This is a genomic window from Pseudomonas sp. EMN2 (assembly GCF_009650555.1).
Taxonomy (GTDB): Bacteria; Pseudomonadota; Gammaproteobacteria; order Pseudomonadales; family Pseudomonadaceae; genus Aquipseudomonas; species Aquipseudomonas sichuanensis.
The window spans coordinates 1-55,411 of sequence record NZ_VZZR01000016.1; the positions used below are offsets into that span (position 1 = coordinate 1).

Here is a 55,411-nt window from a genome sequence, read left to right on the forward strand (position 1 = left end):
GCGTAGCTCAGTTGGTAGAGCGCCGGATTGTGATTCCGGTTGTCGTGGGTTCGATTCCCATCGTCCACCCCATATTTTATGAAGGCGCCTTGATCGTGAGATCGGGCGCCTTTGTTGTTTCTGCATTGCATGGTTTGTGACGCTCGAGTTCGCAGCGCCTGCAAGGCCCAGGCTGAGGGCTTTGCAATCATTGCTCGATTCCCCCTTGCAATCCTCTATTGATGCCCCAATAAAAGCTGTTAGATTTCAGCCGGTTGACCGTCCGGCCAAGATGCTGGCAGAGGAATACCGCAAATGATCGCAAAAGAAGCGCGCCAGGCCCTGGCGCTGCAACGTTTCGCCGAAGCCAATCCGCAACTGCTCGAGGAGATCCGCGAGCTGGATGCGCGCGAGCAGGCGCAACAGATCGAATGGGCGTTCGAGGATGCCGCCGATGAGCAGGGTATCCAGCCCTGGGAGTTGGCCCTGCAATTGATCGCTGAAACGCCGGAGCAGCTGCAGGCGATGCGCCTGGAAACCCACCGCGAGGTGGCTGAGGCGCTGGGGATGGAGTGGGAAGAATACTGCCAGTTCAACGAGATCGAGCCGCAATAAAAGGTGCGTTCGAGTTGGGCGGGGTTTGTTTGACAAGGTTTTACAATCGCGCGGCCTGAGACGGCCTGCGCGGGCAACGCTTAAACAGGGTCGACGCCATGGCGCTCGGGCCTTTCAAGGAAAACGACCGGCGTGGTCTGCCGACAATCCGGGTGGGGTGACTTCTGGTGCGTGAGTCACTAGAATGCTTGCCCTTGATTCTGGAGTCGGGCTATCGCCGGCTAACGTCTGTGCAACGAGGAATATCCATGCAAGTTTCTGTTGAAAACACTTCCGCTCTCGAGCGCCGCATGACCATCGCCGTTCCGGCCGAGCGCGTCGAGAACGAAGTCAACAAGCGTCTGCAGCAGACTGCCCGTCGCGCCAAGGTTGCAGGCTTCCGTCCTGGCAAGGTGCCGATGAGCGTCATTCGCCAGCGTTTCGAAGCCGATGCCCGTCAGGAAGCTTTCGGTGACCTGGTCCAGGCCTCCTTCTACGAAGCCATCGTCGAGCAGAAGCTGAACCCGGCCGGCGCTCCTGCCGTTGAGCCGAAGTCGTTCGAAAAGGGCAAGGACCTCGAGTTCGTCGCCATCTTCGAAGTCTTCCCTGAGTTCACCGTTTCGGGCCTGGAATCGATCAGCGTCGAACGCCTGAGCGCCGAAGTGGCCGATACCGACCTGGACAAGATGCTGGACGTGCTGCGCAAGCAGAACACCCGTTTCGAGGCCGTCGAGCGCGCTGCGCAGAACGACGATCAAGTCAACATCGACTTCGTTGGCAAGATCGACGGTGAAGCCTTCGCCGGTGGTTCGGCCAAGGGCACTCAGCTGGTGCTGGGTTCCGGCCGCATGATCCCAGGCTTCGAAGAAGGCCTGGTCGGCGCCAAGGCCGGTGAAGAGCGCGTTGTCAACGTGACCTTCCCAGAGGACTACCAGAACCTCGACCTGGCTGGCAAAGCCGCCGAGTTCACCATCACCGTCAACAGCGTTTCGGCACCACAGCTGCCAGAACTGAACGAAGAGTTCTTCGCTCAATTCGGTATCAAAGAGTCGACCCTGGAAGGCTTCCGCACCGAAGTTCGCAAGAACATGGAGCGTGAACTGCGTCAGGCCACCAAGACCAAGGTCAAGAACCAGGTCATGGACGGTCTGCTGGCCGCCAACCCGATCGAAGTGCCAAAAGCCCTGCTGGAAAACGAAGTCAACCGTCTTCGCGTGCAGGCTGTCCAGCAGTTCGGTGGCAACATCAAGCCAGACCAACTGCCGGCCGAGCTGTTCGAAGAGCAAGCCAAGCGCCGCGTGGTGCTGGGCCTGATCGTCGCCGAAGTGGTCAAGCAGTTCGACCTGAAGCCAGACGACGCCAAAGTGCGTGAAATGATCGAAGAAATGGCTTCGGCCTACCAGGAACCAGAGCAGGTTATCGCCTGGTACTACAAGAACGACCAGCAACTGAACGAAGTGCGTTCGGTTGTACTGGAAGAACAAGTTGTAGATACTGTCCTGCAGAAAGCGACTGTGACCGACAAGTCGGTCTCGTACGAAGAAGCTGTTAAGCCAGTACAGGCTCAAGCCGACGCTGAGTAACAGGCTACTCTCGTAGGAAACCCCCACAAGCCAGCCTTCGCGCTGGCTTGTGCGTATTCAAGCCATGACTATTTGGGAGTGAGTGCAGGACATGTCCCGCAATTCTTATATTCAGCAGAGCTCTGACATCCAGGCCGCAGGCGGCCTGGTCCCGATGGTTATCGAGCAGTCCGCCCGTGGCGAACGCGCCTATGACATCTACTCGCGCCTCTTGAAGGAGCGGGTGATCTTCCTGGTCGGCCCCGTAGAGGACTACATGGCCAACCTGGTGGTGGCGCAGCTGCTGTTCCTGGAAGCGGAAAACCCGGACAAGGATATCCATCTGTACATCAACTCGCCGGGTGGTTCGGTGACTGCCGGCATGTCGATCTACGACACCATGCAGTTCATCAAGCCGGACGTTTCGACCATCTGCATCGGCCAGGCCTGCAGCATGGGCGCCTTCCTGCTGGCGGCCGGTGCCGCTGGCAAGCGCCACTGCCTGCCGAACTCGCGCGTGATGATTCACCAGCCGCTCGGCGGCTTCCAGGGCCAGGCGACCGACATCGAGATCCACGCCCAGGAAATCCTCAACATCAAGGCGCGCCTGAACGATCTGCTGGCCCATCACACCGGCCAGTCGCTCGAGACCATCAAGCGCGATACCGAGCGTGACAACTTCATGAGCGCTGCGCGCGCGGCCGAGTACGGCCTGATCGACTCGGTCTACGACAAGCGGCAACTGGCATCCTGAAGCAATGCGCCAGAGCGGTCGGGTACGAAGTGTGCCCGACCGCGGACTTGAAAAAGCCTGCGATTGCCTTCATCTTGTGTTTCAAGCCTACCGGATTGGATCGATCGAATGACTGACACCCGTAACGGCGAGGACAACGGCAAATTGCTCTATTGCTCCTTCTGCGGCAAAAGCCAGCACGAAGTGCGCAAGTTGATTGCCGGCCCCTCGGTATTTATCTGCGACGAGTGCGTCGACCTGTGCAACGACATCATCCGTGAGGAGGTGCAGGAAGCCCAGGCCGAGAGCAACGCGCACAAGTTACCCTCGCCAAAAGAAATCAGCGGCATCCTGGACCAATACGTCATTGGTCAGGAGCGCGCCAAGAAGGTGCTTGCCGTAGCGGTGTACAACCACTACAAGCGCCTGAACCAGCGTGACAAGAAGGGCGACGAAGTCGAACTCGGCAAAAGCAACATCCTGCTGATCGGGCCAACCGGCTCGGGCAAGACGCTGCTGGCCGAAACCCTCGCGCGCCTGCTCAACGTGCCGTTCACCATTGCTGACGCCACCACCCTGACCGAAGCCGGTTATGTGGGTGAGGACGTCGAGAACATCATTCAGAAACTGCTGCAAAAGTGCGACTACGACGTGGAAAAGGCCCAGATGGGCATCGTCTACATCGACGAGATCGACAAGATCTCGCGCAAGTCGGACAACCCGTCCATTACCCGCGATGTCTCGGGTGAGGGCGTGCAGCAGGCACTGCTGAAACTGATCGAAGGCACTGTCGCTTCCGTGCCGCCGCAAGGTGGTCGCAAGCATCCGCAACAGGAATTCCTGCAGGTTGATACCCGCAATATCCTGTTCATCTGCGGTGGCGCCTTCTCTGGCCTGGAAAAGGTCATCCAGAACCGCTCCACCAAAGGTGGTATCGGTTTCAGTGCAGAAGTACGCAGCAAGGAAGAAGGCAAGAAAGTCGGCGAGTCTCTGCGAGAGGTCGAGCCGGACGATCTGGTCAAGTTTGGTCTGATCCCCGAGTTCGTCGGTCGTCTGCCGGTACTGGCGACGCTGGACGAGCTGGACGAAGCTGCACTGATGCAGATCCTGACCGAGCCTAAGAACGCGCTGACCAAGCAATACGCCAAGCTGTTCGAAATGGAAAGCGTCGACCTCGAGTTCCGCAGCGATGCGCTCAAGGCCGTTGCCCGCAAGGCGCTGGAACGCAAGACCGGTGCCCGTGGCCTGCGTTCGATCCTGGAAGGCGTGCTGCTCGACACCATGTACGAGATTCCTTCGCAGAAGGAAGTCAGCAAGGTGGTGATCGACGAAAGCGTCATCGAGGGTAGTTCGAAGCCGCTGCTGATCTACGAAAACAGCGAGCCGCAAGCCAAGGCCGCCCCCGACGCCTGATCGGGCAAGGGGCAGCATGCAGAAAGGGGCCTTCGGGCCCCTTTTTGCATTTCCTGGTATCGGCGCTTGTAATTTCAAAGGGCTGCCCCCACATTAGCTCCAAGCACCATTTCCAACGGTTTCCGGCCACAAGGCCGCTGTAGAGGCGAAATCATGAAGACCACCCTCGACTTGCCTCTTTTGCCATTGCGCGACGTTGTCGTCTATCCGCACATGGTCATCCCACTGTTCGTGGGGCGTGAGAAGTCCATCGAAGCCCTCGAGGCAGCGATGACGGGCGAAAAGCAGATCCTCCTGCTGGCCCAGAAAAACCCTGCCGACGATGATCCGGGTGAGGATGCCCTGTACCGCGTCGGTACCGTCGCCACCGTGCTGCAACTGCTCAAGCTGCCCGATGGCACCGTCAAGGTGCTGGTCGAGGGCGAGCAGCGCGGTTCGGTCGAGCGCTTCAATGAAGTCGACGGTCACATCCGTGCCGAAGTCAGCCTGATCGACGAAGTGGAGGCCGCCGAGCGCGAGTCCGAAGTCTTCGTGCGCACCTTGCTGTCGCAGTTCGAACAGTACGTCCAGCTGGGCAAGAAGGTCCCGGCCGAAGTGCTGTCTTCACTCAACAGCATCGAAGAGCCGGGCCGCCTGGTCGACACCATGGCTGCGCACATGGCCTTGAAGATCGAGCAGAAGCAGGAAATCCTCGAGATTGTCGAGCTGCAGGCCCGTGTCGAACACGTGCTGGCGCTGCTGGATGCCGAGATCGACCTGTTGCAGGTCGAGAAGCGCATCCGTGGCCGGGTCAAGAAACAGATGGAGCGCAGCCAGCGCGAGTACTACCTGAATGAGCAGATGAAGGCCATTCAGAAGGAGCTCGGCGATGGCGACGAAGGTCACAACGAAGTCGAAGAGCTGAAAAAGCGCATCGAGGCCGCCGGCCTGCCGAAAGACGCCCTGACCAAGGCCCAGGCCGAGCTCAACAAGCTCAAGCAGATGTCGCCGATGTCTGCTGAAGCCACCGTGGTGCGTTCGTACCTGGACTGGCTGGTGCAGGTGCCGTGGAAGGCCCAGAGCAAGGTGCGCCTGGACCTGGCCAAGGCCGAAGAGATCCTCGATGCCGACCACTATGGCCTGGAAGAGGTCAAGGAACGCATTCTCGAGTATCTCGCCGTGCAGAAGCGGGTGAAGAAGATTCGCGGTCCGGTGCTGTGCCTGGTCGGCCCGCCTGGCGTGGGCAAGACCTCGCTGGCCGAGTCGATCGCCGCCGCCACCAATCGCAAGTTCGTGCGCATGGCCCTCGGTGGCGTGCGTGACGAAGCAGAAATCCGCGGTCACCGTCGTACCTACATTGGTTCGATGCCGGGCCGCCTGATCCAGAAAATGACCAAGGTGGGCGTGCGCAACCCGCTGTTCCTGCTCGACGAAATCGACAAGATGGGCAGCGACATGCGTGGCGACCCGGCGTCGGCACTGCTGGAAGTGCTCGACCCGGAGCAGAACCACAACTTCAACGATCACTACCTGGAGGTCGACTACGACCTGTCGGACGTGATGTTCCTGTGCACCTCGAACTCGATGAACATCCCGCCGGCGCTGCTGGACCGCATGGAAGTCATCCGTCTGCCGGGTTACACCGAGGACGAGAAGATCAACATCGCGGTCAAGTACCTGGTGCCCAAGCAGGTCAAGGCCAACGGCTTGAAGAAGGATGAGCTGGAGGTCGATGTTTCGGCGATCCGCGACATCATTCGCTACTACACCCGCGAAGCCGGCGTGCGAGGCCTGGAGCGGCAGATCGCCAAGGTGTGCCGCAAGGTGGTCAAGGAGCACACCGGTCAGAAGCAGGTCAAGGTCAAGGTTACCGGCGAGCAGCTCGAGCAACTGCTGGGCGTGAAGAAATTCCGCTATGGCCTCGCCGAGCAGCAGGACCAGATCGGCCAGGTCACCGGCCTTGCATGGACCCAGGTGGGCGGTGAGTTGCTGACCATCGAAGCCGTGGTCATTCCCGGCAAGGGCCAGCTGATCAAGACCGGTTCGCTGGGCGACGTCATGGTCGAGTCGATCACCGCTGCGCAGACCGTGGTGCGAAGCCGTGCCGCAAGCCTGGGGATCGCTGCAGACTTCCATGAAAAGCGCGACGTTCACATCCATATGCCCGAAGGTGCCACACCCAAGGATGGCCCGAGCGCAGGCATCGGCATGTGCACCGCATTGGTCTCGGCGTTGACCCAGATCCCGGTGCGCGCAGATGTCGCGATGACCGGCGAGATCACCCTGCGTGGTCAGGTCCTGGCCATTGGTGGCCTCAAGGAAAAACTGCTGGCGGCACACCGTGGCGGGATCAAGACGGTGATCATTCCCGAGGAGAATGTTCGCGACTTGAAGGAAATTCCGGAAAATATCAAACAGGATCTTCAGATCAAACCGGTCAAATGGATTGACGAAGTCCTCCAAATTGCGCTGCAATACGCCCCGGAGCCCTTGCCAGATGTGGCTCCGGAGATTGTCGCCAAAGATGACAAGCGCGACAGCGATGCTAAGGAAAGAATCAGCACGCATTAGTAAGTATTTCGCTGGGGGGCTTTGGTTGACAGCTTTTTCGGGCCCTTGCTATAAAGCGGCACGCCATTGTCAACAGGCCACCCAGCGCTCGTTACACACGCTTTTCATTACATACTTAGAAACAAACTCAATAGAGAAATAAGGGGACTTAGAGTGAACAAGTCGGAACTGATTGACGCTATCGCCGCATCCGCTGACATCCCGAAAGCTGTTGCCGGCCGCGCGCTGGACGCAGTAATTGACTCCGTGACCGGTGCCCTGAAAGCAGGCGACGACGTCGTTCTGGTTGGCTTCGGTACCTTCTCGGTCAAAGAGCGCGCCGAGCGCACCGGCCGTAACCCGCAAACCGGCAAGGCGATCAAGATCGCTGCCGCCAAGGTTCCAGGCTTCAAGGCTGGTAAAGGCCTGAAAGACGCCGTCAACTAAGTCGTCTCTTTCAGCCGGCCCAGGTTTCGGCCAGGGTCGACCGCGTGACGGGCGGGTTCGCAAACGTTCCCGCTGGTACGCAAGCTTCGAAAAGGGCGCATCCACTGGATGCGCCTTTTTTCTATCAGGATTCTACCCACGCTCCGCGGTTGTCGACGCAGTGGTACAGCCGTTTCTGGGGGACGCATGCTGCAGAATATCAGGGACAATTCACAAGGTTGGATTGCCAAGACCATTATCGGCCTCATCGTCGTGCTGATGGCATTGACCGGTTTCGAGGCCATCTTCCAGGCTGCTACCCACAGCCAGGACGCCGCCAAGGTAAACGGCCAGACCATCAGCCAGAACGAGCTGAGCCAGGCCGTGGACATGCAGCGCCGCCAGCTGATGCAACAGCTGGGCAAGGACTTCGACCCTGCGCTGCTGGACGAAAAGATGCTGCGCGAGGCGGCGCTCAAGGGGCTGATCGATCGCAAACTGCTGTTGCAGGGCGCCGAGGATGCCAAGTTCGCTTTCTCCGAAGCTGCACTGGACCAACTGATCCTGCAGACGCCTGAGTTCCAGGTCGATGGCAAGTTCAGTGCCGAGCGTTTCGACTCGGTCATCCGCCAGATGGGCTACGGCCGCATGCAGTTCCGCGAGATGCTCGCCCAGGAAATGCTCATCGGCCAGCTGCGCACCGGCCTTGCCGGCAGCAGCTTCGTCACCGACAAGCAGGTTGAGGCGTTCGCCCGCCTGGAGAAGCAGACCCGCGATTTCGCCGCCCTGACCTTCAAGGCCGACCCGGCTGCGGTCAAGGTCAGCGACGACGAGGTGAAGGCTCACTACGACCAGCACGCCAAGGAATTCATGACCCCCGACCAGGTGGTCATTGATTACATCGAGCTGAAGAAGTCGGCCTTCTTCGACCAGGTCAAGGTCAACGACGACGAACTCAAGGCGTTGTACGACAAGGAAATCGCCAACCTGGGCGAGCAGCGCCATGCCGCGCACATCCTTATCGAAGTCAACGACAAGGCCAACGATGCCCAGGCCAAGGCCCGCATCGAAGAAATCCAGCAGCGCCTGAACAAGGGTGAGGATTTCGCCAAGCTGGCCAAGGAGTTCTCTCAGGACCCAGGCTCTGCCAGCACCGGCGGTGACCTTGGCTTTGCAGGCCCTGGCGTGTACGACCCGGCCTTCGAGCAAGCGCTGTACAAGCTGAACAAGGATCAGGTTTCCGACCCGGTACGTACCGAGTTTGGCTACCACCTGATCAAGCTGCTGGGCGTCGAAGCACCGGATGTCCCCAGCTTCGCCAGCCTGAAGGACAAGCTGACCCGCGAGCTGAAAACCCAGCAAGTGGAACAGCGCTTCGTCGAAGCCACCAAGCAGCTCGAGGATGCCGCGTTCGAAGCCTCCGACCTGGCTCAGCCGGCTCAGGACCTCGGCCTGAAAGTGCATACCTCCGCGCCATTCGGCCGTGAAGGTGGCGAGGGCATTACCGCCAATCGTGCGGTGATCCAGGCCGCCTTCAGTGAAGAAGTGCTGGAGGAAGGTGCCAACAGCAATGGCGTCGAACTGGACCCGGAGACCGTGGTCGTACTGCGCGTCAAGGAACATCGCAAGCCTGAGCAAATGCCGCTGGAGGCCGTGGCCAAGAACATCAGCGAGCATCTGGCCAAGGAGAAGGCGACTGCCGAACTCAAGGGCAAGGCTGACAAGCTGATTGCCGGCCTGCGTGACGGTTCGATCAAGGCCGCAAGCCAGAGCTGGAAAGTCCAGGAAGCTGCTACCCGCGGCCAGGACGGCATCGACCCTGCCGAGCTGCAGGCGGTATTCCGCCTGGGCAAGCCGGCGTCCAAGGACCAGCCGGTGTACGGCAGTGTGGTGCTGGGCGACGGCAGCCTGGTGGTGTTGCAGCTCAAGGGTGTCAACGAAGGCGCTGCCGCCACCGACGAGGAGAAGGCGCAGATCCGTCGCTACCTCGCTTCGCGTGCCGGTTCGCAAGACTTCGCGGCCTACCGCAAATGGCTGGAAAGCAGTGCCGACATCACTCGCTACTAAGTGATGCAGCAATCACGAAACAGGCCGCGTATGCGGCCTGTTTCGTTTCTGCTGCAGGGGCCTCTAACGGCGCACCCCCTCGTGGCTGTCCAGCGTATCCCGGGCAACCTCGCGCCCCAGTGCGATCAGTTCAGGCGCCTTGTAGAACTCGAAGAACCGGCATACCCGTTTGGGTACGTTGATCAGCACATCCGGCGGATAACCGGCGATCTTGTATTGCGCCAGTGAGGTCTGCATCACCTCGAAGCTCTGGTTGATCAGGTCGAGCAGCGAAGCTGGGCCGACGTTATCGATGATGACCGAGCCGGTCGCGGACTTTGGCGCGCCTTCGGTCTCGGGCGCCGCGGCAGGTTGCTGGCCCTGTGGCTCGGCGCTTTCGCCCAGCCAGGGGTTGGCCGGGGTCAGGCCGTCAGCGGTGATTTCCTGTTCGATGCGCATCAGCTCCTCAGCGGGTTTGCGGCGAAACGGCAGGTGCGAGCCGAGCGAGCTGATCAGTGAGTCAAAGCGCATCTTGAAGGCTGCCGGGCGTTCGATCACCGGCAACTGGTACTGCTTCTGGTTGGTGGCGTTGAGGTTGACGGCAATGATCAGGTCGCAGTGGCTGGACACCACCGGCACGATCGGCAGCGGGTTGAGAATGCCGCCATCGACCAGCATGCGATTGCCCTGTACCACTGGGGTGAACAGGCTGGGGATTGCCGCCGAGGCGCGCATCGCTTGGTGCAGGCAGCCTTCCTGGAACCAGATCTCTTGCTGGTTGGTAAGGTCGGTGGCCACCGCCGTGTAGGGGATGCGCAGTTGCTCGATGTTGATTTCGCCAACGATCTTGCGTATCTGCCCGAACACCTTGTCGCCACGGATTGCCCCCAGGCGAAAGCTGACATCCACCAGCCGCAGCACGTCCAGGTAGTCCAGGCTTTCGATCCAGCTGCGGTATTCGTCGAGCTTGCCGGCCGCGTAGATGCCCCCGATCACCGCCCCCATGGAGCACCCTGCAATACAGGCGATTTCATAGCCGCGTCGCTCGATTTCTTCGATCACGCCGATGTGCGCGTACCCCCGGGCACCGCCCGAGCCGAGCACCAATGCCACGCGTTTGCTCATGGTCTTCCCCCTGCGTATTGTGCACCACGGCCCAACAATGCACCCATTGTTGCCTGTGCTTCAATGTAGCCCGCACTGGGCTACGCTGAGCAGGCAACTTTCTGCTCGCTGTGCCGTCGAACGACCACTTTTTCACCTTTGAGGTAACACCGATGAAAGCCTGGATCACCCTTCCTCTGATTGTCCTGGCCTTGGCCGGTTGCGCGGGCAAGACGGCCTATCGCGACAGTTGCGGGACCCAGCTCGATGCTGCGTGGAAGGAACTGGACCTGGCCAAGGCCGAAGGCTTCGCCGGTACTGTCAGCTATTCCAAGGCACTGTCACTGCTGACCGGGGCCAAGACCCAGCAGCAGTTCGAAGCGTTCGAAGGTTGTACCCGCAAAGCCGAGAAGGCGCGTTTCTATATTCGTGAGTCCCGCGCCGGGCGTTGACCGAGGAGCGCGCCATGTCCGCCATGCTCGACCATGTGGTTATCCAGGTACTGACGCTGCAGGTAAGGCTGCTGGCCTGCCGTGAGCGGCTGGACGCCGATACCGATAGCGAGGCTTTGCATGACCTGCGCATCGCCCTGCGGCGCCTGCGCAGCCTCATGCGCCCGCTGCGTGGCTTGCCGGGGGTGGAGCAACTGGAAGACGCAGCGCAGTCGCTGGGTACCTTGACCACGCCGCTGCGTGACCGCGAGGTGCTGGCGGCGCAGCTCATCCAGCGCGGGCACTTGCAGGCCGGGCAACGCCGCCTGGAGGGCAGGGCGCGTACCTTCGCCAGCGTGGCGCGAAGCCCCCAGCTTGCGCGCGTACTGGCGATTCTCGACGTGTTCCCGCTGTTCCTGCGTGCGGCCGACCGTGAAGGGCTGGTGCAGCGGCTGGAGCGGCGTGTCGACAGGCGCCTGGTCAAGCAGTGGCGTACCTTGGCGCAGGCGCTGGAAGACCCGGCCCACGACCGGCATCGCTTGCGCTTGTTGATAAAGCGCGTGCGCTACGGTGACGAGGCTTACCCGCAGCTCGACCACGCCGGCAAGCGGCTGCAAAGGCTGTTGAAGAAAGCCCAGGGCGACCTGGGCGACTGGCATGACCGTTTTCAATGGTTGCTGCAGGTGCGCGAACACAGCGACCTGGCAGGCTGCAAGGTGGCCTGGGAGCACGAGCTGCATGCCGCCGAACGCACCTCCGATAGCACCCTCGAGGTGTTGCGCAAGGCCGTGGCGCGCCGAAAGCCCGGCAAATGACCGATATGCGGGCTGCCGCACCCGCGGGCGCTGGTTAAGATCGGGACTTTTGCGCAGGAGCCAGGGCAGATGAACTTCACCGAATTGTTGGCGGCAGCACGCCTGCACCCTGAAGCGGTCTGTGTGCCGCCCAGCTGGGCGCAGGGGCGGGCGGTATTCGGCGGCCTCATGGCCGCGATGGTGCATGAGGCGATGCGGCAGAAGCTGGCTGACGACCGCCCGGTGCGTTCGCTGGCCATCACCTTTGTCGGCCCGGCGGCGCCGGATGTACCGATCAGCCTGGAAGTGGAGGTGCTGCGCGAGGGCAAGGCGGTCTGTACCCTGCTCGGTCGTGCCGTGCAGGGCGGCCAGGTGGTGACGCTGGTGCAGGGCAGTTTCGGCGCTGGCAGGCCTTCGGCGGTCGTGGTCGAGGCGCAACCGCCGACGGCAATCAAACCGTTGCAGCAGTCAGCGCCAGAGTTGCCCTACATCAAAGGGGTGACCCCGGAGTTCATGCGCCATGTGGCGCTGCGCTGGGCTATCGGTGGGCTGCCGTTCAGCGGCAACGATTCACGCCACATGGGCGGCTGGGTGCGCCTGCGTGACGTGCCTGATGCGCCTCTGGAGGTGGCGCATCTGCTGGCCCTGGTCGATGCCTGGCCGCCCAGCCTGATGCCGTATCTGAAGCAGCCAGCCGCAGGCAGCACGCTGACCTGGACCATCGAATTCGTCCAGCCCACGCCACGGCTTTCGACCCAGGACTGGTGCGGCTATTGCGTGGAGACCGAGTATGCTCGGGATGGTTATGGACATGCTGCCGCTCGCTTGTGGACGGCTGACGGCGAGCTGTTGGCATTGAGTCGGCAGACGGTGACCGTGTTCGCTTGAGGCTGCTGGGGGCGCTCAATGCCGATGCTTGTGCCGCTCACGCCAGGCGCGCCACCAGGCACCGCTCAGCACGAACCGTGGGAAGGTGATGAATTGCTCTGTGAGCAGGCGTTGCACAGCGTCTTTGCGGTTGGCGAAGGGTTCCGGTTGCTCGGCTTCCAGTCGATGCCCCTGGCGTTGCAGGCCAAGGCCGGCAATCAGGGCGATGACGCCGACGGCGATCTGCGACAGGTCCAGGGCGAACAGTCCCGAGAGCACCAATAGCGCACCCAGGATGAACAGCGGCACGGCAATCAGGTGCAGCACCAGGTTGGCAGGGTGGCGGTGGTTGTGGTGGTAGCCACGCCATTGCCAGGCGGGGAGGTTGGGCAATCGCTTGCTCATGGGCAGTTCCTCATGGAGATGCCCAAAGTCTAGTGCGGCCCCCGGGAGGGGGCCAATCGAGGCTGGCTATGCTGGCAATAGCGCCAATGAACTAGAGCTTGAGCTGGCCGATGGCTTTGCTCAACTCCCCGGCAAGTGTCGCCAGTTCGCTGCTGGTGGTGGCTGAGCCCACGGTCTGCTGCACGGTTTGTTCGGTGACGTCGCGGATGCTCACTACCGCGCGGTTCATCTCTTCGGCCACTTGGCTTTGTTGCTCGGCGGCCACCGCGATCTGGGTGTTGTTCTCGCGCATCTGTGCCACGGCGCGGGTGATCTCGGCGAGGGCCTCGCCAGCTTCCTGGGCCTGCTTGACGCAGTCATCGGCCTTGTACGAGCTCTCCTGCATGAAGTCCACCGCATCGCGGGTGCCGGCCTGCAGGTCGGCGACCATGGTGGTGATTTCGTCGGTGGAGGTTTGCACGCGCTTGGCCAGGTTGCGCACCTCGTCGGCGACCACCGCGAAGCCGCGGCCCAGGTCGCCGGCACGGGCGGCCTCGATGGCGGCATTGAGGGCCAGCAGATTGGTCTGTTCGGCGATGCTGTGGATCACCCCGACCACCCCGTTGATCTTCTGGCTGTCATCGGCCAGTTGGCGGATCATCTCGGCGGTCTGCTGCACGCCGCTGGACAGGCCGGCAATCGAGTCCTGGACCCGGCTGACCACGGCCTGGCCGCTGCCGGCGAGGCCGTCGGCGCTCTGTGACAAGTCACGGGTGGCACCAGCATGCTCGGCGATGTGGTGCACGGTGGCGGTCATCTCGTTGATCGCAGTGGCGGCCTGGTCGGTCTCGCTCTGCTGGCCGATCATGCCGTGGCGCACTTCGTCCATGCTCCCGGCCAGGCGCGCAGCGCCCGAGTCGAGCTGCGCGGCGGTGCGCGCGACAGTGCTGACCACGCGGTGGTAGGTGGCCTGCATGGCGTTGAACGCGCCGGCCATCTGCCCGACTTCGTCGCCACAAGCCAGCGGTACCCGGGCCGAGAGGTCGCCGGTTTTTTCCACGTGCAGCATCACGTCCTTCAGCGTATTGAGCTGGCTGAGCAGGAAGCGGATCAACAACTGCGAAGCGCAGAGCATGGCCAGCATCAGCACCAGCACGCACACCGCATAGTTGCCGAAACGGTCGAAGAACACCTGGCGCAGGCTGGGCACCTGGGCCAGCACGGCCAGGTGCCGATCACCCTGGCGGAACACCTGGGCCCCCAGCACAGGGTTGTCACCTGCGATCCAGGCACCGGGCAACTCGACCCAGCCTTGGGCATCACGCAAGGCTTCGAGGGGTTCGCCTGCAAATTCGGGCGTCTGTCCGCTGCCCCAGGTAATCAGCCCGGGTTGGGCCGGCAGGGTTTTCTCGGGGGGCCAGGCGGCCAGCAGTTCGCCCTGGCGCTGGGCCAGGGCCTGCGCGCCCGAAGCGCGCGCCTGCTGCTCCAGGGACACTGCGTACAGCACCAGCAGCAGGGTGGTGACGAAGGCCACTGCGTTGACGGCCCAGAACTTGTACTTCAGGGAAATATTGCTAAGCCAGGCACCCATGGTAGGTCTTCTCTGAGTTGGCGGAAACATTGTTGGCAAGGTGCCATCATTGTGCCCGCCAGGGCCAGGGCCCTCCTTGATATGCGTCAAGAAACCACAGGTAGCCCGAAGAACGCCCGTGCGCAGGCGGTGGTGTGGGCGGCGGTGGATTCGACGGTTTCGCCGCGATGCAGCGCCACCTCGCGCAGTACTTCGGGCAGGTACGCCGGCTCGTTGCGGCCATTTTTCGGTTTTGGCCGCAAGCTGCGCGGCAGCAGGTAGGGCGCGTCGCTCTCCAGCATCAGGCGGCCTGTCGGGATATTGCCGACCAGCGGATGCAGATGAGTACCGCGGCGCTCGTCGCAGATCCAGCCAGTGATGCCGATATGCAGGTCGAGGTCGAGGTAGGCGAACAACGCTTCGCGCTCGCCGGTAAAGCAGTGCACCACGGCGGCGCTCAGTTGGTCGCGGTAGCCCTTGATGATTGCCAGCAGCCGCTCGCTGGCGTCACGTTCGTGGAGGAACACCGGCAGACGCAGCTCGACGGCCAGGGCCAGTTGGGCTTCCAGGGCTTTTTCCTGCTCCGGGCGAGGGGAGAAGTCGCGGTTGAAGTCCAGCCCGCACTCGCCGACGGCGCGCACCCGGGGTTGTTCGAGCAAATGGCGCAACTGACGCTCGCTGTCGCTGGTCCAGCTCTTGGCATCGTGCGGGTGTACACCGGCGGTGCTGAACAGGCGCTGGCCTTGTTCATCCAGGCGCTGGCACAGTTCAATGGCTTCTTCACTGACGCTCAGGCTGGTACCGGTCAGCACCATCTGCGCCACGCCGGCTTGCACGGCGCGCTCGACCACAGCCGCCTGCTGGTCATGGAAACTGCTGTTGGTCAGGTTGACGCCGATATCGATCAATTGCATGGTGCTACCTCGTGCCGCGGGGCGGCCAGCATAGCAAAAACCGGGAAATCACGAAAAAACCAAGAACTTCAAACGTTTGCCGTGGTCTTTTGCCGTCAGTCATCACGGATCGATCATTGCACATGGTGCCCGCCAACCGCCCTCGGACCTCTTCCTCCATGCTGCGAACCCTGCTGACGACCTTGATGATGTGTGGGCTGCTGGCCGCCGGGCCGGCCACTGCGCGCGAGCCGGGGCCCCAGCAGCATGTGCCCGCCAGCCAGGCCCGCGACCTGGCGCAGATCCGCTCCAGCCAGGTGCTGCGGGTGCTGGTCAACCAGAGCCGCAACAGCTCCGGCGAGGTCAAGGGCGAACCGGTGGGCGTCGAGTACTACCGGCTGCGCGCCCTGGAGCACGCGCTCAATGCGCGGGTCGCCGACAATCAGGAAATCACCTTGAAAATCATCCCGCGGGCCAAGGAGCAATTGCTCGGGGCCCTGCAGCGGGGTGAAGGCGACCTGGCCGCGCCAGGCGAACTGCTTGATCCTGCCGGGGTGCGTGGCGTCGAGGCCAGTGCACCGGTGCTTGACCAGGTGCCTCTGCTGCTGGTCGGGCGCAAGGGCGAGCGCAGCTACAGCCGGGTCGAGCAGTTGTCCGGGCGTACCGTTGCCCTGACCAGTGCCAGCGCTGCCGGGGCCGCGATCGAGACGATCAACCAGCGCCTGGCGCTACGCAAGCAAGCCCCGATCAAGGTGGAGTGGGTTGATCCAACCCTGGCGGTGGAGGATGTGCTGGAGATGGTCCAGGCCGGTATCTATCCGCTGACCGTGGTGGAGCGGCCCATCGCCCAACGCTGGGCGCGGGTGATGCCGCGCCTGCGCCTGGACAGCAAGCTGCAACTGGCCCAGCCGCAAGCATTGCGCTGGTATGTGCGACCTGATGCGCCGATGCTGCGGGCGGCGGTGGACCGCTTCCTCGCCACTTACCGCGCCCCGGACAACCAGGATGCCGCATTCGAACGCATCTACCGGCGCCAGTACCGTGTCCACAACCCGCTGGCGCGCCAGGACCGGCAACGTCTGGAGTCGCTGCGCCCGGTCCTGCAGAAGCATGCGGGCGACCAGCAGTTCGACTGGCTGAACCTGGCGGCCCTGGCATTCAAGGAGTCCACCCTCGACCCCAAGGCGCGTGGCACGGGCGGGGCCCATGGGCTGATGCAGATCACCCCGTCGGCGGCGCAGCGGGTGGGGGTGAGCAACACCGCCACGGTCGATGGCAATGTCCAGGCCAGTGCCCGCTACCTGGCGTTGATCCGCCGCAAGTTCTTCGCCAGCCCGCAACTCAACGAGCGCGAGCGCATGGCGTTTATCCTGGCGGCCTACAACCTCGGCCCTGAGCGGGTTCAGGCCATGCGTGCCGAAGCGCGGCGGCGCGGGCTCAACGGCAACCAGTGGTTTTTCCAGACCGAGCGCATCGCCATGGAGCAAGTGGGGATGGGGCCGGTGAACTTCGTCAACAGTGTCAACAAGTACTACCTGGCGTTCAACCGTGAACGCGCTTCCCTGGAGCGGTTGGTCAGGCGCTAACAAATCAAATTAATCGATAGTTATTACACGATTATTGCGATTTTCTTATTCAATCAATCGATTAAGATGGCGCTCATCCAACACCTACCCGCTTAAACAAGGAAGCAACAACATGAACAACTCCCTCAAAGCCCTGTTCGTTACCCGTGCCGGTTTCGGCCTGAGCGTCGTACGCGTCCTGGTCGGCGTCATCTTCATGGCCCACGGCGCACAGAAACTCTTCGGCCTGTTCGGTGGCTACGGCCTCGAAGGCACCGGCCAGTGGATGGAGAGCATCGGCCTGGCGCCTGGCTACCTGATGGCCCTGCTGTCGGGCAGCGCCGAATTCTTCGGCGGCCTGGCCCTGGTGGTCGGCCTGCTGGCCCGCCCGGCGGCACTGGCGCTGAGTGTCACCCTGGTGGTGGCGATCTTCTCGGTGCACATCAACAACGGCCTGTTCATGTCCAATAACGGCTATGAGTTCGCCCTGGCGCTGCTGGCAGGCAGTGTGGCGGTGCTGATCGAAGGTGCGGGTCGCTTCTCGCTGGACCGTCTGATCGCACGTTGAACTCAAACTGCACGCTCCCAGCCGCTCGGTGCAAGTTGATGAATACGATCAACTTGCACCGAGCGGCTTGTATCTTGGAGCTGATGCCTCTAGCATACCGACTGCGCCGATTTAAACAGCTACTTGCGGGGCGCAGGGCAACCCCCCGGGTTATCCGAAATACCGCTAAAGCGCTGGTTCGGTGACGCCTCCCACCGCTGCCCAGCGGGATCAGCGAGGCGGAGAAAAACTCCATGAGTTGTCCACGTACCAGTGTCTGTTTGACCCCCCTGGCCAAAGACCAGGCCTCCCGCACCCCGCGCATTCTGCTCGGTGGCCAGCATCAGCCTACGCTCCTGCGCAACCTTGACGGCTTTTCCCGTCGCAAGGGCCAGGCCCGGGCGTTCCTTATCCAGTTCTTCGAAACCTGCACCCAGCTTGGCGAGTACGCCAACGACCGTTTCGACCTGGCCGTGATCCAGGCGCCGGCCGCCGAGGATGCCGCCGAGGTTATCGGCCAGCTCACGCGCATCGCCCGCCAGGGGCTGATCACGCGCGCCTGATCGGCGTGTCAAACCCGCAGGTTTTTCGCTAAGCTCGGTCACTCGGTGGGCGCCTGGCGCCCGCTTGAGATGCACTGAGGAGACAGCCGCTTGAGTACCAACATCATCACCACCGAAGGTCATGCAGCCCTGAAGCAGGAGCTTGATCATCTGTGGCGGGTCTATCGCCCCGAGATTACCCAGAAGGTCGCCTGGGCGGCGTCGCTGGGCGACCGCAGCGAGAACGCCGACTACCAGTACAACAAGAAGCTGCTGCGCGAGATCGATCGCCGCGTGCGCTACCTGCGCAAGCGCCTGGAAGACGTCAAGGTCGTGGCCTATTCACCCGAGCAGGAAGGCAAGGTGTTCTTCGGTGCCTGGGTGGAGATCGAGAACGACGACAGCGAGCAGTTGACCTTCCGTGTCGTCGGCTATGACGAGATCCATGGGCGCAATGACTACATTTCCATCGACTCGCCCATGGCCCGCGCCCTGCTCAAGAAGCAGGAGGGTGACGAGGTGCTGGTGCAGACGCCTACCGGCGAGGCGACCTGGTACATCAACCGCATCAGCTACAAACCGTAGCCGGCTCATCGGTAACCGGGGGCTGCGTGGCAGGCCCCTGGCCCCTCAGAGCGTTCAGCCTTCGCGCAGTACCGCCAGCGGGCTGGCGTTGAGCGCCCGTCGCGTGCCGATCACCCCGGCGGCGCCCACCAGCACCGCGCCTGCCAGTGGCAGCATCAGCAACCATGGATGCGGCGCCCAGTGCAGATCGAAGGCATAGCGGTACAGTGCCCAGGTGATCAGCTCGCAACCCAGTGCGGCGAGCAGGCCGCTGACGGCACCCAGCAAGCCGAATTCGATACGCCGGGCCTTGACCAGCAGCGGCCTTGCGGCCCCCAGGGCGCGCAGCAGGGCGCCCTGGCGGATGCGTTCGTCGAGGGTTGCCTGCAGGCCGGCGAACAGCACCGCCAGCCCCGCAGCCAGCACGAACAACAGCACGTACTCCACCGCCAGCGTCACCTGGGCGAGGATGCTGCGCAGCTGGCCGAGCAGGGCGTCGACCTGGAGGATGGTCGCCGCCGGGAATGCCCGTGACAGCGCGACGACTTCCTGATCATGGCCAGGGGCAAGGTAGAAGCTGGTCAGATAAGTGGCGGGCAAGCCCTGTAATGTCCCAGGCTGGAAGATCATGTAGAAGTTGGGCTGAAAACTGTCCCAGTGCACCGTGCGCAGGCTACTGACCCTGGCCTGTCGCTGCTGGCCACCGATGTCGAAGGTCAGCAGGTCGCCCAGTTGCAGGTTGAGGCTCTGAGCCAGCTCTGCCTCGACCGAAACGCCAGGTATGGCAGCGTCGTGCGGCGCCTGTTGCCACCAGTTGCCGGCGCTCAGCGCGTTGCCCTGGGGCAGCTCGGCAGCCCAGGTCAGGCTGAGGTCGCGCTGAATCGCCCGCTCGCCGGTGGACTCCTTGCTCACCAACTGGCGTACCGGCTGCTCGTTGATGTGGGTCAGGCGTCCGGGGATTACGGGATACAGCGGCGCGGAGGTCGCGTTGATCTGCGCCAGGCGCTCAGTGAACGGTTGGCGTTCATCAGGCAGGATGTTCAGGGCGAAATGGTTGGGGGCATCCTTGGGCAGCTGCGCCTGCCAGTTGTCGAGCAGCTCCGCGCGCAGCAGTGCTACCAGGCCCATGGCCAGCAGGATCAGGCCGAAGGCCAAGGCTTGGCCGGCAGCTGCCAGTGGATGACGTAACAGCTGGCCCAGCCCCAGGCGCCAGGCCAGCGGCGCACCGGCCAGCAGCTGGCGCAGGCTGCGCAAGCCGAGCAGCAGCAGGCCGCCGAGCAGCAGCGCGGCGATCAAGCCGCCCCCCAGCAGGGCGAAGGTAAGCAGCAGATCGAGGCTCAGGCGCCACATGATCAGGCCCAGGGCGAGCAGGGCAGCGCCATACACCAGCCAGCTGCTGGTTGGCGTGGGCAGCAGGTCGCGGCGCAGCACCCGCAAGGGCGGCACGCGGCCAAGGGCGGCCAGTGGCGGCAGGGCGAAACCGGCCAGCGCCACCAGCCCGGTGCCGATCCCGGCAAGCGCGGGCGCGAGGCCGCCGGGGGGCAGTTGGCTGGGCAGCAGGCCTTCGAGCAGGCGGAACAGGCCCAATTGGGCGAGCCAGCCGAGCAGAGCGCCGCCGAGGGCTGCGACCGCGCCGAGCATGGCCAGCTGCAGGCAGTACAGCCCCAGCGCCTGGTGCCGCGACAGGCCGAGGCAGCGCAGCAATGCGCTGGCGTCCAGGCGTCGGGCGGCGTAACGGCTGGCCGACAGGGCCACGGCGACCCCGGCCAGCAGCACAGCCACCAGGCTGGCCATGTTCAGGTAGCGCTCGGCCTTGCCCAGCGCCCCGCCGATCTGACGGTTGCCATCGCGGGTGTCGAGCAGGCGCTGATTGGCTGCCAGGCTGGCTTCGGCGGTTGTGCGGTACTGGGCCAGGGCGTCGATGTCGCCGCGCCACAGCTCCCGGTAGCTGACCCGGCTGCCAGGCTGGATCACCCCGGTGGCCTCAAGGTCGGCAAGGTTCATCAGCACACGCGGGGTGAGGCTGTAGAAGTTGTTGGCGCGGTCTGGCTCGTAGGTCAGCACGCGGCTCATGCGCAGGGTCTTCATGCCCACATCGATGCTGTCGCCCACCGACAGCCCGAGCGCCGCCAGCAGGCGTGGCTCGACCCAGGCCTCGCCGGGTGCCGGGCCACCACCGGGCGTCTCTGCGGCATAGGGCGCGGCGGCGCTACGCAACTGGCCGCGCAAGGGGTAGGCGGCGTCGGCAGCCTTGATGCTCGACAGCTGGATGCCGTTGTCGCCGCCGACCACGCTGGTGAACTCCACCACCTGGGCGTGGCGCAGGCCCAGCACGGTGCCATCGGCTATCTGCTGCACGGTTGCCGGCGCGCTGCCTTGCAGCACCAGGTCGGCGCCGAGGAATTCACTGGCGCGCAACTGCATCGCGCCATTGAGGCGGCTGCCGAAGTAGCCGATGGCGGTGCTCGCCGCCACTGCCACCAGCAGGGCGAAGAACAACACGCGCACTTCGCTGGCGCGGGCATCGCGCAGCAGCTGGCGCAGCGAGAGCGCGCACAGGCGCAGGAAGGGCAGACGGGTCATCAGGGCTCCAGGGGCGCGACCAGGCGGCCGGCATCCAGGCGGATCAGGCGGCGGCAGCGGCTGGCCAGCCGCTCGTCGTGGGTGACCAGTACCAGCGTGGTGCCACGCTCCTGGTTCAGTTCGAACAAGAGGTCGCTGATGCGCTCGCCGGTGTGGCTGTCGAGGTTGCCGGTGGGTTCATCGGCAAACAGCACCGCAGGTTGCGCGGCGAACGCGCGGGCGATCGCCACCCGTTGCTGTTCGCCGCCGGAAAGCTGGCGTGGGGTGTGGCTCAAGCGTTTGCCCAGGCCGACTCGCTCGAGCAGGTTGCGGGCCTGCTCGCGGGCATCGCGGCGGCCGTCGAGTTCCAGCGGCAGCATCACGTTTTCCAGGGCATTGAGGCTGTCGAGCAACTGGAATGACTGAAACACGAAACCGACGTGTTCGGCGCGTACCCGGGCGCGCTGGTCTTCATCGAGCGGGCCGAGGTCTTGGCCGGCCAGGATGACGCTGCCGGCGCTGGGGCGATCAAGCCCGGCGAGCAGGCCGAGCAGGGTGGACTTGCCTGAGCCGGAGGCGCCGACGATGGCCAGGCTGTCGCCTTGGGCAAGGTCGAGGGAGAGTGCGTGGAGGATGGTCAGGTCGCCTTCCGCGCTGGGGACCACTTTGCTAAGGTTCTGCGCAACGAGAATGCTGGGGCCCATGGAGAATCCGATGCGAATGTGGTGGTTGAGTGCCGGTCTGGCCCTGTGTTGCCTGGCCCAGGGCGCGGTGGCAGGAACGGTGCTGGTCGTCGGCGATAGTATCAGCGCCGGTTTTGGCCTGGATACCCGCCAGGGGTGGGTCGCACTCCTGCAGCAACGCCTGCAGCGCGAGGGTTTTGACGATCAGGTGGTCAATGCTTCGATCAGCGGCGACACCAGTGCCGGTGGCCAGGCGCGGCTGCCGGCGCTGCTTGCAGCGCACAAGCCGGGCCTGGTGGTGCTGGAGCTGGGGGGTAATGATGGCCTGCGCGGGCAGCCTCCCCAGCAATTGCAACAAAATCTTGCCTCGATGATCGACGATGCCCGTGAGGCGGGGGCAAAGGTGGTGTTGCTGGGCATGCGCCTGCCGCCCAATTATGGCGTGCGCTACACGACGGCGTTCGCCCGGGTCTACGAGCAACTGGCCGGCGAGAAAAACGTGGCGTTGGTGCCGTTCTTCCTCGAGGGCATCGGCGGGGTGCCGGAGATGATGCAGGCCGATGGTATTCATCCCGCCCAGGGTGCCCAGCAGCGTTTGCTGGAAAATGCCTGGCCGGCGATAAAACCCTTGCTGTGACGCTTTTATCGGGGGCCGCTTTCGGCTAATGTTGCGCCCCCCGATTCGAGTGCCCCCGATGCCCCGCCCCGCCTGGTCCCTGTACGCCTATCAACTGATCGAGCCCGACGAGCAGCTCGACCTGTTCGCCTGCCAGGAGATCCGCGTACACCTGGCAGCCCGCCAGCTGGAGCTGGGTGTGCCGGCCGACCGTACCCTGTGCGGCGGCCTGCTGCCGGCGCAACCGCGCTGGTCGGTGGTGGAGCGCGCCATCTACCGCGACGAGCGCCTGTGCGCGCTGTGCAAGGCCATCCTCGATGCCCAGCGCCACGGCATGCGCCCGGTCTGGCCGGAGCTCTGAGCACCTTTCATCATCTGAAACGCTTGCCCGCCGCCAACGCCTCCCGCTCGCTGGTGCACAGGTGTACAATCGACTCCCTTGACTGACCTTTCGAAGGATTTACCGGATGTTGCCGCGCTTTCCCGCCGTCACCCGTAACCTGTCCCTGGCTGCCCTGCTGGTAGCCGGTCCCGCCGTTGCGCTGGAGCTGCCGTTGCCCCCTCCTGGTGAAGACGTCGTCGGCCAGGTTCGGGTGATCAAGGCCAAGTACGAAGACACCTTCGCCGACATCGGTACCGCCAACGACCTGGGCTACCTCGAAATGATCGCCGCCAACCCGGGTGTCGACCCCTGGTTGCCGGGCGCCGGTACCGAGATCATCCTGCCCACGCGCTACGTCCTGCCGCCCGGGCCGCGTGAAGGCATCGTCATCAACCTCGCCGAGTACCGCCTCTACTACTACCCGAAAGGGCAGAACGTGGTGCATACGTTCCCGCTGGGCATCGGTCGCGAAGGTTGGGGCTCGCCAATTGCCAATACCCGCATCACCGCCAAGACCCCGAACCCGACCTGGACGCCACCTGCCTCCATTCGCAAGGAGCACGCTGCCGATGGCGACATCCTGCCCGCGGTGGTACCGGCCGGTCCGGACAACCCGCTGGGGCCGTTCAAGTTCACCTTGGGCGTGCCGGGCTACCTGATCCACGGTTCGAACAAGAAGTTCGGTATTGGCATGCGCACCAGTCACGGTTGCTTCCGCATGCTCAATAACAACGTGTTGACCCTGTCGAAGATGGTCCCGGTAAACACCTCGGTTCGCATCATCAACGAGCCTTACAAGTTCGGCGTCAGTGGCGGCAAAGTCTATCTCGAGGCGCACACGCCGCTGGATGACCAAGGCAACCCGTCGGTGGTCGACAAGCACACCGCAGTCATCAACGCGCTGCTCAAGCGTGAGGACCTGGCCAACAACTTGCGCATGAACTGGGACATGGTGCGTGATGTGGTCGCTGCCGAAGATGGCATGCCGGTTGAAATCGCCGTCCCGGTCAATGGTGGTACCGCGCCGGTGGTCTCGAGCATCCCAGCCGAACTGCAGTAAGCCATTTGCGACTCGTAAAGAGGCCTGCCTTAGTGCAGGCCTTTTTCGTTTGTGCGCACAGCCTTTCACCAGGCAATAAAAAAGCCGACCCACAAGTGGGTCGGCTTCTTAACAATCCGTGAGGATTATTACTTGCGGCTGGCTTTATCCAGCATACGCAGAGCGCGCTCGTTGGCTTCGTCAGCAGTTTGCTGAGCCTTCTGAGCAGCTGCCAGAGCGTCGTCAGCTTTGCGGTAGGCTTCGTCTGCACGAGCCTGGGCGCGAGCTGCTGCGTCTTCGGTAGCGGTCAGGCGAGCTTCGGTTTCTTTGGAGACGCTGCTGCAACCGGTAGCCAGAACTGCGGCCAGGGCCAGAGCAGAGAATTTCAGAACGTTGTTCATCGTGTTCCCCTTCAAGGACTTTCTATTTAAATAGCCATCTCTCGGAAAAGAGAAACTGGCCGGCGTACATAGTACCCATTACTTGTAGTAAGTAAACTGACAGAGCGCAAGAACTGCAAAAAAAATGTCGCGAGCGGACAGCAGTGACGGGCTGTGCAGGCCATCTGTGAAAATTGTGTGAGACGCACGCAAGCGATTGTAGGGTGGGAACTTTTTTGTTGAACTAAGGGTGACTTCAACTGTCGCTGAGCGTCTTAGCCCAAAGAGCATTCGGCGCGTATCATGCTGCCAGGCCAGTGTGGCAAAACCGCGCTGTTGGATTTTCAGTCCGGCCGCTTGAGCAACCCCGCTTGTGCCGCCTACTATTTGTAGGTGCCCAGGGGCAGAACGATCAAGGTCGTGCAGCTGTCCAAGGGGCTAGGTTTGGTACGAAAAGTCGCCGAGCGGCGATCAGGCAAGGCGAAAACAGGCGAGGAAGCGGAGTTTGCTGGCTGCAAATGAGCATTCCGAGCCTGTTTTCAACGCAGCATGATCGTCGCGCAGGCACTTTTCGTACAAAACCTAGAGGTGGCGCAGAGGTTCCCCGCCGGACATAAACACATCGGTAAGGTATGGGTCTGCCGACAAGACCTGCGAGGAGTAGTGATGAGCGAGACGCTGACCATCCACCATGACCAGGCGGGTCATCAATTCGAGACCAATGTGGACGGTCACCGGGCGTACCTCACGTACATGGACCTGGGCAAGCAGACGCTGGACATCTACCGCACCTTCGTGCCCAACGCCCTGCGCGGGCGCGGCATCGCCGCCGCCTTGACCGAAAAGGCACTGGAGTACGCCGAGCAGATGGGTTACACCGTCATCCCGTCCTGTTCGTACGTCGAGCGCTACATGGAGCGTCAGCAGCGTCACTCGAGCAAGGCCTGAAAACTTTACCCTATACATGAAAACGCCGGGCATTGCCCGGCGTTTTCATGTGCGCAAGGTTTAGCCGCGCTGGCGCTGCGGCAGCACATCCTTGAGCTTGGCGTGCATGCTGCGCAGGGTTTTTTCGGTGGCCGCCCAGTCAATGCAGGCGTCGGTCACGGAAACGCCATACTGCAGCTCGTCCAGGTTCTTCGGAATGGCCTGGCAGCCCCAGTTCAGGTGGCTCTCGACCATCAGGCCGATGATCGACTGGTTGCCTTCGAGGATCTGGTTGGCCACGTTTTCCATGACCAGCGGCTGCAGGGCCGGGTCCTTGTTGGAGTTGGCGTGGCTGCAGTCGACCATGATGTTGGCCTTGATCTTCGCCTTGGCCAGGTCCTGCTCGCACAGGGCGACGCTGACCGAATCATAGTTGGGCTTGCCGTTGCCGCCGCGCAGTACCACGTGGCCATAGGCGTTGCCTTTGGTGGTGACGATCGACACGCCGCCTTCCTGGTTGATCCCCAGGAAGCGGTGCGGCTTGGAGACCGACTGCAAGGCGTTGATCGCCACGGTCAGGCCGCCGTCGGTGCCGTTCTTGAAGCCGACCGCCGAAGACAGGCCCGAAGCCATTTCGCGGTGAGTCTGCGATTCGGTGGTGCGTGCGCCGATGGCCGACCAACTGATCAGGTCCTGCAGGTACTGCGGGGAGATCGGGTCCAGTGCTTCGGTGGCGGTGGGCAGGCCCATTTCCGCGAGATCGAGCAGCAGCTTGCGACCAATGTGCAGGCCGTCCTGGATCTTGAACGAGTCGTCCAGGTAGGGGTCGTTGATCAGGCCTTTCCAGCCTACGGTGGTGCGTGGCTTCTCGAAGTACACGCGCATCACCAGGTACAGGGTGTCCGAGACTTCCTCGGCCAGTACTTTCAGGCGTTCGGCATATTCGTGGGCAGCCTTGATGTCATGGATGGAGCACGGGCCGACCACTACGAACAGGCGGTGGTCCTTGCCGTCGAGGATATTGCGCACCACTTCGCGGCCGGCAGTCACGGTCTGCAGGGCTTTGGCGCTGAGAGGGATTTCCTTCTTGAGCTGATCAGGGGTGATCAAGGTCTCGTTGGAGGCAACGTTCAAGTCATCGATCGGTAAATCAGCCATCGTGTTACTCGTCAGGTCACGGGTGCCGGCCGCCAGCAATCCCCGTGCGGCCCAGCAGCAGATTGTTCGCAGCGGGGAGGCCGAACCTTAACGCGTTAGCGGGGGCGGGACAATGGGCTGGGGCCCGTCGATACTGGGTTTTTGCGGGTGGAGCGGTGATTCAGGGGGTGGGGGTGCCCAGGCTGGCCTCGGAAAAGGCCTCCGCGTGCAGGCTGATCCACTGCGCGGCCAACTGTTGCGCCGCGCTGCTGTCAAGGTCAGCCTGGGCGTGCTCCTGGCAATAGTGCTGGATCTGGCAGGCCTGCTCGCCCATGCGTGCACCGAACAGCGCCTGGCTGTCGGTGAACGCCACACCCACTCGATAGCCCTGGTCAAGCCGTTGGCACCAGGCGACGTAGCCGGGGTAATGTGCGTCCAGCCCCAATGAAGGGATCAGCACCTCGACGGCAGTGCCGCGACGGTAGGCGCGTGGTTGGTTGCAGGCGATGCCGCCGAGGCCCTGGGTGTAGAGGTGGCGACGAAACAGGCTGGATGTGGGGCGAAGGGTGAGTTCGACCGGGATGTCATCCGGATGAGGCAGGTATCCGCACATGCTCGACTCCGTGTCGATTATTTGACCTTCTTTGCCCCAGTATAGTGAGGGATCGAAAACCGGCTGATTTACGTGCTAAAAACCGACGAACACACACGAAGGAGAGAAGGCATGCAGGTTCGCACTACTCGCATCGGCATCATTGGCAGTGGGGCCATTGGTGGCTTTTATGGCCTGATGCTGGCCCGCGCTGGCTTCGATGTGCATTTTTTGCTGCGCAGCGAGTACGCCACGGTGCGCGAGCACGGGCTGACACTCGACAGCGCGCTGCACGGCCAGTTGCATCAGCAGGTCCAGGCTTACGCCAGTGCTGCCGACATGCCGCCGTGCGATTGGCTGCTGGTGGGCGCCAAGGCCACCAGCAATGCTGAGCTGGCGCCATCGATCGTGCAGGCGGCGGCGCCCGGCGCCAAGGTGGTATTGCTGCAGAACGGCCTGGGGGTGGAAGAGCAGCTGCGCCCGGCACTGCGCCCGGACATGCACTTGCTCGGTGGCCTGTGCTTCATCTGCGTTAACCGCGAACGCCCCGGGGTAGTCCGCCATCAGGCGCTGGGTGCGGTCAACCTCGGCTACCACAGCGGGCCGGCGCAAGATGCCGGGCTGGCGGTGGTGAAAGAGGGCGCCGAGCTGTTCCGAGCCGCCGGCGTCGACTCGCAGGCCATGCTCGACCTCAACCAGGCGCGCTGGCAGAAACTGGTGTGGAACGTGCCGTACAACGGTCTTGCGGTGCTGCTCAACGCCAGCACTACGCCTCTGATGAGCGATCCTGACAGCCGGGTGCTGATCCAGGCCTTGATGGCTGAAGTGGTCGAAGGTGCCCGTGCTTGCGGGCAGGTGTTGCCTGACGGGTACGCCGAGCATCTGTTCCGGGTGACCGAGCAGATGCCGGACTACTGGCCGAGCATGTATCACGACCACGCCGCACAGCGGCCGCTGGAGTTGCAGGCCATCTATGCCGAGCCGCTGGCAAGGGCCCATGCGGCCGGTTGCCGACTGCCGCGGATCGAGGCTTTGCACCAGGCGCTGGCCTTCATCGACCGACGTAACCGGCAAGTTTGAGCACCCCTGCAGCCCGCGCCGGACGGCACAGCGGCGCCCGGTGGCGCTGCTAAGCTCAACCTTGCTCTGCCGTAGCGGCAGTCGAGGAGGCCGAATGATCCGCACCATGCTGTACGCCACCGACCTCGGTGTGTACGCACCTTTCGTCATGCAGCACGCCCTGGCCCTGGCGCGCACCTTCAACGCAGAGCTTTACGTGATCCACGCAGTCGAGCCCATGGGCCAGTTTGCCGAATCCCTGCTGCAGAGTTACCTCGATGAGCAAACCCTGGACGCGCTGCACAGCGAAGGGGTCAACACGGTGATGGCCACTATCGAGCAGCGGGTACTGGAGAATTTTCGCGACGAATTGGGTGAGGAGGCCGACCTGGCCCTGATAAAGGCGGTGCGGGTACGCCAGGGCGACCCGGCACAGGTCATCCTCGAGCAGGCGCATCGCCTGAGTGTCGACCTGCTGATCTTCGGCAGCCACAGCGCCGGGGCGGGCGCCGGGGTACCTATTGGCCGCACGGCGGTGCGCCTGCTGCAGCTGTCATCGGTGCCGGTGTACATGGTGCCGCTGGCACAGCACCTTGGCCGTAGGAAAACGGAAAGTAGGGAGTAAGTAGTTTCGGGCAAAAGTAACAAAATAGTTCTAGATTTATTTCCCAAGCCACTAATATAGTTATAACTCGTCGCTGCCAGTGCGCCGGTGGCCTACCGTCTTTGAGGGATATCTATGAAGCTTCAACAACTGCGCTACATCTGGGAAGTGGCGCACCATGACCTCAACGTTTCCGCGACGGCGCAAAGCCTGTACACCTCCCAGCCCGGTATCAGCAAGCAGATCCGCCTGCTCGAGGACGAACTGGGTGTCGAAGTCTTCGCCCGCAGCGGCAAGCACCTGACCCGCGTCACGCCAGCCGGTGAGCGCATCATCAATACCGCCGGCGAGATCCTGCGCAAGGTCGAGAGCATCAAGCAGATCGCCCAGGAATTCTCCAACGAGAAGAAGGGCACCCTGTCGATCGCCACTACCCACACGCAAGCGCGTTACGCGCTGCCGCCGGTGATCAGCAATTTCATCAAGCAGTACCCTGAAGTGGCCCTGCACATGCACCAGGGCTCGCCGATGCAGATCGCCGAGATGGCCGCCGACGGCACCGTCGACTTCGCCATCGCCACCGAGGCGCTCGAGCTGTTCGGCGACCTGATCATGATGCCGTGCTACAAGTGGAACCGCTGTGTGGTGGTGCCCCAGGGGCACCCGCTGACCAAGTTGCCGAAGCTCACTCTGGAAGCGGTGGCCGAGTATCCGATCGTTACCTATGTATTCGGTTTCACTGGCCGCTCCAAGCTCGACGAAGCCTTCAACCACCGCGGCCTCACGCCAAAAGTGGTGTTCACCGCAGCCGACGCCGATGTGATCAAGACTTACGTGCGTCTGGGCCTGGGCGTAGGCATCGTGGCCAAGATGGCAGTCGACCCCAAGCTCGACAGCGACCTGGTGTGCCTGGATGCCAGCGAGCTGTTCGAGGCCAGCATTACCAAGATCGGCTTCCGTCGCGGCACCTTCCTGCGCGGCTTCATGTGCGATTTCATCGAGAAGTTCGCCCCGCACCTGACCCGCGAAGTCATGGCCAAGGCCATCCAGTGCCACAACAAGCAGGAGCTCGAAGAGCTGTTCGAAGGCGTCGAACTTCCAGTGCACTGAGTGCACAGGCACAAAAAACCGGCCTGATGGCCGGTTTTTTGTGCCTGTGCGTCAGGCTTTACTGATCAGGTTGCCCGCGTGCAGCCCACATTCTTTCTGCGTCGATTCCTCCCACCACCAGCGCCCCTCGCGCTCGTGCTGGTTGGGCAGTACCGGGCGGGTGCACGGCTCGCAGCCGATGCTGATGAAGCCGCGCTCATGCAGGCTGTTGTACGGCAGCTCGAGCATGCGGATATAGCCCCAGACTTCCTCGCTGCTCATCTGCGCCAGCGGGTTGAACTTGTACAGCGTGCGTTCCGGGGTGGAGAAGGCGCCGTCGATCTCCAGGGCCGCCACCTGGCTACGGGTGCCCGGGCTCTGGTCGCGGCGCTGGCCGGTGGCCCAGGCGCTGACCGTGGCCAGCTTGCGGCGCAGCGGCTCGATCTTGCGGATGCCGCAGCATTCGCCGTGGCCGTCCTTGTAGAAGCTGAACAGGCCCTTTTGCTGGACGAAGGGGTCGAGCTTGTCGCGGTCCGGGCTGAGAATTTCGATCGGCAGGTTGTAGTGCTCGCGCACCTGGTCGATGAAACGGTAGGTTTCCGGGTGCAGGCGCCCGGTGTCGAGGCTGAATACCTTGACCTGCTTGTTCAGTTTCCAGGCCATGTCCACCAGCACCACGTCCTCGGCGCCGCTGAACGAGATCCACAGGTCGTCGCCGAAGTGTTCGAAGGCGAGCTTGAGGATCTCCTGCGGGGACTTGCTGGCATAGGTCGCGGCCAGGGCGGCGACGTCGAAGGGTTGGCTCATCAGGCGGTTTCCATCGGGTGAGTGGCGCTGTGCGCTCGTAGTGAGCTGATGGTAACAAAAAATGGCGGGGTAGACCTGTCGCGCCGTAATCGCGGGGCAAGTCGGGGCGCCGCGATGCTTTACAGGCCCTGCAAGGTCTCCATCAGCACCCGCACCTTGGCGATCGATTCTTCGTACTCGGCCTGCCAGTCGGAGTCGGCCACCACCGCGCCGCCGCCCCAACAACTGACCTGGCCGTCCTTGACCAGCAGGCTGCGGATGGCGATGGAGCTGTCCATCTCGCCGCGTACGTCGATGTACAGCAGCGAGCCGCAATACAGCGCCCGGCGGGTGGGCTCCAGCTCATCGATGATCTGCATCGCCCGGATCTTCGGCGCGCCGGTGATCGAGCCGCCCGGGAAGCTGCCGCCGATCAGGTCGAGCGCGTCCTTGCCGGGTGCCAGGCGCCCGGTGATGCTGCTGACCAGGTGATGGACATTGGGGTAGCTCTCCAGGCTGAACAGCTCCGGCACCTTCACCGAGCCGATCTGGCAGGTACGGCCGATGTCGTTGCGCAGCAGGTCGACGATCATCAGGTTCTCTGAGCGATCCTTGGGGCTGGCCAGCAATTCGGCAGCGTTGCGCGCATCTGCCAGCGGGTCGGCGCCGCGCGGCCGGGTGCCCTTGATCGGGCGGGTTTCGACTTCGCCCTGGCTGACGCGCACGAAGCGCTCCGGGGAGAAGCTCAGCAGCGCCGTGCCGGCGTCCAGCTGCTGATAGCCGGAAAACGGCGTCGGGCATGCGGCGCGCAGGGCCTGGTAGGCGTGCCACGGGTCGCCCTGGCAGGGCGCACTAAAGCGTTGGGTCAGGTTGATCTGGTAGCAGTCGCCCGCCTGGATGTACTGCTGGACCTTGTCGAACGCTGCACGGTATTGCGCCGCGGACAGGTCGCCCGCCATGGGTGCCAGCAGCGCGAATTTGCCGCTGTCGGCCTGGGCTGGAGCTTCGAACAGCTGCACCAGGCGCTGCCGTTCAGTGGCTTGGAGGCTGGGGTGAAACACCAGTTGGCTGGTGCGCGCATGGTGGTCGCTGACCAGTGCCCAGGCATACAGGCCGAGCTGCGCGTCCGGCAGCCCCAGGTCATCGTCCGCCTGTGTGGGCAGTTGCTCCAGGCGGCGGCCGAAGTCGTAGCTCAGGTAGCCGATCAGGCCGCCGGCAAAGGGCAGCTCCACGCCGTCGGGCAGCTGTGCCGTCCCCAGCTCTGCCAGTGCCCGGCGTAGTCGCTGCAGGTACGCCTGGCCCGACTCTGCCGTTTGCGCTTGCAGGTGCTGCAGCGGCCAGGCGCTGAGCAGGTCGAAGCGGCCACGTTCGGCGTTGGGGCGCGCGCTGTCGAGCAGGATCGCACCGGGCGCTATGCGCAGGCGTGCGAAGTAGTGCGCGGGGTCGGGCTGGTAGGGCAGGGGGTGGAGCGTACAGGTCGGCATCAGAATGGACGGCGATGAAAAAGCGAGGAGGGCGATTGTAGACCCGTGTAGGAAATGCGCCTAGCACTGGTGGCGACATTCACATGTTGTGCAGAGGCGTTCCAGCACATCGTGGGAGCGGGCTTGCCCCGCGATTGGGGCTTGGCCTGGCTACGCTATCGCGGGGCAAGCCCGCTCCCACGGTTCAACCTGTGTGCACGTGCCCGAACAGGCCTTGCGCCACTTTTACCCGTTCTTCAGCGCTCTCGGTGCGGCCTTCTTTGGCCAACGCCTCGATGTGTGCCTCGATGGCGTGGGTGCGCTGGGTCAGCCCGCAGTCGTTGGCGATCTGGATGTTCAGGCCGGGGCGGGCGTTGAGCTCGAGGATCAGCGGTCCCTTGTCCTGGTCCAGCACCATGTCCACGCCGATGTAGCCCAGGCCACACAGCTCGTAGCAACTGGCGGCAAGCTTCATGAAACCGTCCCAGTTCGGCAACTGCACACCGTCCACCGCGTTGGTGGTGTCCGGGTGCTTGCTGATGATCTTGTTCAGCCAGGTGCCGCGCAGGGTCATCCCCGTGCTCAGGTCGACGCCTACGCCGATGGCGCCCTGGTGCAGGTTGGCCTTGCCGCCGGACTGGCGGGTCGGCAGGCGCAGCATGGCCATCACCGGGTAGCCCATCAGCACGATGATGCGGATGTCCGGTACGCCCTCGTAGCTGATGCTCTTGAAGATCTGGTCCGGGGTGACCCGGTACTCGATCAGCGCGCGGTCACGGTGCCCGCCCAGCGAGTACAGGCCGGTGAGGATGCTGGAGATCTGGTGCTCGATCTCTTCGTGGCTGATGATCTTGCCGGAGACCGTGCGGTAGCGCTCCTCGAAGCGGTCGGCGATCACCAGGATACCGTCGCCGCCAGCACCCTGTGCCGGCTTGATGACGAAGTCGGTGCGCTCGCCGATGATCTCGTGGAGCTTCTCGATCTGCTTTTCGGTCTCGATGATGCCGTACATCTCCGGCACATGGATGCCGGCCGCCAGCGCGCGCTCCTTGGTGATGATCTTGTCGTCGACGATCGGGTACAGGCTGCGCTTGTTGTACTTGAGTACGTAGTCCGCGTTACGCCGGTTGATACCCATGATGCCCCGGGCCTCCAGGGCTTTCCATGTCTTGATCAGGCCGAACATCAGGCGTCAGCCTTCTTCAGGAATGCCTTGAAGCGCACGAGCTCGGTCAGGCGGTAGCCGCGGTAGCGACCCATCGCCAGCATGAAGCCCACCAGGATCAGCAGTACCGCCGGGAAGGTGAAGACGAAGTAGGTCAGCTCCGGCACGGTCATCAGCAGGTGTGCGACCGATGCGGCGAACAGGGTGCCGATGGCCACCTTCATTGCATGGCCGCCGCCACGCTCTTCCCAGGTGATCGACAGGCGCTCGATGGTCATGGTCAGGATCACCATCGGGAACAGCGCCACCGACAGGCCGCGCTCCAGGCCCAGCTTGTGGCTGAACAGGCTGATGGCGGCGATCAGTACCACGACGAAGGTCAGCACCACCGAAAGGCGCGGCAGCATCTGCAGCTTCAGGTGTTCAAGATAGGAGCGTAGCGACAGGCCCAGCGCGGTGATCACCGTGAACAGCATGATGCCGAAGCCCAGTTGCGTCTCGCGGAAGGCCAGGGCGATCAGCACCGGGGTGAAGGTGCCCAGGGTCTGCAGGCCGATCAGGTTGCGCAGCACCAGGATCACCAGCACACCGATCGGGATCATCACCATGATCATGAAGGTCTGCTGGGTCTGCAGCGGCAGGCCGTACAGCGAGTACTCGAGGAAGTCGGCGTCGGTGTTCTCGTCGGTCAGCTTGGCCAGACGGATGGCGTTCATCTCGCTGTTATTCATGCTGAAGGTGACGTTGGCCTTCTTGCCGCCATCGACGGTGATCAGGTTGTCGTCACCGGTCCACCACAGCAGGCGGTCGCTGGGCAGGCCCTGTTCGCCGGTGTCCGGGTTGAAGTACAGCCAGTCGTTGCCGTTGAAGCTGCGCAGCCAAAGCTCAGGGGTTTGCGGGGTGTCGGCCACCAGGCGGATGGTGTGCACTTTCTCCAGCGGCACATGGGCGATGGACAGCAGCAGGTCGATGATCTGCGCCTTCTTCATCGTCGAGGTGTCGCCGGCCAACAGCAGCTTGACGTTGTCGTCGTTGAGATTGTTGACACGTTTGATGGTCTCGCCGACGAAGGTCTCGACGTCGGCCGAGTGCTGGCGGATCGGCGCCATCAGCGCTTCGGCGGCCAGCTTCTCGGGGCCTTCGATGGCCAGGCTGTCACGGAAGGTCGGGCCCTTGATCTTGGTCTTTTCGGCGCTGTAGCGCTTGGTCAGCACCAGGCGGTAGTACAGCGTCTGGTTGCCGCTGGCGCGGCGCGCCGACCAGGTCACCTTGCGGTTGCCATCGACCCGATTGACGCTCACCCCGTAGTTGTTGGAGATGAAGCTCTCGTTGAGGCTGACATAGTCACGGTTGAGCGGGGGCACGAACATCTGCACCTTGACCGGGTCCTTGGTGCTGGCGACGAACTCGACCTTGGCGTCGATGTTCCACAGGTCATCGGTCTCGTCCTCGGTCACCGGAATGCCGAGGAAGAAGATCTGGTAGGCCGTGACCGCGACGCCCAGCAACACCAGGACGGTGATCAGGACTTTCAGGTGAAGGGTAAGAGAGCGCATCGGAGTTACTCTGCTTTGGAAACTTCGGTGGCACAGGCAGGTTTGCCGGCCGCGTATTTAAGGCTTGGGTCGACCAGCGCATCCAAGTGCTTGAGGGCCTCGGAACCGATCAGCAGCGGGAACTGGAAGGCGCTGCGGTCGGTGAGGTTGACCTCGATGGTGCGGCGGGTCTGGCCCATGCAGATATCGAGCTCGATGACCGGGCGGGCCGTGTAGGCCTTGCCGGACTCGGCGTCATAGTCCCCGGCGCGGCGCTTGATCTTGCTGACGCGGGCCAGGGGGCGTTCGATGGGGTGCTTGTGGGCGGCGTCTATCGCCAGGTAGAAGCGCACCCAGCTCTCGCCGTTGCGCTTGAAACGCTTGATGTCGCGGGCGCTGAGCGAGGCGGTCTTGGCGCCGGTGTCGAGCTTGGCCGCCACTTCCAGGTCGAGCTCGCCCAGGCGCGCGTATTCGTTCAGGCCATAGACGGTCTTCTGTGCCGCAGGCGCAAGGGCCGGCAGCAGAGTCAGGCAGAGCAGCAATAAAGCGGGTATGGGTCTCATAATCCTGGCGCGGTGCTGTGCGGGGTTCAGGGCAAGGCGACTGGCCAAGCGTCCCTATTGGCCTGCCATCAGCATGAAATGATGACAGGCAGCGTATCCATGCTCCCGAAGGAGCGCGGCATTCTATCACGCCGATGTGTTGACGCCAGCGCACCCGCGATCAGACCGCATGGTGGTGCGGTAAGTTCGTTATTAGACAATTGTCGACAATGTTCTTTTTGTCTTTGACTCTTCTGGGCGGTTTAGCTAGTTTTGCCGTCATTGAATGCGAAGGTGTCGACAATCATGCTGGACACAGCCCAAGCCACCCCAATCCTGCAGGACGAGTCCGAGACCCTCTCGGAAAACGTCTTCCGGCGCATCCAGGCGGCCATCGTCAAAGGCGAAATCGCCCCCGGCAGCAAGATCTCCGAGCCGGAACTGGCACGTACCTATGGCATCAGCCGCGGCCCGCTGCGCGAGGCGATTCACCGGCTGGAGGGCCAGCGCCTGCTGGTGCGGGTGCCGCACGTCGGTGCACGGGTAGTGTCGCTTGGCCATGCCGAGCTGATCGAACTCTACGAAATCCGCGAGTCGCTCGAAGGCATGGCCTGCCGGCTGGCCGCCGAGCGCATGAGCCAGGCCGCCATCGACGAACTGCGCCATGTGCTCGACACCCATGAGCGCGATGCCGCGTTCCAGGCCGGGCAGGGCTACTACCAGCAGGAAGGCGACCACGACTTCCATTACAGGATCATCCAGGGCAGCGGCAACCAGACCCTCTACAAGATGCTCTGCGGCGAGCTCTATCAACTGGTGCGCATGTACCGCATCCAGTTCTCGACCACGCCCAACCGGCCACGCCAGGCCTTTGCCGAGCACCACCGCATTCTCGACGCCATCGAAGCCCGCGACGGCGAACTGGCAGAACTCCTGATGCGTCGCCACATCGGCGCGTCCAAACGCAATATCGAGCGTCACTACCAAGGCGCCGACAACAATAGCCCACGAGGTGAGTCATGACAGTGAAGAGCACGCCCGGCCAGCGTTTCCGTGACGCGGTTGCCGCCGAACATCCGCTGCAGGTGGTCGGGGCCATCAACGCCAACCACGCCCTGCTGGCCAAGCGCGCCGGCTTCAAGGCCATCTACCTGTCCGGTGGCGGCGTCGCCGCCGGCTCCCTGGGCCTGCCGGACCTGGGCATCAGCAACCTGGACGACGTGCTCACCGATGTGCGCCGCATCACCGACGTGTGCGACCTGCCGCTGCTGGTGGATGTCGACACCGGTTTCGGTGCCTCGGCCTTCAACGTTGCCCGCACCGTCAAGTCGATGAGCAAGTTCGGCGCCGCCGCCATCCATATCGAAGACCAGGTCGGCGCCAAGCGCTGCGGCCACCGCCCGAACAAGGAGATCGTTTCCCAGCAGGAGATGGTCGACCGCATCAAGGCCGCGGTGGATGCCCGCACCGATGACAGCTTCGTGATCATGGCGCGTACCGACGCCCTGGCGGTGGAAGGCCTGAACGCAGCCCTGGACCGTGCCGCGGCCTGCATCGAGGCCGGCGCCGACATGATCTTCCCGGAAGCCATCACCGAACTGTCGATGTACAAGACCTTCGCCGACCGGGTCAAAGCCCCGATCCTGGCCAACATCACCGAATTTGGCGCGACGCCGTTGTACACCACCGAAGAGCTGGCCTCGGTGGACGTGTCGCTGGTGCTGTACCCGCTGTCGGCCTTCCGTGCCATGAACAAGGCTGCCGAGAACGTCTACACCGCCCTGCGCCGCGACGGCACGCAGAAGAACGTGATCGACACCATGCAGACCCGCATGGAGCTCTACGATGCCATCGGCTACCACGCCTTCGAGCAGAGCCTCGATGCGTTGTTCGCCCAGAAGAAGGCTTGAACCTGTACGGGCCTCTTCGCGGGGCAAGCCCGCTCCCACGCTGAGGCTCGAGTTTCAGACATGGCGCTGTACCTGTAGGAGCGGGCTTGCCCCGCGAAAGCGCAGGTACAGCCACCCTGATTAGCCAGAAAGACTTCGATAACAAATTCAAGAAAGGAGAAACACCATGGCCGAAGCAAAAGTACTCAGTGGCGCAGGCCTGCGTGGCCAGGTGGCCGGGCAGACCGCCCTGTCGACCGTCGGCCAGGCCGGCGCCGGCCTGACCTACCGCGGCTATGACGTGCGCGATCTGGCCGCCGGCGCCGAGTTCGAGGAAGTCGCCTACCTGCTGCTGTACGGCGAGCTGCCGAGCAAAGCCGAGCTGGCCGACTACAAGCGCAAGCTCAAGGGCCTGCGCGACCTGCCGCAGGCGCTCAAGGAGGTGCTCGAACGCATCCCGCGCGACGCCCACCCGATGGACGTGATGCGCACCGGCTGCTCGGTGCTCGGTACCCTGGAGCCGGAGCTGACCTTCGACGCCCAGCACGACAAGACCGACCGCCTGCTGGCGCTGTTCCCGGCAGTGATGTGCTATTGGTACCGCTTCACCCACCACGGTGTGCGCATCGACTGCAGCAGCGACGAAGACACCATTGGCGGCCACTTCCTGCACCTGCTGCACGGCAAGAAGCCAAGCGCGCTGCACGTCAAGGTGATGAACGTCTCGCTGATCCTGTACGCCGAGCACGAATTCAACGCCTCGACCTTCACCGCCCGGGTATGTGCCTCGACCCTGTCGGACCTGTATTCCTGCATCACTGCCGCCATCGGCTCGCTGCGTGGCCCACTGCACGGCGGCGCCAACGAGGCGGCAATGGAGCTGATCGAGCGCTTCCAGAGCCCGCAGGAAGCGACCGCCGAGCTGCTGCGCATGCTCGAGCGCAAGGACAAGATCATGGGCTTCGGCCACGCCATCTACAAAGAGTCCGACCCGCGCAACGAGGTGATCAAGGGCTGGTCGAAGCAGTTGGCCGACGAAGTGGGCGACAAGGTGCTGTACCCGGTCTCCGAAGCGATCGACAAGACCATGTGGGAGCAGAAGCGCCTGTTCCCCAACGCCGACTTCTACCATGCCTCGGCGTACCACTTCATGGGCATCCCGACCAAGCTGTTCACCCCGATCTTCGTCTGCTCGCGCCTGACCGGCTGGGCCGCCCACGTGTTCGAGCAGCGCGCCAACAACCGCATCATCCGCCCGAGCGCCGAATACACCGGCGTCGAGCAGCGCCGGTTCGTGCCGATCGAACAGCGTTGATCAGAAGAGACAGGCTGTAGGTCAGTTGTGGGAGCGGGCTTGCCCCGCGATTGCGCCAGCAGGTTCAACCTCGCTGGCGCTTGCGGCGCAATCGCGGGGCAAGCCCGCTCCCACGAGTCTGCCGATGCCTGCCCAGGTAAACCGTGACCGAGCCAGATAACGATATGAACAGCGCATTCCGCAAGTCCCTGCCAGGCACCGCCCTGGACTACTACGACGCCCGCGCCGCGGTCGAGGCAATCAAGCCCGGCGCCTACGACGGCCTGCCATACACCTCCCGCGTACTGGCCGAAAACCTCGTGCGCCGCTGCGATCCGGCCACCCTTGACGCGTCGCTCGAACAGCTGATCGAACGCAAGCGCGACCTCGACTTCCCCTGGTTCCCGGCCCGCGTGGTGTGCCACGACATCCTCGGCCAGACCGCGCTGGTGGACCTGGCCGGCCTGCGCGACGCCATCGCCGACAAGGGCGGCGACCCCGCCGCAGTCAACCCGGTGGTGCCGGTACAGCTGATCGTCGACCATTCGCTGGCGGTGGAGTGCGGCGGCTTCGACCCGCAGGCCTTCGAGAAGAACCGCGCCATCGAAGACCGTCGCAACGAAGACCGATTCCACTTCATCAACTGGACCAAGAAGGCGTTCAAGAACGTCGACGTGATCCAGCCGGGCAACGGCATCATGCACCAGATCAACCTGGAGAAGATGTCGCCGGTGATCCACAGCGAGCGCGGCGTGGCCTACCCGGACACCTGCGTCGGCACCGACAGCCACACCCCGCATGTCGATGCCCTGGGCGTGATCGCCATCGGCGTCGGTGGCCTGGAGGCCGAGAACGTGATGCTCGGCCGCGCCTCGTGGATGCGCCTGCCAGAAATCGTCGGCGTCGAGCTGACCGGCCGCCTGGCGCCGAACATCACCGCCACCGACCTGGTGCTGGCGCTGACCGAGTTCCTGCGCAAGCAGAAGGTGGTGGGTGCCTACCTCGAGTTCCACGGTGTGGGCGCCAGCGCGCTGACCCTGGGCGACCGTGCCACCATCTCCAACATGGCCCCGGAATACGGCGCCACCGCGGCGATGTTCGCCATTGACCAGCAGACCATCGACTACCTCAAGCTTACCGGCCGCGATGAGCAGCAGGTGCAGTTGGTCGAGACCTACGCCAAGGCCGCCGGCCTGTGGGCCGACAGCCTGGCCAAGGCCGAGTACGAGCGCACCCTGAGCTTCGACCTGTCGAGCGTGGTGCGCAACATGGCCGGCCCGTCCAACCCGCACGCCCGGGTGGCCACCAGCGACCTGGCGGCCAAGGGCATTGCCGGGCAGTGGCAGGAAGTGCCGGGGCAGATGCCGGACGGCGCGGTGATCATCGCCGCCATCACCAGTTGCACCAACACCAGCAACCCGCGCAACGTGATCGCCGCTGGCCTGCTGGCGCGCAACGCCAACAAGCTCGGCCTGGCCCGCAAGCCGTGGGTCAAGTCGTCGCTGGCGCCGGGCTCCAAGACCGTGCAGCTGTACCTCAAGGAGGCCGGGCTCGAGCAGGAACTGGAGCAACTGGGCTTCGGTGTCGTCGCCTTCGCCTGCACCACCTGCAACGGCATGTCCGGTGCACTGGACCCGGTGATCCAGCAAGAGATCATCGACCGCGACCTGTACGCCACCGCCGTGCTGTCGGGCAACCGCAACTTCGACGGGCGTATCCACCCGTACGCCAAGCAGGCTTTCCTCGCCTCGCCGCCGCTGGTGGTGGCCTACGCCATCGCCGGCACCATCCGCTTCGATATCGAGAAGGATGTGCTGGGTTTGGTGGATGGCAAGGAAATCCGCCTGAAGGACATCTGGCCGAGCGACGAGGAAATCGACGCCGTGGTGCGTGCGTCGGTCAAGCCGGAGCAGTTCCGCCAGGTGTACATCCCGATGTTCACCATCGAGGAGGACAAGGGGCCGAAGGTTGCGCCGCTGTACGACTGGCGCCCGATGAGCACCTACATCCGCCGCCCGCCTTACTGGGAAGGCGCCCTGGCCGGTGAGCGTACCCTGCGCGGCATGCGCCCGCTGGCGGTGCTGCCGGACAACATCACCACCGACCACTTGTCGCCGTCCAACGCCATCATGCTCGACAGCGCCGCGGGTGAATACCTGGCGAAGATGGGCCTGCCGGAAGAGGACTTCAACTCCTATGCCACCCACCGTGGCGACCACCTGACCGCCCAGCGCGCCACCTTCGCCAACCCCAAGCTGTTCAACGAGATGGTGCGCAAGGACGACGGCAGCGTGAAGCAGGGTTCGCTGGCGCGCATCGAGCCGGAAGGCAAGGTGACCCGCATGTGGGAAGCCATCGAAACCTACATGCAGCGCAAGCAGCCGTTGATCATCGTTGCCGGTGCCGACTACGGCCAGGGTTCGTCACGTGACTGGGCGGCCAAGGGCGTGCGCCTGGCGGGGGTCGAGGCGATCGTCGCCGAAGGCTTCGAGCGTATCCACCGCACCAACCTGGTGGGCATGGGTGTGCTGCCGCTGGAGTTCAAACCGGGGACCGACCGCAAGACCCTGGGGCTCGACGGCAGCGAGGTGTATGACGTGCTCGGTGAGCGCAAACCGCGCGCCACGCTGACTTTGGTGGTCACGCGGCGCAATGGTGAGCGTGTCGAGGTGCCGGTGACCTGCCGCCTGGATACCGCCGAAGAAGTGTCGATCTACGAAGCGGGCGGGGTGCTGCAGCGCTTTGCCCAGGACTTCCTGGAAGGCACCGCGTAAGGCACATGAACGCATAGTGGTTTTGTGGGAGCGGGCTTGCCCCGCGATGGCGGTTTAAGGTCCATCGCGGGGCTAGCCCGCTCCCACGGACAAAGGAACATTGACCATGGCATACGCACCACAAGTAAAAATCCCCGCCACCTACATCCGCGGCGGCACCAGCAAAGGCGTGTTCTTCCGCCTGCAGGACCTGCCCGAACAGGCGCAGATCCCTGGCCCCGCCCGCGATGCCCTGCTGCTGCGGGTGATCGGCAGCCCCGACCCGTACGGCAAGCAGATCGACGGCATGGGCGGCGCGACGTCCAGCACCAGCAAGACCGTGATCCTGTCGAAAAGCATCAAGCCCGAGCATGATGTCGACTATCTGTTCGGCCAGGTGTCGATCGACAAGGCCTTCGTCGACTGGAGCGGCAACTGCGGCAACCTCTCGGCCGCGGTAGGTTCGTTCGCCATCAGTGGCGGTCTGGTCGACCCCGCGCGGGTGCCACGCAACGGCGTTGCCACCGTGCGCATCTGGCAGGCCAACATCGGCAAGACCATCATCGCCCATGTGCCGATCACCGAGGGTGAGGTGCAGGAGACCGGTGATTTCGAACTCGACGGCGTGACCTTCCCGGCCGCCGAGGTGCAGCTGGAGTTCCTCGACCCGGCCGCCGACGAGGATGGTGACGGCGGGGCGATGTTCCCTACCGGCAATCTGGTCGACGACCTTGAAGTGCCAGGTGTCGGTACCTTCAAGGCAACCCTGATCAACGCCGGCATCCCGACCATCTTCATCAACGCCGCCGACCTCGACTACACCGGTACCGAGCTTCAGGACGCGATCAATGGCGACGCCGCTGCACTGGCGCGGTTCGAGACCATTCGCGCCCACGGAGCGGTGCGCATGGGGCTGATCGAACATATCGACCAGGCTGCCGGGCGTCAGCACACGCCCAAGGTCGCTTTCGTCGCGCCGCCGACCACCTACACTGCTTCCAGCGGCAAAGTGGTCGATGCGGGCGATGTCGATCTGCTGGTGCGCGCCCTGTCCATGGGTAAGTTGCACCACGCCATGATGGGCACCGCGGCGGTGGCCATTGGCACGGCAGCGGCGATTCCCGGGACCCTGGTCAACCTTGCCGCAGGCGGTGGCGAACGAAGCGCGGTGCGCTTCGGCCATCCGTCCGGGACGTTGCGCGTGGGTGCGCAAGCCCGCCAGGTGGACGGGCAGTGGACCGTGACCAAAGCAATCATGAGCCGCAGTGCTCGGGTGTTGATGGAGGGCTGGGTGCGCGTGCCTGGCGATAGCTTCTAAACGCACTATCAGCGCTCGGTTTTACTGGCCCATCGCGGGGCAAGCCCGCTCCCACGCCAAAGGTACAGTCTGCGTGGGAGCGGGCTTGCCCCGCGATGGGCTGCAAAGCAGCTCTTTTTCAAGGAGCCACGAATGAGCGCCAACGCTGATCTGAACACTCGCCCCGACTACGACCAGGTCCTGCAGACCCTCGCCGACTATGTGCTCGGTTACCGCGTCGAATCCCCCGAAGCCCTGGATACCGCCCGCCACTGCCTGATGGATACCCTCGGCTGCGGCCTGCTGGCGCTGCGTTTCCCTGAGTGCACCAAGCTGCTCGGTCCGCTGGTCGAGGGCACGGTGGTCCCCAATGGCGCCCGCGTGCCCGGCACCGCCTACCGCCTTGATCCGGTCAAGGCCGCCTGGGACATTGGCTGCATTGTCCGCTGGCTGGACTACAACGACACCTGGCTGGCCGCCGAATGGGCCCATCCCTCGGACAACCTGGGCGGCATTCTCGCGGTCACCGACCACCTGTCGCAGAAGCGCGTGGCCGGTGGCGAAGCACCGTTGACCATGCGCGACGTACTCGAGGCCATGGTCATGGCCCACGAGATCCAGGGTGTGTTGGCGCTGGAGAATGCCTTCAACCGGGTCGGCCTGGACCATGTGGTGCTGGTCAAGGTTGCCTCGACGGCGGTGTGCGCCAAGCTGATGGGCGCCAACCGCGATCAGCTGCTCTCGGCTTTGTCCCATGCCTTCGTCGATGGCCAGGCCCTGCGCACCTACCGCCATGCGCCGAACGCCGGCTCGCGCAAGTCATGGGCGGCGGGGGATGCCTCCAGCCGGGGTGTGCGCCTGGCTGATATCGCCCTGCGCGGTGAAATGGGCATCCCCGGTGTGCTCACTGCTGTGCAGTGGGGCTTTTATGATGTTTCGTTCAGCCACAGCAACAAGGACCTGGCCCTCAAGCAGGAGGCCCAGCGCGAATTGCGCCTGCCGCAGCCCTTCGGCAGTTATGTCATGGAAAACATCCTGTTCAAGGTCAGTTTCCCCGCCGAGTTCCATGCCCAGACCGCCTGCGAGGCGGCGTTGATGCTGCATCGGCAGGTGCGCAACCGCCTGCACGAAGTCGACCGCATCGTCATCGCCACCAACGAGTCGGCGATCCGCATCATTTCCAAGGAAGGCCCGCTGGCCAACGCCGCCGACCGTGACCATTGCCTGCAATACATGACCGCAGTGCCGCTGATCTTCGGCGACCTGGTGGCCGAGCACTATGAAGACAGCTTCCACGCCGCCCACCCGAGCATCGACCGCTTGCGCGAGAAGATGGAGGTGGTCGAGGAGCCGCGTTTCAGCCGCGAGTACCTGGAGGCTGACAAGCGCTCGATCGCCAATGCGGTGCAGGTGTTCTTCAAGGACGGCACCCACACCGAGCAGGTGGTGGTGGAGTACCCGATCGGCCATCGGCGCCGGCGGGAGGAGGGGTTGCCGTTGCTGGAGGCCAAGTTCAGGGCCAACCTGGCGACGCGGTTCGTGCGCCAGCGCTGTGAGGAGATTGTGGCGTTGTGCAAGGACCAGGCGAGGCTGGAGGCCATGCCCGTGCACAGGTTTGTCGATTTGTTCGTGATTTGATGTTGCCTGTCCTGGCCTCATCGCGGGGCAAGCCCGCTCCCACGATGCGAGTGCCTGCGTATGAACGTGGGAGCGGGCTTGCCCCGCGATGAGGGCAGTTGCTCCAACAAAAAAGCCCCGGCATCGCTGCCGGGGCTTCTTCTTACCGCTTGTAACTTACCACTTGCAGCTGCTTACGCCTGAATCACCGGGATCTTGGCGTTGGCGGCCGCTTCGCGGAACTCGGCGATCTGGTCGAAGCTCAGGTAGCGGTAGACGTCGGCAGCCATGCTGTCGATGTCCTTGGCGTACTGCATGTACTCTTCGACGGTCGGCAGCTTGCCGATGATCGAAGCCACCGCAGCCAGCTCGGCCGAGGCCAGGTACACGTTGGTGGCGTCGCCCAGACGGTTCGGGAAGTTACGGGTCGAGGTGGAGACCACGGTCGAACCGGTCTGCACACGTGCCTGGTTACCCATGCACAGCGAGCAGCCTGGCATTTCCATGCGCGCACCGGCCTTGCCGTAGATGCCGTAGTAGCCTTCTTCGGTCAGCTGGTGGGCGTCCATCTTGGTCGGCGGAGCCAGCCACAGGCGGGTAGGGATACCGCCCTTGACCTTGTCCAGCAGCTTGCCGGCAGCGCGGAAGTGGCCGATGTTGGTCATGCACGAACCGATGAACACTTCGTCGATCTTCTCGCCCTGTACCGAAGACAGCAGGCGGGCATCGTCCGGGTCGTTCGGCGCGCAGAGCACAGGCTCTTTGACGTCGGCCAGGTCGATCTCGATGATCTCGGCGTACTCGGCGTCTTTGTCGGCCGACAGCAGCTCAGGCTTGGCCAGCCAGGCTTCCATGGCCTGGGCACGACGCTCCAGGGTGCGGGCATCGCCGTAGCCTTCGCCGATCATCCAGCGCAGCAGGGTGATGTTGGACTGCAGGTACTCGGCAACGGCCTTCTCTGGCAGCTTGATGGTGCAGCCTGCAGCGGAACGTTCGGCCGAGGCGTCGGACAGTTCGAACGCTTGCTCGACGGTCAGTTCGTCCAGGCCTTCGATTTCCAGGATGCGGCCGGAGAAGGCGTTTTTCTTGCCCTTCTTCTCGACGGTCAGCAGGCCTTTCTGGATGGCGTAGTAAGGGATGGCATGGACCAGGTCACGCAGGGTGATGCCAGGCTGCAGCTTGCCCTTGAAGCGCACCAGGATCGACTCTGGCATGTCCAGCGGCATGACGCCGGTGGCGGCGGCGAAGGCCACCAGGCCGGAACCGGCCGGGAACGAGATGCCGATCGGGAAGCGGGTGTGCGAGTCGCCACCGGTGCCGACGGTGTCAGGCATCAGCATGCGGTTCAGCCAGCTGTGGATGATGCCGTCGCCTGGGCGCAGCGACACGCCGCCACGGGTGCGGATGAAGTCTGGCAGGGTGTGGTGGGTGTTGACGTCGATCGGCTTCGGATACGCGGCGGTGTGGCAGAACGACTGCATGACCAAGTCGGCGGAGAAGCCCAGGCACGCCAGGTCTTTCAGCTCGTCGCGGGTCATCGGGCCAGTGGTGTCCTGGGAGCCGACGGTGGTCATCTTCGGCTCGCAGTAGGCACCTGGGCGCACGCCCTGGCCTTCCGGCAGACCGCAGGCACGGCCGACCATCTTCTGCGCCAGGGTGAAGCCCTTGGTCGAAGCGGCAGGTTGCTCTGGCTTCTTGAACAGGTCGGAAGCACCCAGGCCCAGTTCGGCGCGGGCTTTTTCGGTCAGGCCACGGCCGACGATCAGCGGGATTCGGCCGCCAGCGCGGACTTCATCCAGCAGCACTTCGGTTTTCAGCTCGAAGCTGGTGACCAGCTCGTCGCTGCCGTTGCGGCGCACTTCGCCCTTGAACGGGTAGACGTCGATAACGTCGCCCATGGCCAGGTTGGTGCAGTCGAATTCGATCGGCAGGGCGCCGGCGTCTTCCATGGTGTTGTAGAAGATCGGGGCGATCTTGGTGCCGAAGCAGAAGCCGCCAGCGCGCTTGTTCGGAACGTACGGGATGTCGTCGCCGAAGAACCACAGCACCGAGTTGGTGGCGGATTTACGCGAGGAACCGGTACCGACCACGTCACCGACGTAGGCAACCGGGTGGCCTTTGGCCTTGACCGCTTCGATCTGGGCCAGCGGGCCGACCGAACCAGGCTGCTTGGGCTCGATGCCGTCGCGGGCCATCTTCAGCATGGCCAGGGCGTGCAGCGGGATGTCAGGGCGCGACCAGGCGTCCGGGGCAGGGGACAGGTCGTCGGTGTTGGTTTCGCCAGGCACCTTGAACACGGTCAGGGTGTACTTGTCGGCGATGGCCGGACGCGAGGTGAACCACTCGCCGGCAGCCCAGGATTCCAGCACGGCCTTGGCGTGGACATTGCCCGCCTTGGCTTTTTCGGCCACGTCGTGGAAGGCGTCGAACATCAGCAGGGTGTGCTTGAGCTGTTCGGCCGCGACGGCGCCCAGTTCGGCGTCATCCAGCAGCGCTACCAGCGTCTCGATGTTGTAACCGCCCTGCATGGTGCCCAGCAACTCGGCAGCGCGCTTGCGGTCGAGCAGTGGCGACTTGGCTTCGCCCTTGGCGATAGCGGAGAGGAAAGCGGCCTTGACATAGGCGGCTTCGTCCACCCCTGGCGGAACGCGGTTGGTGATCAGGTCTACGAGGAAGGCTTCTTCGCCGGCCGGCGGGTTTTTCAGCAGCTCGACCAGGCCTGCGGTTTGTTCGGCGTTCAGCGGCTGGGGCACGATACCCAGAGCGGCACGCTCTTCGATGTGTTTGCGGTAGGCTTCAAGCACAGTTATTACCCTCATCAGTGGTCCCTAAAGGGAGTCCGGGACGCTCATCCAGCATTCAAAGCACCCATGCGCAATGACGACTTTTTGAGTCGCACCGCCAGGGTCGCAAAGAATCCTTACAGAAGCTGCTTTCAAAGTTTTACGCCTGTAGAACGGGAGGCTGATGAGGGCTGGCACGGGCATGCGAGGGGTGCATGGCCCGGGCCAACGCCGTTCTACCGGATCAACTGTGCTCGTGACGCTTTGAAAACAGCTTCCAACGGACATTGTTGCCTTGAAAAGGCGGTGTGATTCTACGGCAAAAAAAGCCCGAAGGTAAGGCGGCAAAGATGACTTTAACCAGTGACCCTGGTTAGACAAAGGGCTAACATGAGCCGGTGTTCCGCCGTCAAGCTGTTGTTTTCCAATGACCAATCAGTCCATCAAGACCCCTTGCGTCGGCCTCTGCTCCACGGTGTATGGAGATCTGGTGTGCCGTGGCTGCAAGCGTTTTCACCATGAAGTGATCCACTGGAACGGCTACGACGACGAGCAGAAACGCGCCGTGTGGCTGCGCCTGGAGCAACTGCTGGTGCAGGTGATGATGGCCAAGCTGGAAGTGTTCGACAAAGGCCTGCTGCGCCAGCAACTGGAGCAGCGCTCGATCCGCTTTGTCGTGCAGCAGTCGGAATATTGCTGGGCGTACCAGCTGATCGCCCGGGGGGCACGGATGATCCGCGATCTCGAGGCTTATGGAATGGTGTTGTTGCCGGAGTTCCGCGATTGGGACTTGCCGCAACTGCGCGATGCCATCGATCGCGAGTTCTTTTTGCTGTCCGAGGCGCATTACCAGCGCTACATCGCCCCGAGCTTCTTGCGCGACGCCATGCAGTAAGGCTGCCGGCCTCATCGCGGGGCAAGCCCGCTCCCACGCCGATTTAGCGTGGGAGCGGGCTTGCCCCGCGATGAGGCCCTGCGATCAGTCGCCGGTGTACTCGCACCCGCTGGTGCAGGTCTCGTGGATACGCACTTTCGACAACTCCGGCAGCAGCGGCTTGACCTGCTCCCAGATCCACTTGGCGATCACTTCGCTGGTGGGGTTTTCCAGGCCGGGAATGTCGTTCAGGTAGTTGTGGTCCAGCTGCTCGTAGATCGGCTTGAAGATCGCCTTGATCTCGGAGAAGTCGCGGATCCAGCCGGTGTGCGGATCGAGCGGGCCGGTCAGGTGCAGGGCAACCTTGAACGAGTGGCCGTGCAGGCGACCGCACTTGTGCCCGGCGGGAACGTTGGGCAGGCGGTGGGCCGATTCGAATGTGAACTCTTTGAAAATTTCCACGCTGTCAGGACTCTGTGTGTATCGATAATGCGCGCAGTCTACCAGCATGACCGCTACAAGGCTTGCAACCGATCCTGCAACCGCCCGGTGGCGATCAGCTCGAGCAATTCGTCGCCCAGGCGCCGGCTTTCGGCGATGGCTGTGTACCAGTAACGCTTGCGGCTCGGCGCATCCCCCATGAAGCGTTTGAAGTCATTGCGGTCGGGTAGCTTGCCGTAGGGCAGGGCGGCCAGGTACTGCGGCGACGGGGTCATCAGCAGCACGTTCTGCAGGCGCGTGGCGTCGCCCTTGCGCCATGGCAGGGCCTTGTCGAACCATCCGGGCACCACCTTGTCGGTGAAGTGCGGGTAGAGCACCAGGTCGTCGCCCTGGTAGGGCAGGTCCAGGTGATAGTCGAGCAGGCCGCCGTCGCGATAGGTGCCGGCGCCGGCGCCGGGGATGTCGCGCACGCCCTCCATGACCATGGGGATCGAGCCCGAGGCAAGCAGGGCCTGGCGCAGGTTGGCCAGGTCCAGCGGCAGGCAGCGCGAAGGGAAGTCGGTGAGCTCGCCCAGCGGTGGCGCGGCGCGCTGGTCATGCAGAATCACCCGTTCGAAGTGCCGGCCCAGGCGTGCGCGCCCCAGCAGGTTGCTGGCGATCACCGAAGACAACCCCAGGCCCAGGCGGCCACGGTGGTCGTGGGCGAGCTGGCCGTGGCTTTTCACCACCAGGATGTTCAGGCGGTAGTGCGGGTTGTCGAGAATCTGCCCGTCGCGGCCCTGCAGCAGGTCGTCGAGCATGCGCTGGCTGCTCTGGCTGATCTGCCTGGGGGTGACGCCTTTGGCGAAGTCCTGCTCGGTGTACAGCTCGCCCAGGCGGCGGATGCCGGCCACCGGGTCGTCGAGGCAGGCGCTGGCGAAGCGCCAGGAACCGATCGAGGCGCCGATCAGTGCGCGCTGGCGTGGGGCGCTGGGCAGCCATTCACCGAACAGCGCCAGGTCCAGGCCCTGGATACCCAAAGGCTTGGGGCCGCCAGCAGCGCCAGGCAGCACACCGACATCGGCCGCCTGCAGGCCGCGCTCGCGGATCTGGCGCAGGGCGCGTTGGCCGGCCTTGAAGGTCAGGGCGGGGTACTTGATGTGGATGGCGCTCATCGAGGTTCTCTAGCCGGGGCAGGCGCGCATTATAGGCCCAATCGCGGGGCAAGCCCGCTCCCACGGTACCAAGCGTGGGAGCGGGCTTGCCCCGCGATAGGGTCGGTACAGGCTGACTTCCCATCTGCGCTATCATGCGGCCAGCTGTTTTCAGGTTGGATTAAGGACCCCCGGTTAGTCTTGTTTGCGTAGACAACTTGCTCATCCCCAAGGAGAGACCCCCATGAAAACCCTGACTGCCCTGTTCACCGCCGCTGCCCTTGCATTGGGTGCCAACGCCGCCTTCGCCAAGGACGTGCAGCCCGATGAAGTGGTCAAGCTGGTGAACGCCAAGACCATCAAGTCGCTGGACGAACTCAAGGCCGCCGCCGTGGCCAAGCACCCCGGCGCCACCGTCACCGACTCCGAGCTCGAAGACGAATACGGCCGCTACATCTACAAGGTCGAACTGCGCGATGCGCAGAACGTCGAATGGGACGTCGACCTGGACGCCAAGACCGGTGAAGTGCTGAAGGACGCGCGGGACAATTGATGAACCCATTACCGCAGGCGGCGTGCTGCCTGGCCCTGGCCTTGCTCGGCATGTGCTCGCTGGCCGCCGCCCGCGACCTGGACCAGGACGAGGCCCTGGCGCTACGCCAGCAGGGCATCATTCTGCCTTTCGAGCGATTGCTCGAGACCGCCCTGGGGCGTTACCCCGGGGCGCGCCTGCTGGAGGCGGAGCTGGAAGAGAAACACGGCCGCTACGAATACGAAGTCGAGTTGCTGACCCCGCAGGGCGTGGTGCGCGAGATCAAGCTCGACGCCCGCTCCGGCGAGCTGCTCAAAGACGAGGAAGATGACTGAATGCGCCTGTTGCTGGTCGAAGACAATGTGCCCCTGGCCGATGAACTGATTGCTGCCCTGCAGCGCCAGGGTTATGCGGTGGACTGGCTGGCCGATGGCCGCGACGCGGTGTACCAGGGCCAGAGCGAACCCTACGACCTGATCATCCTTGACCTCGGCTTGCCGGGGTTGCCCGGGCTTGAGGTGCTGGCGCAATGGCGCGGGGCCAACCTCGCCACCCCGGTGCTGATCCTCACCGCGCGCGGCTCCTGGGCCGAGCGCATCGAGGGGCTCAAGGCCGGCGCCGACGACTACCTGAGCAAACCCTTCCATCCCGAAGAGCTGCAACTGCGCATCCAGGCCCTGCTGCGCCGCGCCAAGGGCTTGGCCAACCAGCCCAAGCTGGAAGCCGCCGGCCTGCACCTGGATGAGTCGCGCCAGTGCGTCAGTCGTGAAGGTGCCGACGTCCAGCTGACCGCCGCCGAGTTCCGCCTGCTGCGGTATTTCATGCTGCACCCAGGCCAGGTGCTGTCCAAGAGCCACCTGGCCGAGCACCTCTACGACGGCGAGACCGAGCGTGATTCCAACGTCCTTGAAGTGCACGTCAACCACTTGCGCCGCAAGCTCGGGCGCAGCGTGATCGAGACCCGCCGTGGCCAGGGCTACGTGTACGCCGGGAGCGGCGTGTGAAGTCGATCCAGGCGCGCTTGAGCCTGGGGCTGGTGGCAGTGCTGGTGGTGGTCGGCCTGGCATTTGCGCAACTCACGCTGTGGCTGTTCGAGGCCGGCCTGCAGCGTTACCTGGAAGCCGGCCTGCGCAAGGAAAGCGAGAACCTGCTGGTGGCGCTGGTGCGTGGGCCGTCCGGCCTGCAGCTGGACGAGCGGCGCATATCCGCGGCCTACCAGCGTCCCTTCTCGGGTTACTACTTCCGTATCGATTTCGACCAGGGCACCTGGCGCTCGCGCTCGCTCTGGGACCTGGACATGCCCAAGCCGGCCAAGCCCGGGCTGGACGACGGCCACGAGCTGGGCCCCGAGGGCCAGCAACTGCTGGCCTATCGCGGCGACTACCGGCGTCTGGGCCAGGACATCTCGATCAGCGTGGCCCAGGACTATTCGCCAGTGCGCGAGGGTTTCCGCCGCATGCAGCAGATCGGCCTGGGCATGGGCCTGGTGGCGTTGTTGCTGGTGCTGGTGCTGCAGCGCATCACCGTGACCCGCTCGCTGCGCCCGCTGGAGCGCGCCCGCCAGCAGATCGCCCAGTTGCAGCAGGGCCAGCGCTCGCAGCTGGATGCCCAGGTGCCCAGCGAATTGCAGCCATTGGTGGATCAGATCAACCACCTGCTCAATCACACCGAAGACAGCCTGCGCCGCTCGCGCAATGCCCTGGGCAACCTGGGGCATGCGCTGAAGACGCCGCTGGCGGTGCTGCTCAGCCTGGCCGCCAGCGAGCGCCTGCAGGCATTGCCCGAGGTACGCGCGCAGATGCGCGAGCAACTGCAACAGATCCAGCAGCGCCTGACCCGGGAGCTCAACCGTGCACGGCTGGCCGGGGATGCGCTGCCCGGCGCGCAGTTCGACTGCGATGCCGAGCTGCCGGGGTTATTGGCAACCTTGGGGATGATCCATGGCGAAGGGCTGTTGCTGGAGCGCGACGTACCGCCCGGGCTGTTGTTGCCGTGGGATCGCGAGGACCTGCTGGAGCTGCTTGGCAACTTGCTGGACAACGCCTGCAAATGGGCAGACAGCGAAGTGCGCGTGGGCATGGCGGCGACCCCGGAGTGTTACCGGCTGTGGGTCGACGACGATGGCCCCGGCATTCCCGAATCGCAGCGCCTGCAAGTGCTCGAGCGCGGCTCGCGGCTGGACGAGCAGGTCGATGGGCACGGCCTGGGGCTGGGTATCGTGCGCGATATCGTCGACGCCTGGGGCGGGCGCATCGCCTTGCTGCAAAGCCCACAGGGCGGGTTGCGGGTGAGTATCGAGTTGCCGCGCAAAGGGCGTTGATCGCAATCGCGGGGCAAGCCCGCTCCCACGGGACCGCCATCGTGGGAGCGGGCTTGCCCCGCGATGAGGACCAGATCAACCCTGCAAAAAAATTGCAGTACAGCCGCAGTTTTTTGAATTGGCAGGTCCACACGCCCTCCCGGCACAATCTCTCCCACGAAACCCTCCGGTTTCCATCTCTCCACGGACGGAGCCCCTTGCGTTATTGCCTTGGCAATACCGGGCCCAGGTGCGTTTGCGCTGGGCTTTCTTTTCAAATCAAAAAAACACGACGCCTTGACTTCGATGCCTGCCTCTCGCCCCGCTACCCGTCTGCAGCGCCTGTTCCCGGCGCCCCTGAATATCCCCCCCAAAGAATGGCTGCGTGCAGGCCTTGGCGCGCTGCTCGGCCTGTTCCTCGCCGGCTACCTGTGCAGCCTGGCCTACGGCCCATCGATTGCCTTGCACCTGCTCGGCCCGTTGGCGGCCTCGGCGGTGCTGGTGTTCGCCGTGCATTCCGGGCCGCTGGCCCAGCCGTGGCCGGTGCTGGGCAGCTACGCGCTGGCCGGCGTCGTGGGCCTGGCCATGCGCCACGGCTTCGGCGACGGCCTGTGGGTGGCGGCAGCCGCGCTGGCGGTCGCCACCCTGGTGATGTGCCTGCTGCGCTGCCTGCACCCGCCGGGTGGCGGCGTGGCGGTCAGCGCGGTGCTGGCCGATCCGGGGCTGGTGGCGATGGGCGACCACCTGCTCGAACCGGTGCTGCTCAATGCGCTGATCCTGGTCGCTGTCGCGGTGGTCTACAACCGCCTCACCGGCGTGCGTTACCCCAAGGGCGCTGCCCCGCGCAAAGACCTGCACCACACCCATGACCCGCTGCCCGGCGAGCGCGTGGGCATCAATGCCGACGACCTGGACCAGGCCCTGGAGGACATCGGCGAGTTCGTCGACGTGACCCGCGACGAGCTGGAGCGGATCATCCTGGCCACCGAGCAGCATGCGTTGCAACGCAGCCTTGGCGGTATCACCGCAGGCTCGGTGATGTCCCGCGATGTGCAGTCGGCCACGCCACGCACCAGCCTGGAGGAGGCCTGGAAGATGCTCGCCAGCCATCACCTGAAAACCTTGCCTGTGCTGGACAACGGCCGTCTGGTGGGCATCGTCAGCCTCAGCGACCTGGTCGGCCCGGCCATGGCGCGCGGGCGTTTCAGTTGGCGGGGTGTGTTGCGCCGCAACACTGTGCGTCTGGAACAGGTGATGAGTCGGCGCGTTGTCAGTGTGAGCAGTCAGCACCCGCTGGAGCGCCTGTTGCCACTGCTCAGCGAGCAGGGCCTGCACTGCCTGCCGGTGCTCGACGGCGACAGCCTGGTGGGGGTGATCACCCAGACCGACCTGATCGCCGGCCTCAAGCGGCACTTGCTGACGGCCGCCGCCCAGGGCTCAGATCACCGGGTCCCAGCGCTGTGACCAGTCGCTTTCGCCGGCGGCCACCAGCCGGCGCAACACCGCGAAGGACTGCTGCAGGGCCTCGCTGTCGCGCTCGCGGGCGTACACCAGAAAGGTCGGGTAGGTGAACTCCGGCGCTTCGGGCACCCGCTCGAACACGCCGCGTTGCAGGTAGGCCTGTACCACCCGGGTACGGAAGTAGCCGCTGCCGCCCTGGTCGAGGATGAACTGCAGGGCCAGCGGCCCAAGGTTGAAGCTCAGCGCCGGGCGTGACATGTCGGGCAGGGCGGCGTCGTGCTGGCGGCGGAAGGCCTCGCCCCAGTCGATGTAGATGTACGGCTCGGGCCGGTCCACCCGGCGTACGCGGATCAGTTTCTCCTCCATCAACTGCTCCACCTGCAGGCCCGGGCCGTAGGTCGGCTGGTACACCAGCGCGGCGTCCAGCAGGCCCATCTCCACCTTGCGCAACAGCGACTCACCGTCGCTGACTTCGCTGCGGATCGCGTGGCCTTGCAGCTCGCGGTGCAGCGCGCTGACCCAGTCGAGCATCATCGGGTTGCCCAGGCTCACCTCGCCGCCCACATGCAGCACCTGCTGGCAGCCCTGGGGCAGCGGCAGGTCGCGGCGCGCGGCTTCCCAGGTCTGCACCAGCTGGTTGGCATAGCTGACGAAGGCCTCGCCATCACTGGTCAGGCTGGCGCCGTTGCGGCTGCGCACGAACAACTGGCAGCCCAGTTGCCGTTCCAGCCGTTGCACCCGCGCGGTGATGGCCGTCTGCGACACGAACAGGCGCTCGGCAGCGGCGACCAGGCTGCCGCAACGCACGATTTCCAGGAAGGTTCGGGCCTGATCGATGTCCATGACGCTGCTCTGTGGCGGAAAGGGCGCCTAGTCTAGAGGCTTTGCACCGAAATAGGGCAGGGCCTGGCAACATCAGCCTTCGGGAATCGCCACCCGCGTGCTGGCCTTCACCTCGCGCAGCGCCAGGCTCGACTGGATCGAGGCGATCCCCAACTGCCGGCGCAGCACCTGTTCGATGAATTCACTGTAGCTGTCCAGGTCTTCGGCCAGCACTTGCAGCAGGTAATCGGCATCGCCAGTGATCTTGTGGCAGGCGACCACCTCGGGCAGCGCGCGCACCACCGCCTCGAAGTCGTCCGGCGCCTTGTCGCCGTGGCTGGCGAAACGCACCTGGACGAAGGCCAGGATCTCCAGGCCCAGCAGGCGGCGGTCGAGGTTGGCCTGGTAGTCGCGGATCACGCCTTCTTCTTCCAGGCGCCGGCGCCTGCGCCAGCAGGGCGTGACGCTGAGCGACAGGCGCTCGCTCAGCTCGGCGTTGGACAGGCTGGCATCGGCCTGCAACAGGGCGAGCAGGGCACGGTCGGTATCGTCGAGGGTGACCTGCTTGGATATTTTTTTCGCCATGGGTGCCAGTCCTGAAATAACAGACTCAAAATGCTAACACTACGAGTCGATAAAGCAAAGAACGCCCAGCGTTGGCGCAATAGCCTAGTGGTCAATCAACCACCATACAGGCTTCGCCACCATGTTGACCGTCTTCAGCGCCAACCACCGCCTGCACCATGGCACCGAACTCAAGGATGGCGTGCTCAAGCCATCGTTCGAACAACCCAGCCGCGCCGACACCGTGCATGACCGGGTGCGCACGGTCGGCCTGGGCGATATCGTCTCGCCGCAGGCATTCGGCCGCGCCTGCTACGTCAAGGCCCACAGCGAACGTTACGTGCACTTCCTGGAAACGGCCTGGCAGCAGTGGACCGCCCTGGGCCGCAGCCACGACGCGTTGCCCTTGGTGTGGCCGGTTCGCGACCTGGCCGGCGAGCGGGTCCCCCGGCACATCGACGGCCAGCTCGGTTTCTTCGCCATGGATGCCGGCGCGCCGATCACCGCCACCACCTGGCAGGCGGTGAAGACCAGCGCCGACCTGGCGC

General features: G+C 63.9%; 53 protein-coding genes (1 of these 53 cut by a window edge). 34 read left to right on the forward strand and 19 right to left on the reverse strand.

Features of this window, described 5'->3' with window-relative positions; translation table 11 throughout:
* Positions 1 to 294 precede the first annotated feature (294 nt).
* From F6X61_RS06400 to F6X61_RS06430, 7 genes are all read left to right on the forward strand, one after another.
* Positions 295 to 594 (forward strand): DUF6388 family protein, encoded by a 300-nt coding sequence (locus tag F6X61_RS06400; RefSeq protein WP_153785885.1) that lies wholly within the window; start codon positions 295 to 297, stop codon positions 592 to 594.
* Positions 595 to 842: 248 nt separating this feature from the next.
* Positions 843 to 2,156, forward strand: a complete 1,314-nt coding sequence (gene tig, locus F6X61_RS06405; RefSeq protein WP_153785886.1) for a trigger factor — start codon at positions 843 to 845, stop codon at positions 2,154 to 2,156.
* A 91-nt stretch (positions 2,157 to 2,247) separates the two neighbouring features.
* Positions 2,248 to 2,889 (forward strand): ATP-dependent Clp endopeptidase proteolytic subunit ClpP, encoded by a 642-nt coding sequence (gene clpP / locus F6X61_RS06410; RefSeq protein ID WP_153785887.1) that lies wholly within the window; start codon positions 2,248 to 2,250, stop codon positions 2,887 to 2,889.
* Between the two features lie 108 nt (positions 2,890 to 2,997).
* Positions 2,998 to 4,281, forward strand: coding sequence for an ATP-dependent Clp protease ATP-binding subunit ClpX (gene clpX / locus F6X61_RS06415; protein ID WP_153785888.1), 1,284 nt, complete (start codon positions 2,998 to 3,000; stop codon positions 4,279 to 4,281).
* Between the two features lie 153 nt (positions 4,282 to 4,434).
* Positions 4,435 to 6,831 (forward strand): endopeptidase La, encoded by a 2,397-nt coding sequence (gene lon / locus F6X61_RS06420; protein ID WP_153785889.1) that lies wholly within the window; start codon positions 4,435 to 4,437, stop codon positions 6,829 to 6,831.
* A gap of 153 nt (positions 6,832 to 6,984) precedes the next feature.
* On the forward strand, positions 6,985 to 7,257 hold the full coding sequence (gene hupB / locus F6X61_RS06425) for a nucleoid-associated protein HU-beta (RefSeq protein ID WP_054892387.1): 273 nt from the start codon (positions 6,985 to 6,987) through the stop codon (positions 7,255 to 7,257).
* 186 nt (positions 7,258 to 7,443) lie between these two features.
* The gene (locus F6X61_RS06430) at positions 7,444 to 9,303 is read left to right on the forward strand and encodes a SurA N-terminal domain-containing protein (protein WP_153785890.1); all 1,860 of its coding nucleotides are present in this window, start codon (positions 7,444 to 7,446) and stop codon (positions 9,301 to 9,303) included.
* A 63-nt stretch (positions 9,304 to 9,366) separates the two neighbouring features.
* Here F6X61_RS06430 and F6X61_RS06435 read toward each other — a convergent pair whose 3' ends face one another.
* The gene (locus F6X61_RS06435; protein ID WP_153785891.1) at positions 9,367 to 10,407 is read right to left on the reverse strand and encodes a patatin-like phospholipase family protein; all 1,041 of its coding nucleotides are present in this window, start codon (positions 10,405 to 10,407) and stop codon (positions 9,367 to 9,369) included.
* A 152-nt stretch (positions 10,408 to 10,559) separates the two neighbouring features.
* Between F6X61_RS06435 and F6X61_RS06440 the strand changes: the two genes are divergently transcribed.
* The 3 genes from F6X61_RS06440 to F6X61_RS06450 all read left to right on the forward strand — a co-directional run bounded on the left by F6X61_RS06440 (position 10,560) and on the right by F6X61_RS06450 (position 12,499).
* On the forward strand, positions 10,560 to 10,838 hold the full coding sequence (locus tag F6X61_RS06440; RefSeq protein ID WP_125463469.1) for a hypothetical protein: 279 nt from the start codon (positions 10,560 to 10,562) through the stop codon (positions 10,836 to 10,838).
* 14 nt (positions 10,839 to 10,852) lie between these two features.
* Positions 10,853 to 11,632 carry a CHAD domain-containing protein gene (locus F6X61_RS06445; RefSeq protein WP_153785892.1) on the forward strand — a complete coding sequence of 260 codons (780 nt, stop codon included), beginning with the start codon at positions 10,853 to 10,855 and terminating at the stop codon, positions 11,630 to 11,632.
* 69 nt (positions 11,633 to 11,701) lie between these two features.
* Positions 11,702 to 12,499: an acyl-CoA thioesterase II gene (locus F6X61_RS06450; protein WP_153785893.1), complete on the forward strand. Its 798-nt coding sequence runs from the start codon at positions 11,702 to 11,704 to the stop codon at positions 12,497 to 12,499.
* A 15-nt stretch (positions 12,500 to 12,514) separates the two neighbouring features.
* Here F6X61_RS06450 and F6X61_RS06455 read toward each other — a convergent pair whose 3' ends face one another.
* The 3 genes from F6X61_RS06455 to F6X61_RS06465 form a co-directional block, all read right to left on the reverse strand.
* Positions 12,515 to 12,883 carry an Mpo1-like protein gene (locus F6X61_RS06455; protein WP_153785894.1) on the reverse strand — a complete coding sequence of 123 codons (369 nt, stop codon included), beginning with the start codon at positions 12,881 to 12,883 and terminating at the stop codon, positions 12,515 to 12,517.
* Between the two features lie 91 nt (positions 12,884 to 12,974).
* Complete coding sequence (locus F6X61_RS06460) at positions 12,975 to 14,453, reverse strand: methyl-accepting chemotaxis protein (protein WP_153785895.1); 1,479 nt, start codon at positions 14,451 to 14,453, stop codon at positions 12,975 to 12,977.
* Between the two features lie 86 nt (positions 14,454 to 14,539).
* Complete coding sequence (locus tag F6X61_RS06465; RefSeq protein ID WP_153785896.1) at positions 14,540 to 15,346, reverse strand: TatD family hydrolase; 807 nt, start codon at positions 15,344 to 15,346, stop codon at positions 14,540 to 14,542.
* 158 nt (positions 15,347 to 15,504) lie between these two features.
* Between F6X61_RS06465 and F6X61_RS06470 the strand changes: the two genes are divergently transcribed.
* The 4 genes from F6X61_RS06470 (at position 15,505) to greB (ending at position 18,564) form a co-directional block, all read left to right on the forward strand.
* A complete protein-coding gene (locus F6X61_RS06470) occupies positions 15,505 to 16,911 on the forward strand; it encodes a transglycosylase SLT domain-containing protein (protein WP_153785897.1) in 1,407 nt (468 codons plus the stop codon).
* Between the two features lie 112 nt (positions 16,912 to 17,023).
* A complete protein-coding gene (locus tag F6X61_RS06475) occupies positions 17,024 to 17,458 on the forward strand; it encodes a DoxX family protein (RefSeq protein ID WP_153785898.1) in 435 nt (144 codons plus the stop codon).
* A 233-nt stretch (positions 17,459 to 17,691) separates the two neighbouring features.
* Positions 17,692 to 18,000, forward strand: coding sequence for a hypothetical protein (locus tag F6X61_RS06480; protein ID WP_110994342.1), 309 nt, complete (start codon positions 17,692 to 17,694; stop codon positions 17,998 to 18,000).
* 90 nt (positions 18,001 to 18,090) lie between these two features.
* Positions 18,091 to 18,564: a transcription elongation factor GreB gene (gene greB, locus F6X61_RS06485; protein WP_153785899.1), complete on the forward strand. Its 474-nt coding sequence runs from the start codon at positions 18,091 to 18,093 to the stop codon at positions 18,562 to 18,564.
* Between the two features lie 54 nt (positions 18,565 to 18,618).
* Here the strand turns inward: greB and F6X61_RS06490 are convergent, their stop codons facing one another.
* The gene (locus tag F6X61_RS06490) at positions 18,619 to 21,126 is read right to left on the reverse strand and encodes an ABC transporter permease (protein WP_153785900.1); all 2,508 of its coding nucleotides are present in this window, start codon (positions 21,124 to 21,126) and stop codon (positions 18,619 to 18,621) included.
* Positions 21,126 to 21,809 (reverse strand): ABC transporter ATP-binding protein, encoded by a 684-nt coding sequence (locus tag F6X61_RS06495; protein WP_153785901.1) that lies wholly within the window; start codon positions 21,807 to 21,809, stop codon positions 21,126 to 21,128. Before F6X61_RS06495 ends, F6X61_RS06490 begins: the two co-directional genes overlap by 1 nt.
* Before the next feature lie 10 nt (positions 21,810 to 21,819).
* Between F6X61_RS06495 and F6X61_RS06500 the strand changes: the two genes are divergently transcribed.
* From F6X61_RS06500 to F6X61_RS06510, 3 genes are all read left to right on the forward strand, one after another.
* The gene (locus F6X61_RS06500; RefSeq protein ID WP_153785902.1) at positions 21,820 to 22,425 is read left to right on the forward strand and encodes an arylesterase; all 606 of its coding nucleotides are present in this window, start codon (positions 21,820 to 21,822) and stop codon (positions 22,423 to 22,425) included.
* Positions 22,426 to 22,483: 58 nt separating this feature from the next.
* Positions 22,484 to 22,765 (forward strand): hypothetical protein, encoded by a 282-nt coding sequence (locus tag F6X61_RS06505; protein WP_125463480.1) that lies wholly within the window; start codon positions 22,484 to 22,486, stop codon positions 22,763 to 22,765.
* A gap of 106 nt (positions 22,766 to 22,871) precedes the next feature.
* The gene (locus F6X61_RS06510; protein ID WP_153785903.1) at positions 22,872 to 23,846 is read left to right on the forward strand and encodes a L,D-transpeptidase family protein; all 975 of its coding nucleotides are present in this window, start codon (positions 22,872 to 22,874) and stop codon (positions 23,844 to 23,846) included.
* A gap of 128 nt (positions 23,847 to 23,974) precedes the next feature.
* On the opposite strand, the gene oprI is transcribed toward F6X61_RS06510, so the two are convergent.
* Entirely contained in the window at positions 23,975 to 24,226 is a 252-nt protein-coding gene (oprI, locus tag F6X61_RS06515; protein WP_003259780.1) for an outer membrane lipoprotei OprI, read from the reverse strand.
* 645 nt (positions 24,227 to 24,871) lie between these two features.
* Here oprI and F6X61_RS06520 point away from each other — a divergent pair.
* Positions 24,872 to 25,153, forward strand: a complete 282-nt coding sequence (locus tag F6X61_RS06520; RefSeq protein WP_110994199.1) for a GNAT family N-acetyltransferase — start codon at positions 24,872 to 24,874, stop codon at positions 25,151 to 25,153.
* Between the two features lie 60 nt (positions 25,154 to 25,213).
* Here F6X61_RS06520 and F6X61_RS06525 read toward each other — a convergent pair whose 3' ends face one another.
* Both F6X61_RS06525 and F6X61_RS06530 read right to left on the reverse strand, forming a co-directional pair.
* Complete coding sequence (locus tag F6X61_RS06525) at positions 25,214 to 26,290, reverse strand: 3-deoxy-7-phosphoheptulonate synthase (RefSeq protein WP_125463482.1); 1,077 nt, start codon at positions 26,288 to 26,290, stop codon at positions 25,214 to 25,216.
* Between the two features lie 160 nt (positions 26,291 to 26,450).
* Positions 26,451 to 26,882, reverse strand: a complete 432-nt coding sequence (locus tag F6X61_RS06530) for a PilZ domain-containing protein (protein ID WP_153785904.1) — start codon at positions 26,880 to 26,882, stop codon at positions 26,451 to 26,453.
* 111 nt (positions 26,883 to 26,993) lie between these two features.
* Between F6X61_RS06530 and F6X61_RS06535 the strand changes: the two genes are divergently transcribed.
* The 3 genes from F6X61_RS06535 to cysB all read left to right on the forward strand — a co-directional run bounded on the left by F6X61_RS06535 (position 26,994) and on the right by cysB (position 29,634).
* A complete protein-coding gene (locus F6X61_RS06535; protein ID WP_153785905.1) occupies positions 26,994 to 27,941 on the forward strand; it encodes a putative 2-dehydropantoate 2-reductase in 948 nt (315 codons plus the stop codon).
* A 94-nt stretch (positions 27,942 to 28,035) separates the two neighbouring features.
* A complete protein-coding gene (locus F6X61_RS06540; RefSeq protein WP_153785906.1) occupies positions 28,036 to 28,545 on the forward strand; it encodes a universal stress protein in 510 nt (169 codons plus the stop codon).
* Positions 28,546 to 28,659: 114 nt separating this feature from the next.
* Positions 28,660 to 29,634, forward strand: coding sequence for an HTH-type transcriptional regulator CysB (gene cysB / locus F6X61_RS06545; protein ID WP_011533140.1), 975 nt, complete (start codon positions 28,660 to 28,662; stop codon positions 29,632 to 29,634).
* Positions 29,635 to 29,685: 51 nt separating this feature from the next.
* Here the strand turns inward: cysB and F6X61_RS06550 are convergent, their stop codons facing one another.
* From F6X61_RS06550 to F6X61_RS06570, 5 genes are all read right to left on the reverse strand, one after another.
* Positions 29,686 to 30,420 (reverse strand): phosphoadenylyl-sulfate reductase, encoded by a 735-nt coding sequence (locus tag F6X61_RS06550; RefSeq protein ID WP_125463486.1) that lies wholly within the window; start codon positions 30,418 to 30,420, stop codon positions 29,686 to 29,688.
* 119 nt (positions 30,421 to 30,539) lie between these two features.
* Complete coding sequence (pabB, locus tag F6X61_RS06555) at positions 30,540 to 31,883, reverse strand: aminodeoxychorismate synthase component I (protein ID WP_153785907.1); 1,344 nt, start codon at positions 31,881 to 31,883, stop codon at positions 30,540 to 30,542.
* A gap of 184 nt (positions 31,884 to 32,067) precedes the next feature.
* Entirely contained in the window at positions 32,068 to 33,048 is a 981-nt protein-coding gene (locus tag F6X61_RS06560; protein WP_153785908.1) for an alpha-L-glutamate ligase-like protein, read from the reverse strand.
* Positions 33,048 to 34,583, reverse strand: a complete 1,536-nt coding sequence (locus F6X61_RS06565) for an inactive transglutaminase family protein (RefSeq protein WP_153785909.1) — start codon at positions 34,581 to 34,583, stop codon at positions 33,048 to 33,050. The genes F6X61_RS06560 and F6X61_RS06565 overlap by 1 nt, the downstream gene beginning before the upstream one ends.
* 5 nt (positions 34,584 to 34,588) lie before the next feature.
* Entirely contained in the window at positions 34,589 to 35,125 is a 537-nt protein-coding gene (locus tag F6X61_RS06570) for an ATP-dependent zinc protease (protein WP_153785910.1), read from the reverse strand.
* A gap of 285 nt (positions 35,126 to 35,410) precedes the next feature.
* Between F6X61_RS06570 and F6X61_RS06575 the strand changes: the two genes are divergently transcribed.
* The 6 genes from F6X61_RS06575 (at position 35,411) to prpD (ending at position 43,975) form a co-directional block, all read left to right on the forward strand.
* Positions 35,411 to 36,127 carry a GntR family transcriptional regulator gene (locus tag F6X61_RS06575; RefSeq protein WP_153785911.1) on the forward strand — a complete coding sequence of 239 codons (717 nt, stop codon included), beginning with the start codon at positions 35,411 to 35,413 and terminating at the stop codon, positions 36,125 to 36,127.
* Positions 36,124 to 37,014 (forward strand): methylisocitrate lyase, encoded by an 891-nt coding sequence (gene prpB / locus F6X61_RS06580; RefSeq protein WP_153785912.1) that lies wholly within the window; start codon positions 36,124 to 36,126, stop codon positions 37,012 to 37,014. Before F6X61_RS06575 ends, prpB begins: the two co-directional genes overlap by 4 nt.
* A 166-nt stretch (positions 37,015 to 37,180) precedes the next feature.
* Positions 37,181 to 38,308 carry a 2-methylcitrate synthase gene (prpC, locus tag F6X61_RS06585; RefSeq protein ID WP_153785913.1) on the forward strand — a complete coding sequence of 376 codons (1,128 nt, stop codon included), beginning with the start codon at positions 37,181 to 37,183 and terminating at the stop codon, positions 38,306 to 38,308.
* 164 nt (positions 38,309 to 38,472) lie between these two features.
* Positions 38,473 to 41,061 (forward strand): Fe/S-dependent 2-methylisocitrate dehydratase AcnD, encoded by a 2,589-nt coding sequence (gene acnD / locus F6X61_RS06590; RefSeq protein WP_153785914.1) that lies wholly within the window; start codon positions 38,473 to 38,475, stop codon positions 41,059 to 41,061.
* 106 nt (positions 41,062 to 41,167) lie between these two features.
* Positions 41,168 to 42,358, forward strand: coding sequence for a 2-methylaconitate cis-trans isomerase PrpF (gene prpF, locus F6X61_RS06595; RefSeq protein WP_153785915.1), 1,191 nt, complete (start codon positions 41,168 to 41,170; stop codon positions 42,356 to 42,358).
* A gap of 132 nt (positions 42,359 to 42,490) precedes the next feature.
* Positions 42,491 to 43,975: a 2-methylcitrate dehydratase gene (gene prpD, locus F6X61_RS06600; RefSeq protein ID WP_153785916.1), complete on the forward strand. Its 1,485-nt coding sequence runs from the start codon at positions 42,491 to 42,493 to the stop codon at positions 43,973 to 43,975.
* A gap of 173 nt (positions 43,976 to 44,148) precedes the next feature.
* Here prpD and acnB read toward each other — a convergent pair whose 3' ends face one another.
* Positions 44,149 to 46,758 (reverse strand): bifunctional aconitate hydratase 2/2-methylisocitrate dehydratase, encoded by a 2,610-nt coding sequence (gene acnB / locus F6X61_RS06605; RefSeq protein ID WP_153785928.1) that lies wholly within the window; start codon positions 46,756 to 46,758, stop codon positions 44,149 to 44,151.
* Positions 46,759 to 47,164: 406 nt separating this feature from the next.
* Here acnB and F6X61_RS06610 point away from each other — a divergent pair, with 406 nt between their 5' ends.
* On the forward strand, positions 47,165 to 47,632 hold the full coding sequence (locus F6X61_RS06610) for a DUF1289 domain-containing protein (RefSeq protein ID WP_110994216.1): 468 nt from the start codon (positions 47,165 to 47,167) through the stop codon (positions 47,630 to 47,632).
* Between the two features lie 84 nt (positions 47,633 to 47,716).
* Here the strand turns inward: F6X61_RS06610 and queD are convergent, their stop codons facing one another.
* A complete protein-coding gene (gene queD / locus F6X61_RS06615; protein WP_011533154.1) occupies positions 47,717 to 48,073 on the reverse strand; it encodes a 6-carboxytetrahydropterin synthase QueD in 357 nt (118 codons plus the stop codon).
* A gap of 53 nt (positions 48,074 to 48,126) precedes the next feature.
* Entirely contained in the window at positions 48,127 to 49,206 is a 1,080-nt protein-coding gene (locus tag F6X61_RS06620) for a patatin-like phospholipase family protein (RefSeq protein ID WP_153785917.1), read from the reverse strand.
* Between the two features lie 223 nt (positions 49,207 to 49,429).
* On the opposite strand from F6X61_RS06620, the gene F6X61_RS06625 reads away from it, so the two are divergent.
* From F6X61_RS06625 to F6X61_RS06645, 5 genes are all read left to right on the forward strand, one after another.
* The gene (locus F6X61_RS06625; protein WP_110994219.1) at positions 49,430 to 49,738 is read left to right on the forward strand and encodes a PepSY domain-containing protein; all 309 of its coding nucleotides are present in this window, start codon (positions 49,430 to 49,432) and stop codon (positions 49,736 to 49,738) included.
* On the forward strand, positions 49,738 to 50,052 hold the full coding sequence (locus F6X61_RS06630) for a PepSY domain-containing protein (RefSeq protein WP_153785918.1): 315 nt from the start codon (positions 49,738 to 49,740) through the stop codon (positions 50,050 to 50,052). Before F6X61_RS06625 ends, F6X61_RS06630 begins: the two co-directional genes overlap by 1 nt.
* Positions 50,053 to 50,721 carry a response regulator transcription factor gene (locus F6X61_RS06635; protein WP_153785919.1) on the forward strand — a complete coding sequence of 223 codons (669 nt, stop codon included), beginning with the start codon at positions 50,053 to 50,055 and terminating at the stop codon, positions 50,719 to 50,721.
* Positions 50,718 to 52,037 (forward strand): sensor histidine kinase, encoded by a 1,320-nt coding sequence (locus F6X61_RS06640; protein WP_153785920.1) that lies wholly within the window; start codon positions 50,718 to 50,720, stop codon positions 52,035 to 52,037. The genes F6X61_RS06635 and F6X61_RS06640 overlap by 4 nt, the downstream gene beginning before the upstream one ends.
* Before the next feature lie 285 nt (positions 52,038 to 52,322).
* A complete protein-coding gene (locus F6X61_RS06645) occupies positions 52,323 to 53,480 on the forward strand; it encodes an HPP family protein (RefSeq protein WP_153785921.1) in 1,158 nt (385 codons plus the stop codon).
* Here the strand turns inward: F6X61_RS06645 and F6X61_RS06650 are convergent.
* Entirely contained in the window at positions 53,454 to 54,320 is an 867-nt protein-coding gene (locus tag F6X61_RS06650; RefSeq protein ID WP_153785922.1) for a LysR family transcriptional regulator, read from the reverse strand. The genes F6X61_RS06645 and F6X61_RS06650 overlap by 27 nt on opposite strands.
* A 72-nt stretch (positions 54,321 to 54,392) precedes the next feature.
* Positions 54,393 to 54,884 (reverse strand): Lrp/AsnC family transcriptional regulator, encoded by a 492-nt coding sequence (locus tag F6X61_RS06655; protein WP_153785923.1) that lies wholly within the window; start codon positions 54,882 to 54,884, stop codon positions 54,393 to 54,395.
* A gap of 121 nt (positions 54,885 to 55,005) precedes the next feature.
* On the opposite strand from F6X61_RS06655, the gene F6X61_RS06660 reads away from it, so the two are divergent.
* Positions 55,006 to 55,411, forward strand: the 5' end (the start) of a protein-coding gene (locus tag F6X61_RS06660) for a histone deacetylase family protein (RefSeq protein WP_153785924.1). The gene runs 629 nt beyond the window's last position; the window shows 406 of its 1,035 coding nt (coding positions 1-406); it begins with the start codon at positions 55,006 to 55,008; its stop codon lies beyond the right edge, outside the window.

What these genes read in the sequence shown, in the direction of transcription:
- F6X61_RS06400 (WP_153785885.1), top strand. Translation starts at nt 295, where the DNA reads ATGATCGCAAAAGAAGCGCGCCAGGCCCTGGCGCTGCAACGTTTCGCC.
- tig (WP_153785886.1), top strand. Translation starts at nt 843, where the DNA reads ATGCAAGTTTCTGTTGAAAACACTTCCGCTCTCGAGCGCCGCATGACC.
- clpP (WP_153785887.1), top strand. Translation starts at nt 2,248, where the DNA reads ATGTCCCGCAATTCTTATATTCAGCAGAGCTCTGACATCCAGGCCGCA.
- clpX (WP_153785888.1), top strand. Translation starts at nt 2,998, where the DNA reads ATGACTGACACCCGTAACGGCGAGGACAACGGCAAATTGCTCTATTGC.
- lon (WP_153785889.1), top strand. Translation starts at nt 4,435, where the DNA reads ATGAAGACCACCCTCGACTTGCCTCTTTTGCCATTGCGCGACGTTGTC.
- F6X61_RS06430 (WP_153785890.1), top strand. Translation starts at nt 7,444, where the DNA reads ATGCTGCAGAATATCAGGGACAATTCACAAGGTTGGATTGCCAAGACC.
- F6X61_RS06435 (WP_153785891.1), bottom strand. Translation starts at nt 10,407, where the DNA reads ATGAGCAAACGCGTGGCATTGGTGCTCGGCTCGGGCGGTGCCCGGGGG.
- F6X61_RS06440 (WP_125463469.1), top strand. Translation starts at nt 10,560, where the DNA reads ATGAAAGCCTGGATCACCCTTCCTCTGATTGTCCTGGCCTTGGCCGGT.
- F6X61_RS06445 (WP_153785892.1), top strand. Translation starts at nt 10,853, where the DNA reads ATGTCCGCCATGCTCGACCATGTGGTTATCCAGGTACTGACGCTGCAG.
- F6X61_RS06450 (WP_153785893.1), top strand. Translation starts at nt 11,702, where the DNA reads ATGAACTTCACCGAATTGTTGGCGGCAGCACGCCTGCACCCTGAAGCG.
- F6X61_RS06455 (WP_153785894.1), bottom strand. Translation starts at nt 12,883, where the DNA reads ATGAGCAAGCGATTGCCCAACCTCCCCGCCTGGCAATGGCGTGGCTAC.
- F6X61_RS06460 (WP_153785895.1), bottom strand. Translation starts at nt 14,453, where the DNA reads ATGGGTGCCTGGCTTAGCAATATTTCCCTGAAGTACAAGTTCTGGGCC.
- F6X61_RS06465 (WP_153785896.1), bottom strand. Translation starts at nt 15,346, where the DNA reads ATGCAATTGATCGATATCGGCGTCAACCTGACCAACAGCAGTTTCCAT.
- F6X61_RS06470 (WP_153785897.1), top strand. Translation starts at nt 15,505, where the DNA reads ATGCTGCGAACCCTGCTGACGACCTTGATGATGTGTGGGCTGCTGGCC.
- F6X61_RS06475 (WP_153785898.1), top strand. Translation starts at nt 17,024, where the DNA reads ATGAACAACTCCCTCAAAGCCCTGTTCGTTACCCGTGCCGGTTTCGGC.
- F6X61_RS06480 (WP_110994342.1), top strand. Translation starts at nt 17,692, where the DNA reads ATGAGTTGTCCACGTACCAGTGTCTGTTTGACCCCCCTGGCCAAAGAC.
- F6X61_RS06490 (WP_153785900.1), bottom strand. Translation starts at nt 21,126, where the DNA reads ATGACCCGTCTGCCCTTCCTGCGCCTGTGCGCGCTCTCGCTGCGCCAG.
- F6X61_RS06495 (WP_153785901.1), bottom strand. Translation starts at nt 21,809, where the DNA reads ATGGGCCCCAGCATTCTCGTTGCGCAGAACCTTAGCAAAGTGGTCCCC.
- F6X61_RS06500 (WP_153785902.1), top strand. Translation starts at nt 21,820, where the DNA reads ATGCGAATGTGGTGGTTGAGTGCCGGTCTGGCCCTGTGTTGCCTGGCC.
- F6X61_RS06505 (WP_125463480.1), top strand. Translation starts at nt 22,484, where the DNA reads ATGCCCCGCCCCGCCTGGTCCCTGTACGCCTATCAACTGATCGAGCCC.
- F6X61_RS06510 (WP_153785903.1), top strand. Translation starts at nt 22,872, where the DNA reads ATGTTGCCGCGCTTTCCCGCCGTCACCCGTAACCTGTCCCTGGCTGCC.
- oprI (WP_003259780.1), bottom strand. Translation starts at nt 24,226, where the DNA reads ATGAACAACGTTCTGAAATTCTCTGCTCTGGCCCTGGCCGCAGTTCTG.
- F6X61_RS06520 (WP_110994199.1), top strand. Translation starts at nt 24,872, where the DNA reads ATGAGCGAGACGCTGACCATCCACCATGACCAGGCGGGTCATCAATTC.
- F6X61_RS06525 (WP_125463482.1), bottom strand. Translation starts at nt 26,290, where the DNA reads ATGGCTGATTTACCGATCGATGACTTGAACGTTGCCTCCAACGAGACC.
- F6X61_RS06530 (WP_153785904.1), bottom strand. Translation starts at nt 26,882, where the DNA reads ATGTGCGGATACCTGCCTCATCCGGATGACATCCCGGTCGAACTCACC.
- F6X61_RS06535 (WP_153785905.1), top strand. Translation starts at nt 26,994, where the DNA reads ATGCAGGTTCGCACTACTCGCATCGGCATCATTGGCAGTGGGGCCATT.
- F6X61_RS06540 (WP_153785906.1), top strand. Translation starts at nt 28,036, where the DNA reads ATGATCCGCACCATGCTGTACGCCACCGACCTCGGTGTGTACGCACCT.
- cysB (WP_011533140.1), top strand. Translation starts at nt 28,660, where the DNA reads ATGAAGCTTCAACAACTGCGCTACATCTGGGAAGTGGCGCACCATGAC.
- F6X61_RS06550 (WP_125463486.1), bottom strand. Translation starts at nt 30,420, where the DNA reads ATGAGCCAACCCTTCGACGTCGCCGCCCTGGCCGCGACCTATGCCAGC.
- pabB (WP_153785907.1), bottom strand. Translation starts at nt 31,883, where the DNA reads ATGCCGACCTGTACGCTCCACCCCCTGCCCTACCAGCCCGACCCCGCG.
- F6X61_RS06560 (WP_153785908.1), bottom strand. Translation starts at nt 33,048, where the DNA reads ATGTTCGGCCTGATCAAGACATGGAAAGCCCTGGAGGCCCGGGGCATC.
- F6X61_RS06565 (WP_153785909.1), bottom strand. Translation starts at nt 34,583, where the DNA reads ATGCGCTCTCTTACCCTTCACCTGAAAGTCCTGATCACCGTCCTGGTG.
- F6X61_RS06570 (WP_153785910.1), bottom strand. Translation starts at nt 35,125, where the DNA reads ATGAGACCCATACCCGCTTTATTGCTGCTCTGCCTGACTCTGCTGCCG.
- F6X61_RS06575 (WP_153785911.1), top strand. Translation starts at nt 35,411, where the DNA reads ATGCTGGACACAGCCCAAGCCACCCCAATCCTGCAGGACGAGTCCGAG.
- prpB (WP_153785912.1), top strand. Translation starts at nt 36,124, where the DNA reads ATGACAGTGAAGAGCACGCCCGGCCAGCGTTTCCGTGACGCGGTTGCC.
- prpC (WP_153785913.1), top strand. Translation starts at nt 37,181, where the DNA reads ATGGCCGAAGCAAAAGTACTCAGTGGCGCAGGCCTGCGTGGCCAGGTG.
- acnD (WP_153785914.1), top strand. Translation starts at nt 38,473, where the DNA reads ATGAACAGCGCATTCCGCAAGTCCCTGCCAGGCACCGCCCTGGACTAC.
- prpF (WP_153785915.1), top strand. Translation starts at nt 41,168, where the DNA reads ATGGCATACGCACCACAAGTAAAAATCCCCGCCACCTACATCCGCGGC.
- prpD (WP_153785916.1), top strand. Translation starts at nt 42,491, where the DNA reads ATGAGCGCCAACGCTGATCTGAACACTCGCCCCGACTACGACCAGGTC.
- F6X61_RS06610 (WP_110994216.1), top strand. Translation starts at nt 47,165, where the DNA reads ATGACCAATCAGTCCATCAAGACCCCTTGCGTCGGCCTCTGCTCCACG.
- F6X61_RS06620 (WP_153785917.1), bottom strand. Translation starts at nt 49,206, where the DNA reads ATGAGCGCCATCCACATCAAGTACCCCGCCCTGACCTTCAAGGCCGGC.
- F6X61_RS06625 (WP_110994219.1), top strand. Translation starts at nt 49,430, where the DNA reads ATGAAAACCCTGACTGCCCTGTTCACCGCCGCTGCCCTTGCATTGGGT.
- F6X61_RS06630 (WP_153785918.1), top strand. Translation starts at nt 49,738, where the DNA reads ATGAACCCATTACCGCAGGCGGCGTGCTGCCTGGCCCTGGCCTTGCTC.
- F6X61_RS06635 (WP_153785919.1), top strand. Translation starts at nt 50,053, where the DNA reads ATGCGCCTGTTGCTGGTCGAAGACAATGTGCCCCTGGCCGATGAACTG.
- F6X61_RS06645 (WP_153785921.1), top strand. Translation starts at nt 52,323, where the DNA reads ATGCCTGCCTCTCGCCCCGCTACCCGTCTGCAGCGCCTGTTCCCGGCG.
- F6X61_RS06650 (WP_153785922.1), bottom strand. Translation starts at nt 54,320, where the DNA reads ATGGACATCGATCAGGCCCGAACCTTCCTGGAAATCGTGCGTTGCGGC.
- F6X61_RS06655 (WP_153785923.1), bottom strand. Translation starts at nt 54,884, where the DNA reads ATGGCGAAAAAAATATCCAAGCAGGTCACCCTCGACGATACCGACCGT.